Raw genomic sequence first — 56571 nt, 5'->3', positions numbered from 1 at the left:
GGGATGGCGTCCGGATCGATGGTTTATCCTGTTCGTTGCCGCCTTCGTGTTTATCGAGGTTCTGGTGATGTATGTCGCAGCCGGACAGCGCTTCATCGAGCGTCTTGGCCGCAAGGATGGCCCGCCCTCGCCGGACAGGGAAACGCACTCTCATAACGCGGCCTACCTGCCGCGCTGGCTCACCGCCGGCAGGCTGGTAAGGGCCGATCAAAGCCCGATTGCAAAGGCCGTGATGACATATCTGGAAATGATTTCTACCGCTATCAGGAGAAGACCATGAGGAATATTCTTCCCGCTCTGTTGGCCATTGGCGGGTGCGCTTCAATACTTCAGCACGAGACACTGCCCGCCAACGCGCTAATCGCGGGCGAAGGAGCAGAGAGGCATGTCTACGAGATCAATTTCGATCACACCCCCTCACCTGATCAACTGGCTCAGCGCGTTCAGTTTTGCGCCGCGCGCCATGTGAACGGATACACTCCCGGAGGCGGTGAGTATGCATTTACAGGGACCGCAAAGGCTCCCGGCGGATATGGCTTTATGCAAATGGTATACACTGTAGACTTTACTGCCGAGGCGATCCCGACGGCCAAAGGCTACACGTTGTCCTTCCGCGAATTTCATCGCGATGTTACCGGCGCTATGGGCAATAAGGTCTATACGCAAGATGGCAAGGGCGCGACGTTCATTTACGAAAAGCTTCGTGACCTAGACGCTGATATGGCACTATGCATCGTCAACGCCCCTGCGGAGTTGCTAAGTCAATAAATTTGACAGTTCTTCTGTACCTGGGCACCCCGGACCGATGCACGGCGCTCCGCCAGAGCCTTCGTGGCCTCTGATTTTGCCATTGCGTTCCCGATGCCATAGTCACCAAGGAAGCCAGCGACCGAACGCCAGTCCGTTTCCGCCGTTTCCGCTATTTGCACTTCCATGGCGTCAATTCTGGCCATCTCTATAGACAGATCCTTGCAGTCCATAAGCTGGACCTCTGTTGTGGAAAGCTCTGTAGCAATTGGATAACGCTTTGTGGCGCATGCCGATACCGTGACGGCTATGGCGACGGCGATAAGCAGTGTCTTTTTCATATTCCCTCTCTCGTTGATACTTACAAAGACACGCAACCATGCGCGATAAGCCCCGTTTGCGCAAGACGAGGATAAGGCGCAAAAAAATTACATCACTTTTTTGCGGTTTTCTGTTGACGTCCGCATTTTTTTGCGGTTAAGTGTCTCTATCAACTGATGGAGACCGCCATGACCTTGCACCACGAAGACAGCGACTACGACACCCGTTTTACCGACAGGGTAGATGCTCGCCGGGCTGAGGATGATGAGGCTTTGCGGGAAGAGGCAGAAGAGGTGATCAAGCACCTTCTCCCGATGATCCGTAAGGAGATAAACCGCCTTGCGACGCGCGAGCTGGTCGAGTTCATCGAAGAAAACTGGCTGCTCAAAGACGCTCTGGACGGGATCACCCTCGCCCCGACGCGCCGGTTCCGCAACAGGCCCCGCGATATCCGTCCCCTCTCCGAAAGCAAGGCAATGGTCTTCTGGGTAGAGGACAATGGCGAGCAGGTCTCCCCCGACTTCACCACACTGGAAGCCCGCGACGCATGGGCGAAACAGTACCCGGAACAGATTTGATCATACCACAGAACGATACAGGAGAGAATGATGATTGTATTTAGGAACGATGGCGAGCTTGATATTCGGGCGCTCACTACGTTTGGTCTTTCAGTAAAGGGCACAAAAGGCGCGATCGGTCGCTTTGGTACTGGTTTAAAATATGCCTGCGCCGTGATCCTAAGAAGCGGTGGGGAAATAGCGCTCTCAATCGGCGGGAACTCTTACCGGTTTGAAGCCCGCAATGAGGAATTCCGTGGCGAGACAAAGTCCTTTGTCTATCTGATAGGACCCGGGGACGTCACGCAGCTTGGCTTTACTACCGATCTGGGGCGCGACTGGGAGCCATGGCAGGCATTTCGTGAAATTTACTCTAACTGCAAAGATGAGAACGGAGAGACCTTTCACAGGCAGGGCGCGGCCCCTGTGTCATCAGCTGGACAAACCGTAATCGCGGTCACGCTAAAGCAATTCGATGCAATTTTTTATTCGCTTGAAGAATATTTCATAAATCCAGAGGAAGACCCTCTTTGGGAGAACGATACAATTGCCGTCTATGCCGGTCGGTCAAAGCATATATTTTACCAAGGAATTCGGGTTCATGAGCTGAAACACCCGGCTGCATTTCGATACAATTTCAAGCGGTACATTGAACTGACCGAAGACCGCACGGTAAAGTATCCGTTCATTATCGACAGCTACCTTGTGGACTTTTTGCCTGAATGCACCGAGCCTGTTGTTTGCGAGAAGGTAGTCAGCACCGAGAGCCAATACGAGCGCTCTTTAGAGTTTACTGAACACAAGGGGAAACCGTCGGCCGCCTTTGCCGGGGCTGTGGTTTCGGCAGGCTGCAAGGCGTCGATGGCCTCTATGCAGCTCGTAAGAATGGCGTTGCCTGAAAACGATCCAAACAGCATGACTGTCGCTAGCCGCGCCAGCAAGGGCGCAAAGGAACTCAGCAATGCTGTGGCGCTCGCTGACAACCTTGGTCTCGACCGTTCGGATATTACGTGGGTTCTTGGCGAAGGCCTTCCTGTTCCCGGCGACTATGCCATCCGTGATCAGAACGTAATTTTGGCTGAAGCAATACTTGATGACCAGCCTCGCATGAATTTGGCTGTTGCGGAGGCCATTTGCTCAATTCGAAATAAGGGCCGCCCCTTCCCGGTGTTGTTCTGCGCCGCAGAAGGCCTCGCCAAAGCACGGGGAGAGCAACAATGACCCGCCATTATCAAGACCGCACAGCCCTAGCCTCTATCGAGAGCAAGCTTGATGAAGTCCTGACTCTCCTGAAAAGCGAAGCACTGGAACGGATCGACACAAAAGACATGCGTGCGCAGACAAGAGCAACGCTGTTCCAGGTTCTTGATGAAAAGCGCCGTCTGGATAGCGAGGCTGAGAACGCCGCCTTTGCCGCACCGTTCTTCATCAAAAGCGGAGAGGTCGTATCCATTTTCGGTGACCGCGCCAAGGCAGAAGCAGAAGACCATTACGCCATCAATGGTAATGGGCCGGAGGCTGCGTGATGGATATTGAAATTAAGAACGCCCTAATCACCGGAGCGACGATCACCAATGATGACCATGGGCTGCTCACGGCATGGCTACACCTTGATTACGGCGGTGCCGGGCAGGCGTTTGGCGGGTACTCTTTATACCTCCCCAAAAGCTTTAAGCATCACGACCCGATTGGTCCTGACTACACCGGTCATTTCATCTGGCGCGTAATGGAAATTGCAGGCGTCGCCAAGTGGGATGAGCTTCCCGGCAAGACAATACGTGTAAAGGCAGGTCTTAGTGCCGTCAACGCCATAGGCCACATCCTGAAAGATGACTGGTTCAATCCGTCTGCCGACTTTGACGAGATGAAGGCCAAACACACCCCACCCGCTGCATAGGAGAGAGACGTGACCCCTGCCCCAGCCTTACCCCCACTTCCCCCTGTCCCAGTAGATGAAGATACCTGGCAGGAATGGTTTAGAGAGATGGAGAGAGATAGTGAGTGAACAGAAGAACCAAGTGATCGACATCCCGCGCCGGGACAATTCCCCCGCTGTAGTCACGCCGATGGAATTGATCAGCCGTGCGATGGAGAATGGCGCGGGCATGGAGCAGCTCGAAAAGCTCATGGAGCTACAGGAGCGTTGGGAAAAAGGCCAAGCCCGCAAATCCTTTGATGCCGCGATGGCTGCAGCCCGTTCGGAGATCAAGCCGATCATGAAGGGCCGCGAGGTTGATTTTACCACAGCCAAGGGCCGGACGCACTACAAATATGAGGACATCGCTCTTATTGCGGAGCAAGTTGACCCAATCCTAGCCGAGCATGGCCTGTCATACCGTTGGCGCACGGATGTTAGCAGTGGAAACATCAACGTCACCTGCATTGTTGCTCACCGCGACGGCTACAGCGAGGAGACTACGCTCCCCGGCCAGCCAGACAACAGCGGCAACAAGAACAATATTCAGGCCATGGGGTCAACGGTGACCTATCTGCAGCGCTACACACTCAAAGCAGCCCTTGGTCTTGCTGCCGCGCCTGACACGGACGGCCATGCACCACAGCAGCAACAGAAGCAGTACGACGCGACGGGATGGTTTGTTGATATTGAGACGGCCAAGGACCGCGCCGCACTGGATGCAATTGGCGACCGCCTGAAAGACGAGTGGCAAGGCATTCCCAATGGCCCGCTGATGCAAATCAAGAAGGCATGGAACGAACGCAAGCGAGAAATGGAGAGCACTGATGGAACAGAGAACTGAGGAATGGTTTTCCGCGCGGGCCGGGAAGTTTACCGCGTCCCGTGCTGGCGACCTGATGAACCGAAACAAGAACGGTAGCTTGCCAAAAGCATATCATGACCTGCTGACGACGCTTGCCGTCGAGCGCCTTACGGGAAAATGCGCACCGACTTTCGAAAGCGCTGCGATGAGGCACGGCAATGAGACAGAGAGTGAAGCCCGCGAGGCGTATAGCTTCGATATGGGAGTTTCTGTTGAAGAGCTGGCGTTTCAGGCTCACCCTGATCTTGCAAATGTCTCGTGCTCCCCTGACGGCCTTGTGGGCGATCTGGGGCTTGTTGAGATCAAATGCCCCTACAGCCCAACAAAACACTTTGAGGCGCTGAGGGAGGATGCTCACGCCGAGGAATACAAGTGGCAGGTGCAACACCAATTGCTTTGCTTCCCTGACCGGCAATGGGTGGATCTGGTAAGCTATGACAATCGCTTCCCGGCTCACCTGCAACTCGCCATCAAGCGGATTGAGCGTGACGATAAGATGCAGGCCGATTTGGTAGAGGCTATCGCCATCGCCGATGCCGCCATTGATGAGATGATTGCTGCCATGCAATCGAGCGAGGCGGCATGAGCGTTTCAGAGGCCGTCAAATACCTGGCTGAGTGCCCTGAGGAATACGCTCAGGCTATTCATGAGGAAGCTCGGCTGGAGCAGCTAGCCAAGAACTTCAAGGCCGTCCTGATGGACGACTGCGACGAGAAATCCATGACGGCAAAAGAAGCGTGGGCGATGCGACAGCCTGAGTATCGGGACATTACCGAAAAGCAGTTGCCGGACGCTCGCCGCCGCGTTGCCTACCACAAGGCAAAGGGCAAATGGGCCGACATGGTGATTGAGGTGTGGCGTACACAGAATGCAAACAAACGGGCCGCTGAGCGCGTCCGATAGTGACAACCCCAAAAGCAGTAAGGCTGCATAGGAGATAGATATGCCAACTGGATATACAGCAGACGTACAATCGGGGGAGATCACAGAGTTTCGCGATTTTGCCTTGCAGTGCGCCCGTGCTTTTGGGGCTGCAATTCAGCTCAGAGACTCTGAACCCGGACCCGTTCCGGAGACTCTGCCCAATGATGGAGGCCAGTCTTATCACGTAAATGCCCTCGCCGAGGCCAAAGCCGAGTTGAAGCAAATATCAGGCATCTCTCCAGATGAAGCGGAGGCCAAGGCCTTGGCTGAGTATGAGAGCGCCTGCGCTCGGTATCAAGAACACCTTGCAGATGTTACGGCGCACAGGCAGCGCTACGAGAGCATGTTGAGCAATGTGCTGGCGTGGGTCCCGCCTAGCCCTGACCATGAAGAGCTTAAAGCGTTTATGGCGTCTCAGCTCCGCGAGTCGCTCAAGTTCGACTGCACCCCGTACTATGACGAGCCTGCTCGGCTTTCTGGTCCGGAATGGCTGGAGCGTAGTTTAGCTGCCGCACGCAGAGATGTCGATTACCACCTTCGCGAGGCTGAGAAAGAGCGCGACCGAGCTGCCAGTCGCCAAGAGTGGGTAGACGCCCTTTACAGGTCTCTGGAGGACTAATGCCCCACCGCCCAGCCTATATGCGAGAGGGAGTGGAGACGGAGAAACGGCAGACGCTTAACCGCTGTCAGTTCGCCGTCTTGGCTCTCGAACAGGCTGGCGTTGATCCGCACAAAGTGCCGTGCGGGTGTGGTGAGTGTGGCGAGTATCTGGACTTCTTCACACCTCGTGCAATAACAGACGAACACGGAATACCTTTGGAGCTTGGCGGGTCGAATAACCTCGATAATCGTTCGCTTTACAGGTCGGTTTGTAGTATAGTCAAGACACGGACGGATGCAACAAATATAGCCAAATGCAAGCGCCGCCAGAAGACACACGCGGGCGAGCGATCACGGAAACGGCGGGGGAAGAAACTACCCTCCCGCCCCTTCCCCACCCCGCACGGACAAAAGCGTAAACTGCCAAGCAGAAAGATGAGGACGAGATGAGTGAGAAACAAATGAACCTTTCCATGTGGGTTGCGGAAGAACAGACCAGCCTCGCAAGGTTTGCTCTCATGTGGCAGGAGGAAAACAAAAAGAACCCGGGTCAATACCCGATGGATATGCCTCCCGGCGAATGGGATGAACAGTTCCGCGCATGGGCCTATGGAGAAGCCGTATGACCCCCATTCAACAGGCTATTAAGGCTATGGAGGCCGCCCGCCAGCACCTTATTCAACTTGGTTATGATGGCAGTTCGTCTGGTCTCGACGCCGCCCTGTCACGCCTGAAGAAAGAGGATGGGTGGCAGCCGATAGAGGATATCGCGCCCCACCACCGCTGCATCGTTGCTGGGTGGCAAGAGCCTCGCAATGGCGTCGCTGGTTATTGGTGGTGGGATGAAGATGATTCCGACGAATACGGAAAGCCTGTCACGCATCCCGATGCAACGCTTTTTATGACGATTTCCCTCCCCAACCACCCCGAGGTAAAGAATGACTGAGAAGATGGATAACCCTATGGCGTTCCCTGCCAATCTCGAAAGGCAAATGCCTGGCATGTCTCTGCGTGACTGGTTCGCCGGGCATGCCATGCACGCAACCCTTTCTGAAATGCCCGATAACGCGCCATGCGACGAGCTGGCCGATGAGCTTGCTGGGCTCGCCTACACAATAGCCGCCGCCATGCTCCGCGCCCGGAACACCCGCAAAGGAGACACCAATGACTAAGGTGTATACAGTGAAGGAACTGGAGTGGAAGACCGCCCCGTCGCCTTGGCTGGGCATAGTCGCAGCGGCAGCGGGCTACTCTTATCATATTGAGCAATTTGTTAGCGACGGGTGGGTGCTGTACATGGTGACGGCGACCGACTCCCATTGCCTGCAAAACCGTCTGCCTAGTGAAGAGTCCGCCCGCGCCGCAGCCCAGTCCCACTACCTCTCCCGTATGGAAGAAGGGCTGGTAGAGGTGGATGGCATGAAAATCGATCCGTGCTCAGATATCTGGGAAAATGCAGTCCATGACGGGTACAACGCCATGCGTAAAAGCCATGCAGGCGCGAGAGGGCAAACACTGAGCCCTGTCGATGGTCCGGAGTATTGGGTTTGTCAGGCTTATCTGGACGCCCTCGCCTCCCTGAAGGGACAAGAGAAATGACCGAGCTACAATCCCTTATAGAGGACCTGGAGCGCGAGCGCCGAACCACGGAGAATATTATCTTTGCACTGAAAGCCCTTGTCGCCCTTCGTGCAATGGAACAGGGAGGCGGGGATGAGTGAATTCAGGATAACAGGCACTACAAACGGATGCCGGTCCTGTCCGCACCGGGACTATTACTCCGGTGGAGTTTACGAGTGCACCAAAACTGGCGAGCGTTTGGAGTACAATCACGCAGACAATTATTTCGGCGGGCTATGTCCGCTGCCACCGCTCGCCGCCCGTACCAACACCATAGAGAAGGATACTGATCATGAGTGACGATATGCTCTTGGGGGTGATCATCGGCCTTGTTTTTGGTTTTTATCTTGGCCTACCAGCTGGCCGCGCCGCTGGCATCCGATGGGCAAGAAAACGTCTTGATGAAGAGTTTCCGGAAATCGACACCATAGAGAAGGGAGAGTAGGATGGCTTCTGACAGAAAATACAACGGAATTGTCGTGCACTCGACAATTCCCAACTGTGCGATGGTCCCGCGCCTTGAGCTTATGTTCATTGATGGCGAGCTTTGCCAGTTAATGGAGGACGGCTGGGGCGAGCCTTTTTGGCTAAAGGTGCAATCCGGTGAAGGCCAAAAGGACCCCGCCAAGTGACCCACCCCGCCCGGCAGGATAGAGCGTATGTGCGCGGTCTCCGAGCTGCAGCCGAGGCGCTGCCGTTCGAGATATCGCACACCACGCTGCGAGAATTTCTGCAGGGTCGGGAAATCGGAAGCTTGACGGCCACAGGCCGGTGGCACTTCACTAAGATGGATCTGGAGCAAATCAAGAGAGAGTACTTCCAATGCCCCTCAAAATCACAAAAAGACCGGGGACAAAATACTGGCAGGTCGTCGGTAGTGTTGGGGGCAGACGCGTTCGACGAAGCGCGGAAACGACTAGCAAAACGCTCGCCAAGGAATACGCCCGACGGATCGAAAGGGAGCTCGAAGAACGTCACGCCCTTGGAGAGAAGGCGACAAGAACATTCGCGGAGGCAATCGTGAACTATCTGGATCAGGGCGGCTCGCCGCGATACCTGGCACCGATCAACGAGAAAATCGGCCGCATGATATGCCGGGATGTGGATCAGGATGTGCTCGATGACCTTGCTCGCGAGCTTTACCCGGCCTGTACGGCCTCGACGGTCAATCGCCAGCTCTACACGCCCGTCTCTGCGGTGCTACAACACGTCTCTCATAATGGCTGGTGCGCCGCCCCTCGCTTTCGCCGCCCCAAGGGCCACAACAAGCGCAAGGAGGCCTATCGCTGGCTTTCGCCCCAAGAGGTCGAGGAGTGCCTTCAGGCGACGCAGGACGGCCACGCGCGGGCTATGCTGAACTTCTATGTCGGGACCGGCCCACGAGAAGCGGACGGCCTCATGATCGACTGGCAGAACGTCTACCTTGAGCACGGCGAGGCGATATTCGAGATCGACAAGCAGGATATCATCCGCCGGTTTGTCTTGCAGCCGCGCGTCGTCGCCAGCCTGTCAACACTGGAACACCGAGAGGGCCGTTTACTGCTCAACCGGTACGGCAAACCTTATAACGTCCGAGAAGGCGGGGGCGGCGTCCTGCGCACACTCTGGCACCGCATGGCTGACCGAGCGGGCATAGAGCGCTTCACCTCGCACGACCTGCGACACACATGGGCAACGTGGCACTACGCAATGTTCCGCGATCCTATGCGCCTGAAGCACGATGGCCACTGGTCCAGTCTGGATATGGTTGAGCGGTACTGTCACCAAGCCCCCGAGGCGCTGCGTGACGAGCTGCTGAAATTCGGGTGGACCATGCAGAAATCTGTCACAGGCGGAGAAAAAACTGGGAAAATGAGAGGAATTTCAGTATGATAAGTGAATTACATTCACCCTTACCAAGGGTGCGCTCTACCACTGAGCTACCGCGGCAATCGCTCCGAAAGAGCGCGTTTAGTAGGATTTTGCGTTGCCCCGGTCAACCGAAAACTGACGGCATCTTGAAGGGAAATATGCGGGAGGATTTCGGCGCTCCTGATAGTGCGAAGACCTTGATGAGATCTCAGAATCCGGAAGCCGACTTCGTCGTTTCGCCCTGCGGAAGGGTACTGCCCCGACTGTCTTCGTCTTCGGAAAAATAATCGCGGGCACCCCGCCCTATCAGCGCCCGGATCGCAGCGGCGCGCGAGGTAAACCTGTTTTCCATTCGCCAGAGGTCGATCAGGTCGATCTCCTCCTGCGTCAATAGAACCTGTGTTTTCTTGATACTGTGTGGTTCGCTTGTCATTACCATGGCAACGTCCTCCGAAACACTTCGTTCCCAGCCTATGGGAATATGGAAGATGCTACTAGCAAGCGCTTTAAATCATACCCCAAATACGGGAATTCAAGCCATCATCTTCTCGATATTCAGGACGAGAATCGCGCTGGCACCGAGCCGCTTGAGATTCTCCAGCGTCTCCCAGAAAACACTCTCCCGGCATACGGCATGGATCGCGACCTTGCTGTCATCGCCAGCGAGATTGAGAATCGTCGGCGCATCGGAGCCAGGCAGCATGGCCGTAATTTCATCGATAGCCGAACGCGGCGCGTTCATCATGATGTACTTGGCCTCGCGGGAGTCTTGTACACCGCGAATGCGCTTGAGCAGCGAATCGAACACAGCCTGTTTGGCGTCACTCAGTCTGTGCGGTGATTTGATCAGGATCGCTTCGGAGCGATAAATCGTCTCTACCGGCATCAAACCGTTAGCGTCCAGCGTTGCACCGGTGGACACGATATCGCAGATCGCTTCGCCGATATTCATGCGCGGCGCGATTTCAACTGCCCCGTTCATGACGACCGTACGGGCATTGATACCCTGATCTTTCAGCCAGGCTTGCGTGATGCCGGGATAGGACGTTGCGATGCGCTTGCCCTCCAGCCAGTTTGCGCCGTCATAGCCTTCGCCTTTCGGCACGGCGATACAAAGGCGGCAGCCTGAAAAGCCAAGACGCATTTCGGGTTCTTCGGGCAGGTCAGCGTCGCCGGTCAGGCGCTGCTCGTCATAGACGTTCTGGCCGATAATGCCGATATCGCTCGCCCCGTCAGCAACGAAGGCCGGGATATCGTCATCGCGCACCAGCAGCACGTCGATGGGCATTTCCTCGACCCGTGCATAGAGCTTGTCCTTGCCATGGCTGATCGTCAGGCCACAGCGTTTCAGCAGTTCAAAGGAGCCATCGGCAAGGCGGCCCTTTTTCTGGATGGCAAGGCGGAGGATGGAATCACTGCTACTCATCGTTTTGTCCTGATGTCTTTTTCATACGGTCGAGAATGGTGCGATAGCCGCGCCATGGTTCATCCCTGAGGAAACGGGCGACGCGGGCAACGGTGGTGGTGCTGGCATGGGTCTCCCGCGCGATATCGCGATAGGACTTGCCCCCGGCATCGAGCAGGCGGGCGATACGCCAGCGCTCCGACACCGCGAGCAGCTCGCCGGGCGTGCAAAGGTCGCGCAGGAAGGCATTGGCCTCTTCCTTCGTCTGGATTTCGAGAATGGCCTCGCAAAGCTCGGCAATGGCGATTTGCTTGTCTTGATCTGTCATGGTTGGCGATATAGCCGTGCCAGCATACTAATACAATAGGTCACGAAAATTTCATGAGAATTCGACGAAGCGCAATATTTTGGGGAATTTTACCATGGATAATGTAGCTGACGCGCGATAAAGGGATAAACATGAGCGCAAAAATGAACAGTTCTGCCATGCCGCATGAGGCCTCAACCTCGAAAGACAGCGCCGTACCCGGCCTGTCTGACGGTGACCTGAAATCGATTCTCCACCGGGAAGATCCGACATGGGCCTCGATTGCGATTACGCCCTGCATGAAGTCGGAAAAGCTCAGCGCCCTGACCGGCTGCGAGCTGTTCGTCAAATACGAGAACCTGCAATATACAGGTGCGTTCAAGGAACGCGGCGCACTGGCAAAACTGCTCAGCCTGACAGCTGATGAGAAGAGGCGCGGGGTCATTGCCGCCTCCGCCGGCAACCATGCCCAGGGTGTTGCCCGCAATGCGGCGACGCTGGGGATCGATGCGACCATCGTGATGCCGCGTCATACCCCTTATGTGAAAGTGCAGCAGACCGAGGCGCTGGGTGCCAATGTGATCCTTGACGGCGACGATTACGACGCCGCGAATGTCGTCGCCCGCAAGAAGTGCGACGAGGACGGACTGACCTTCGTCCATCCATTCGACGACCCCTATGTTGTTGCCGGCCAAGGCACGATCGGCGTGGAAATGCTGGAGGCCGTGCCGGATCTCGACATCCTCGTTGTTCCGATAGGTGGCGGCGGCCTGCTCTCCGGCATTGCCATTGCCGCGCGGCAGATCAGGCCGGACATCAAGGTAATCGGTGTTCAGGCACAGCTATACCCTTCCATGCTCAACCTGCTGAAAGATCAGGATAATCCTATCGGCGGCATGACGCTGGCTGAAGGCATTGCCGTACGCGAACCGGGCAAGCTGACACGCAAGCTGATTGCCGACCTGGTCGATGATATCGTCATGGTCGACGAAAGGGCGCTGGAAAGTGCCCTCAGCCTCTATCTTAATGTGCAGAAGACACTGGCCGAGGGGGCTGGCGCTGCCGGTCTTGCCGCGATCCTGACCAATCCGGAAATGTTCGTGGGCAAGAAGGTCGGCACCGTCATCTGCGGCGGCAATATCGATACGCGCCTGCTCTCCTCCATACTGATGCGCGATATCGCCCGCCAGGGACGTATGGCGCGCCTGCGCATCGAGCTGCTGGACGTGCCCGGCCAGCTGACCAAGGTTGCCGATATCATCGCGACGGCGGGGGGCAACGTCATCGACGTTTCCTATCACCGCATTTTCAATGACCTGCCGGCGAAGGCGACCTATCTCGACATTTCCGTCGAGACCAATGACCGCCCTCACCTCGACAGGATCATCGAAAACCTGCGTGCGGCTGGTCTGGCGACCGAGATTGCCACATATTAATCGCGAACCATTTGTGATAAACGCACGAATTAGTTGGCAATCCGCCCTTTCAGCGGATGGCCGGATATTTTTTTTTAAGGAGTAATGGCATGAAGAAACTTCTGTTAGGCGGCGTTGCGGCGCTGGCTCTCGTTGCCTGCGGCAATGAGGGCACCAGCGACCAGACGACCGCTCCCGAAAATCAGGCTGACTATCAGGCTGAGGGTGTTGAGGATTATGGTGTCGATCAGGGCGAAGGCCCGGAGCTCGGCACATTCGGTATCGAACTTTCGGACATGAAGACCGAGATCGATCCGGGTGATGACTTCTTCCGCTATGTGAACGGCCAGTGGCTCGATGAATTCGAGATCCCTGCAGAGTTCTCCAATTACGGCTCTTTCACCGTGCTGTTCGAACGCTCCGAAGAGCGCGTGAAGAACATCATCGAAACAGCCGCTTCCTCGAACGCGGCACAGGGTTCTGTCGAGCAAAAGATCGGCGATTATTACGCCAGCTATCTCGATACGGAGACGATCAACGAAAAAGGTCTGTCGGTTCTCGACGACGACATGGCCGCGATTGACACTCTCGAGACTTACGAGGATGTCGCGCGCGCGTTCGGCGACCCTGAACTGGGCGTCAGCACTCCGTTCTCGCCCTTCGTCAACGTCGATTCCAAGCAGCCTGACCGCTACATCACCTATGTATCCCAGTCTGGCCTCGGCCTGCCAAACAAGGGCTATTACACCGATGAGGGTTTTGCCGAGGAACGCGAAGCCTACCGTGCCTATCTCGCCAATCTGATGACCATGGCCGGCATGGACAATGCGCAGGAGCGTGCAGATGCCGTGTACGAACTGGAAGAAGAACTGGCCATGGTTCACTGGGAACCGGCCAAGCGCCGCCAGCGCGACCTGACCTATAATCTTGTATCCGCCGATGAACTGCAGACCTACGCGCCGGATTTCCCGTGGGCTGTCATGCTGAACGAAGCCGGCCTTGGCGGCGAGACGCAGTTTGTCCTGCGTGAAAACGATGCGATCCAGGCGTCAGCTGAAATCTTTGCCGAAACACCGGTTGATGTGTGGAAGGACTACATGAAGGTCCATCTCATCTCCGATAATGCCGATGTGCTGCCGAGTGAATTCGATGAGGCTAATTTTGCCTTCTTCGGCACCAAGCTGCGCGGCGTGACTGAACAGCGCGAGCGCTGGAAACGCGGCGTTGCCGCCGTCAATGGCACGCTGGGCGAGGCAGTCGGCCAGGTCTATGTCGAGGATCACTTCCCGCCAGAGTCCAAAGCCAAGATGGAAGAGCTCGTTTCCAACCTGAAGCAAGCCTTCCGTATCCGTCTGGAAAACCTTGACTGGATGACGGAAGAGACCAAGCAGGAAGCCTTCGCCAAGCTGGAAGCTTTCAATACGAAGATCGGTTATCCGGACGAATGGACGGATTATTCCAGCCTTGAAGTGATCGAGGGCGATGCCTTCGGCAACCAGAAGCGTGCCGGCGTCTGGGCCTGGAACGACATGATCTCCAAGCTCGGCAAGCCGATCGATCGGTCCGAATGGTTCATGAACCCGCAGACGGTCAATGCCTATTATAACCCGCCAATGAACGAGATCGTGTTCCCGGCAGCAATCCTGCAGGCACCGTTCTTTGATCCGGAAGCGGACGATGCTGTCAACTATGGTGGCATCGGTGCTGTGATCGGCCACGAGATCGGCCATGGCTTCGACGACCAGGGTCGCAAGTCCGATGGCACGGGCCTGTTGCGCGACTGGTGGACAGAGGAAGACGCAGAGGCTTTCGAAGAGAAGACCGATGCGCTCGGCGCCCAGTACGAGACCTATTCTCCGGTAGAGGGCTTCTTTGTCGATCCCGGCCTGACCATGGGCGAGAATATCGGCGATCTCGGCGGCCTGACCATGGCCTATGACGCCTACAAACTGTCGCTCGATGGCGAGGAAGCACCGGTGCTGGAAGGCTATACCGGCGACCAGCGTTTCTTCATGGCCTGGGCCCAGGTCTGGAAACGCAAATATCGCGAGGAAGAGTTGAAGAACCGCCTGACGACGGATCCGCACTCTCCGTCCGAGTACAGAACGAACGGTGTCGTGCGCAACATGGATGCATGGTATGATGCGTTCGAGGTCAGCGAAGATGACGAGCTGTATCTGGCCCCTGATGCGCGAGTGCGTATCTGGTAGGCCATACAGGTACCTGAGTAACGAAAAACCGCTTCCCTCGGGAAGCGGTTTTTTTATTGGGTCGTATGCAAAAAAACGGCTGCCCTGAGGCAGCCGTAAACGCTTGCTGTAAACTTCCTGAAGCCTGGTTAGTGGCGGCGGGCAAGCCTGCGCACTTCTTCCTCGACCTTTTCCTCGACGATGCGCGGCAGATTGTTGTCGAGCCATTGCTGCAACATCGGTTCCAGCATCTTCTCGATGATATCCTCCAGCGTGGCCGAATTGCTGTTGGCGACGCGGACATTCTGTTCCAGGTGCTTGAAGGCGCTGGCTGCGGCACCGGCGGAAGCTTTGCTCAACATGGTCTGTTCAACTCTTTCTGTAAGGGAACCGATTGATTCGGCGATTGATTGCGGCGCGGCATTCTCGACATCCTGTTCTTCGACTGTCGCGTCGGCACTGGCGGCCTCAGCGGTAATGTCGTCGTCGAACACATCGAAATCGAGATCGTCATCTTCAGCGCCGGCATATTCCGGCACTTCTTCCGCCTCTGCAGACGCTTCTACTTCATCGTCGGCATCATCATCGGAAATGTCGAAGTCCGAATCGTCGTCTTCATCGAAGGCAGGTGCGGCAGCGACGGCCTCTTCCTGCAACTCTTCCTCGATTTCCTCGGGGGCGGATTCCTCGACCGGTTCAGACACCCTGGCCGTCACCTGTTCGGGCGTTTTGCGAATGCTCTTCGCCTTCGGCGCAGGATCGTCTTCCTCGGCAATGATACGCCGTATCGACGCAAGGATATCGTCCATGCTCGGTTCTGCTTGAGGGTTCGCCATACACTCGGTTCCTGCGTTAATCTATGGTTAACTATTCCGGTGCTTCGCGATGCCTATCAACCCCCATTTTTCAACATCTTGTCAATGTCAGCAGGAGAGCCACAATCTGTGTGGTGTCAAAAGGTGAAGGCGGGTGCAGGTTTGAAGCCCTGGATGATGCCCGGCGGCTGCGCTTCGAAAACGAAACGGTCACCGATTGCCGCAGAAGACTTCGTATAGACCGTGGCTCGACCGATGCCGCCATTGACCCAGATTGCGACGAGACGCCCGCCCGGTTTCAACTGCTCAAGCAGTTTGACCGGCCGCTCGGCGATGCCGCCATTGGCGATGGTGATCACGTCATAGGGGCCCTGATTGGTCATGCCGTCGGTCAACGGTCCGTTTACGGTCACTGCGTTGTCGATGCCGAGGGCTGCGATTCGCTTTTCTGCGTCGGCGGCAACGCTTTCGTCTTCTTCAAGGGCCACCACCATGCCGGCAAGGCGGGCGATGACGGCAGAGGAATAACCATAGCCACAACCGACATCGAGGACGAGATCGCCTTTTCGGATGCCGGCGGCATGAACGAGCTTGGAGAAATCACGGGCCTGTAGCAGCCAACGGCCTGCAAAGAGCTCGATACCCAGCTCGGCGTAGGCAAGAGACTTGCGGTTGGACGGCACGAATTTTTCGCGCGGCAGCGATTCCATCGCCAGCTGCAGTTCGATATCGGTCACGTCGTTCGGACGGACCTGACTGTCCACCATGTGCTTGCGCGCGGCTGCAAAATCCATGTTGTCTCTCTTGGGTCTTTCAGGCCTCTCACAGGCCTTCTGCTGTGTTTGATCAACGTGTAGCTCTTAGCCCTGTCTGGCGGCTGAGGCAACGCCTTCCTCCCGAGACAAATTTGCGCCTGCGCGCCTATTGGCGCTTTACTGATCCGCTCCCCGGGGCTATGACACGCTTTCACCATTTCACGGGACGGCCACGTGGCGGAGTGGTGACGCAGCGGCCTGCAAAGCCGTGTACGCCGGTTCGATTCCGGCCGTGGCCTCCATTCTCATCATCATACATTCGACGCGATTTCCTTCCATTCCAGCAATGCGGTATGCTTTACTGGGGCCAAGGGTGAGGAGGAAAAAATGGTCGATCTCATCAAGTCAGTTTTTTCAGTTCTGACGGCATTCTTCCTGTCAGCCCTGATCACGGTTGGGGCGCAGCCGGTTCCGGTTGGTGCCGACACGATCCTGCTCCTTCGCCATGCCGAGGCGGGTGACGGCAATGACCCTGCGCTGACGGCAAAGGGCAAGGCCCGGGCCGAGCGGGTCGCGAACCAGCTAGCGGGCCTGCCGATCAGGACAATTTATGTGACCGACACGATACGCGCACGCCAGACCGCAGAGCCTCTCGCCAATCGTCTTGATCTTGATGTCAGTCCCTACGATCCCTTCGCCCTGCCCGCCTTCGCCGAAGCCTTGAAGATGACCACCGGTCCTGTTCTGGTCGTCGGCCACAGCAATACGACCCCTGAACTCGTCCGCCTGCTGGGCGGCGAAGCAGGCGAGCCGATCGCCCATGACGAGCATGACCGCCTGTACCGGGTCGCGAATGGTGAAACAGAGCTGTATGAGGCTGGCGGCGCACCTCTGGCCATGGCCGGATGTCCTGAGGCAGGTGCGACGATCGAAAGCCTCATCGTCCAGACTTATGCTGTCATCTCCGGTCCGGCGGGCGAAAAGCGCGACTGGGCCTGTTTTCGCTCTCTTTTCGCCGATGGTGCGCAGATGATGGCGCTGCACCTGCCCGATCAGTCCCCACGTGTCCTGATGCCGCAGGAGTATATCGAGCGCAGCGGACCCTGGCTGGAAGAGAACGGTTTCTTCGAAAAGGAGGTCGGCCGCACCGTCCATCAGTATGGCGGTATCGCGCAGGTTTTCTCTTCCTATGAGGCCGTGCGATCTGCCGATGATGCCGAACCCTTCATGCGTGGAATCAACTCTTTCCAGCTTGTCCGCGACGCCAATGGCTGGAAGATCACCTCCCTCGTCTGGCAGCAGGAACATGATGGCTTGCCGGTTCCCAAGGCTTATCTGGGCACCGAATAAGCGGGCTCAATCCAGCGGATATTCGACAATGGGGTGATAAGGCCCGCCGCCGCCTGTTCTCGCCACATAGAGACTGAAATTCTCCACACGGAAGGTTTGGGGGATTGGCGGCATCCGCGAGGATAACCAATGAGCGATGTCTTCAGGTCCTTTCCTGCGCATCCTGGCAATGGTGATGTGCGGTGTGAACTTGCGCCCTTCCGGCTCGAACCCGGCGGCGCGGCAGGCGAATTCCACTTTTTGCTGCAGGACGACCAATTCCGGATCAGCGTGAAGGCCGAGATGCACGATCCGCGGCTTGTCGCCGCCAAAACAGCCGTAACTTTCCGTACGGGCAGTGAAGCTCTCCGCCTCTACCATTTCCAGCGCCTCTGCCAGCCTGTCTGCCCGGGCATTGTCGACATCGCCGATAAACCGCAAAGTGACATGATAATCGGACGGATCGATCCAGCGGGCATTTTCCAGCCCGCCCCGGGTCAGGGCGAGGCTGTCTCGCAGGAGTTGCGGCAGGCCGAAGGCGACGAATAATCTGGGCATGCGCCCTGCATCCCATCCTCAGGCATCCGTGTAAAGACCTTCAGATGACCTGGTCAGCCGCGACCGTCTTCATCAGGGAGGCGCGATTAGGCAAGAGCATGTCGAAGAACGGCATGATTGCCGCGCCAACGGCCGGGGCATCGGCGGACAGGGCGGCGCTGGCGACGCGGAAAGGTGCTGCGATCTTGACGCCTGTCTCGGCGATTGCCTCGTTCAGCATGCCGGCCATTTTATCGACGAGGGAATGCGGCAGGCGGCCGCCGATATAGACCGCATCCGGATCCATGAGATAAATGGTTGCAAGGATCGGTCCTGTCAGTGCTTCGACTGAAAGGGCTAGCCACTCATCGCACGCGGCCCGAGCCTCGCCTTCCAGTCCTTCCACTTCGGCAAGACTGGAAAGCGCATACCCCCTGCCCCGCATATGGCGCTTAAGACCAGCGACGGAAACAACCTCTGACAGGGTCTTTGCCTTGGTCAGGGGCGAGGACACGGGCAGGAAGCCCAGCTCCCCGCTTCGTCCATGGGCACCGCGGAAATAACTGCCCTCGACCACCAACCCGGCGCCAAGGCCGGAGGTGACAAGAAGATAGAGAAAATTCGATGAATGCAGTCCATGCCCGAACTGCAGCTCGCCTATGGCGGCAGCGGCAGCATCGTTTTCAATGAAGACGGGGTAATCGGCAATCGACTGGATCATGTTCTGAAGATCGAACCCGGCCCAGGCTTCATAGGCCGCCGGGCGATCATTCGATTCGACCGTACCGAGATCATCCGGCACGGCGATACCCACGCCCATGACCTTGCTGCGGGGGATGCCGTCTCGAGTGAAAAAGAGCTCGAGGTTCTCCCTGAAGAAGTCAGCCACCTCGTCAGGCATCGCGAATTTCCGGTTGGTGGTCGCGCGTGCCTTTATGCGTCCGTGAAAATCAACAGCCACCATGGTGACATAATCGCGGTCAATATTGAGCCCGATGGCGAAGCGCCCATCCGGGTTGATAGCAAAGCGCATTGCCGGCTGGCCGCGGGCACCCTGCACCCTGCCAATGTTCTCGACAAGGCCTGCATCGAGCAGGCGCCGCGTGATATTGGCAATAGCCGGGGCGGTCAGCCCCGTCAGCTCGACCAGTTCAGAGCGTGTGACCGACCCGTTTATACGGATTGCCTGCAGGGTGACGCGCTGGTTATAACCGCCAGCGCGCTCCAGATTGGTCCCGGCAAGGCCGGTGCCGCTAAGCTTGCGCTCCCCCTCCTCGATATCGGTACTGTCCGATATATCGACCATTTGGAATCCAACCCCGTATTATTCGTGGGATCAGCATAATCCTCTTGGCCGCTGAGGCAAAGCGCCAATCCATGTCTATTCTGTCAGACTCTCCAGAGTTTCTGCGTGATCTGCCAGCACCTCGATTGTCGTGTCATCGCCAGCGAAGATCGAATTGAGGCCCTGCGGCTCCTGGGGCGGGTCACCGGTATAGCTCTTGTCGCCATTCTGCCAGAGATAATCATCGTGAGCAGCCTCGCCATAACCGCCCCACGACCAGAAGTTCGACCCGACGAGCGGGCCGCCTGCATCCACGCTTTCTTCGATACGGTCGAAGACCATGGTATAGAAGCGGTCGCGATAATCCGTGCTGGCCGCCTTGTCGAAGCTGCCGCCATCACGGTCGAAGCCGAACTCCTCCAGCACCAGCGGCCGGTCCATGTCACGCGCGACATCGATATGGGCCTCGATATACTCCATGGCGTTTGCCGCCGTGCGATCCCACGTGCCTTCCATGTCTGTCGCATCCATCCAGCCCCAGTTCTTTGGCCACATATGGAAGGTCAGGTAATCGATATTGTCTGTGTCGTGGGCCTCGATGAAGCAGTCCATGCTGCCGCCGCAGCCCATGGAGCCTTCATTGCCGGAAGAGACGAGATGGTTGGGGTCGAGCGACTTGATATAGCCCGCCGTGTCGTCGATCCACGCATAGAAGTCCGGCAGGTATTGCTCCTCTTCCGGCGTACCGCCGCCGGAGCGCGGCTCGTTCGCCAGCTGCCACGACATGATGGCACTGTCTTCCGTATAGGGAATGCCGGTAATCGTGTTGGTGCGAGTCACCAGCGCATCGATATAATCGCGATAAAGCTCGTTGGCGGCTTCGGACCGGTAGAACCCGGCGGAAAAGACGGCAAAGGCCGGCCACGGGTGGGCCGGGTCACCGAGATTGATGAACTCGCCGCCATTGGTCCAATACAGGTAAGTGACCATGCCGCCGGACCATTCCCAGAAATTGTTGAGATAGATCACGGCCTTCATGTCACGCTTGCCCATCTCGGCGAGCAGGAAGTCGAGCCCGACCATCAGCTCCTCATTATAGGCACCGGTCTCGTCACGGAATGTCGGGCGGACGGAGTTGTTGAGCGGCGACAGCTCGGAGGAGCCAAGGACGCGCAGATTGGTGACGCCATTCTCCTTCAGGAAATCAAGCTCGCGGATGAGGCGGTCGCGATCGCCATACTCGGTATCTGCGCCGAGATAGGCGCCGTACCACATGTTTGCGCCGACATAGGCGTAATCCTCGCCCTCTAGCGTAAAGCGCATGCCGTCGACGGTGACGAAGTCGCTCGCCTCCTCGGTTTGCGCCATGCCGCCCGTTTCAGGATCGACCGGCGCGCCGGAGCCCGCCGTCATATCCAGGGTGCCGGCATTCGTTTCCGGTTGTGCGGGCTCGGAGCACGCCATCAGGCCAGCAGCGGCGAGCGCGGCAAGCGGCAAGGCAAGTTTTCTAAAGTCCATCTCGTTTCCTCCCTCTACAGAGTTATCATGGCATCCTGTGGCCAAGGCTCGCCTCAAGCAGGCGATACCATTCGTTTCGTTCAAGGCTGACCGGTGTTGCTTCCAGCGTTTCGCGCAGGCGGGCAGGCTTGGTCGTGCCAATGATCGGCACCGCGCCCCCCGGGTGCTGGCGCACGAAGCCATAGGCGATATCGGCAAGGCTGGCGTCGTGGGCCTTGGCAAGGTCGTCCATTTCCTCGCGAACACGCAGGACGTGCGTTTCCATGTGAGCCTTGTCACCGAACAGGCTGCCGCCGCCCAGCGGTGACCATGCCGCGATGCGGGTGCGGTGAGACATGGCGTCATCCAATAGACCCTCGAAGATCGGCGCCACATAGAGCGGCGAGAACTCGATCTGGTGGGCGTAGATTTCCGCCTGCAGGTAAGTGCGCAGCGCCGCGACCTGCCATGGCGTATAGTTGGAGACAGCCACCTTTTCGGTCAGCCCCTCAAGAACGAAGCCATCCAGTACTTCAGCGACATCGGCCGGATGGGCGAGGTTATCGGGCCGGTGGATGTAGATGAGATCGACCTTGTCCATCTGCAAACGGTCGAGGCTGGCGCGCATGGCATCGCGAAGATAAGACGGGCTCTGATTATAGGGGCTGCCGAACTGGATGCCGATCTTGGTCGCCAGCGTGGTACCATCGAACAGCTCCGGAGCCTCACTGCGCAGCCTGCCGAGCAGGGTCTCGACCGTGCCGAACCCCTCCTCCCCGCCATAGACGTCCGCTGTGTCGATATGGGTGATGCCGTGCTGCTTGCAGATCGACAGGCATTCGGCAAAGTCGTCATAGGTCGCAGTTGAAAACCGCCATGTGCCGAAAGCGAAAGAGTTAGGTGAAGGTGTCAGCATGCTTTTCCTCCCGTCAATGTGTCGATGCGTCGAGCGCACTCTATCAAGGCACGGCAGGTATGATACGGGCCTTTCCAGAACCCGGCCTTGTAACCGAGATTGCTGTAGTCGGGTACATCGCCGGCATAGGCATGCCAGTCGCCATTTTCCGTATCGAGAACATCGGATTTGATGAACTGCCAGACTTCCATCACAGCGCGCAGATAGCGCTCCTCGCCGGTCAATTGCCAGGCATTGAGGAACCCGACCAGCGCCTCCGCCTGGCACCACCACTCATAAATGCGTTCAGGCCCGTGATGGCCCAGTTCGCAGATTCCCTCGCCAAAGGCATTCAGGCTTTCCTTCAGACAGGCATCGGCAAGCTGGCGCACATGGGGCAGGTAGAGCGCCATCAGCGCAGGATCGTCCAGCACCTCAAGCGCTTCATGCAGCAGCCATGAGGCCTCGATGTCATGGCCGAACGATACCTCGTCGCTGAGGCTGTTCCAGTTATCGTCGAAGAACAGGCGCTGATGCGTGCCACGCGGCGCAATGAACTTTTCGGCCAGCAGGACGATGTTCTTGCGTAGTAACTCGCGGGTGTGGTCGGTCGGATGAACACGATAAAGCGCCGTATAGGGCTCGAGGATATGCAGGTGGGTGTTCATTGTCTTCGTCGCCTGAAGGTCGCGTTCGGACAGGCGCACATCATCTATTGGCGACCAGTCCTCGGCGAAGGCCTCGATATAGCCGCCCTTTTCTGCGTCGTAGGTTTTCTCTTCCAGCAGCCTCGCCAGCTCCAGCGCATAGTCCAGCACCCTCTGCTCTCCGGTCAGGTGATAATAGGCACTCAGACCATAAATGCCGAAACCCTGCGCATAGGTCTGTTTGCGGCGGCTGGACGGCGCGCCGTCAGCATTCAGCGACCACCACGCCCCGCCATGGATGGGATCGAGGAAAGAACCCGTGAAACTCTCATAGGCACGGTCGGCCATGGCGCGATACTCGGCCCGGTCATCGAAGGCGGCGAGTTCGGAAAAGGTCCAGAGAATACGGGCATTGAGCACGCAGCCCTTCTCCGCCCCCGGCTCAGGCGTATTGTCCATATTGATCTGGCCATGGAACCCGCCATTGGCATCGTCCGGTGCATTGGCCATCCACCAGTCGGCAATCCGCTCCAGCTCGGACCGAAACTCGTCGCGTAGGGTATTCAGCGTACGATCCATAAACCCTAGCCGAGGTCACTATTGCGCTTGATCAGCTCGCAACGCTGCTCGACCGACAGGTGCGAATGCAACGGGTCAGATGGCGTGTTCTTCGCAAAATCAACCAGCTGCTCAACGGATGTCCTCGCCACATGCATGCGCGTATCTGACGAGGCGTAATAGATATAGACCGAGCCATCATCATCCGCGATCCAGCCATTGACGAAGATTACATTAGAAACGTCGCCTACACGCTCCTCGCCCTGTGGCTCGATCAGGTGCCCGGCTGGCTGGTATGTCTTGACCCAGGGCCGGTCCAACTCGGTCATGAACAGATAGGCCACATACCGAAGGCCAGCCGCGGTGTTGCGAACGCCGTGGGCGAGGTGCAGCCAGCCATCGGCGGTCCTGATCGGTGCAGGCCCCTGCCCATTCTTGACCTCCTTGATCGTGTGATAGACCTTGCCGTCGACGATCTCTTCCTTCTCGACGACCGGGTTTTCCATGCTGTCTGTCAGCCCCCAGCCGATACCGCCGCCGGAGCCGACAGAGATGAACCCGTCCTGCGGGCGCGTGTAGATGCCATATTTTCCGTCCACGAATTCAGGGTGAAGGACGACGTTACGCTGCTGGCCGGAATTCGATGTCAGGTCCGGCAGGCGCTCCCAGTTCTCCATATCCTTCGTGCGCACGATGCCGCAATTGGCGACGGCGGCGGAGGTATCAGGATTGGACTTGTCCTTCCGTTCCGTACAGAACAGGCCGTAGATATAGCCGTCCTCGTGCTGCGTCAGGCGCATGTCATAGACATTGGTGTCCGGCTCATCGGTCTGCGGCAGGCGGATCGGGTAATCATGGAAGCGGAAGCCCTCTGTCGGCTTGTCGCTGTCGGCAAGCGCGAAGAAGGATTTGCGGTCATCGCCCTCGACCCGCACCACCATGGTATATCTGCCGTTCCACTTTATCGCCCCGGCATTGAACGCGGCGTTGATGCCCATGCGCTCCATCAGCCATGGGTTTGTCGCCGGGTTCAGGTCATAGCGCCACTCGATCGGCGCATGGTCGGCGGTGACGACCGGATAGATATAGCGGTCATAAATGCCGTTGCCGAGACCATTGACATAGTTCGGGCGGTTGATCAGCGCCTCATGCTCCCGCTTCAGGCGGGAAAGGCGGTCGTCAAAATCAGGTCTGGCCATGAATAACTCCATCAGGGCACGAATTATCAAATCAGTTTCAAGTCTAAAGCAGGCTCAGCGGGCACTCTCTAGGGGCTTCCTCCGCCGCTGCCGGGTCCATCGCTGCACGCATGCGATCGGTCTTCGGCATTTCCTCGACATTCAAGACTTCCGGCCAGGAATAGACCTCCTCGACATGGCCCTTGGGCGAGCAGCGGTCGCAATTTCCGGCATAATCCCAGTCGGGGTTCATGAAGGAGCCGCCCCATTGCAGGAACCAGAGCGGCTTGATCTGCTGGAATATCTCATAGTTCGGCATCACCCCGACCTCCGTGATGGCGATGAAGCCGTTCTCGTTCAGCGGCTGGACATTGCCATAGCCGGTCATGAACTGGGCATCATCCGTGCCCGCCGCATAAAAATCTGTCCCGGCGAAATCGACCGTCCCGTCTGCCGGGTAATACTGCTCCGCGCCTTCGGCACCCTTGTCAGCGCCCCAGACCCAGATCATGTTAGTGATGCCGTGATGGTTGGTGATACGGTCATAGGTCATGGCCCAGAGGTCTGCATATTGCTGTTTCTGGCCCCACCAGAACCAGCCGCCATTCATTTCGTGGAATGGCCGGAACAGGAGCGTGATGCCCTGACCGGCGTATTCCTTCAGGATCTCCGCCGTCGCATCGAGGTCCTTCAGCCACAGCTCATGCTCGCGTGTGCCGGGGGTGAGGACGCGGGCAAGTTCCTCATCGCTCATCGCATATTGCGAGCACTCGTAATATTCCCCGCGCGGACAGACCTTGATCGGATTGCGCGCATGCCAGGTGAAAGTCACAAGGCCGCCGCGCGCCGCCTGACGCTCCGCATGGGCGAGCATCAGCTCGCGATAGCCTTCATATTCCATGGCAAACATCAGTTCGAGGCCGAGTACCGCCGGTGTCTGCCCCGTCATTTCCTCGATAAAATCGAAGCTGTCACAGGGAATGAAGACTTCATATTCGTTGACCTGCTGGCCGGACAGCGTGTTGCCCGCCGCGCCGACATCTTCCAGCAGGGCGATTACCTCGTCGCGGCGCTGGCCGTAATCGGATATGACTGGCGTCGTCTCTACGGCATCAACAGAAGAGGCGTCGGACTGGCTGGAGTTCGCTGGCTCGGCGCAGCCAGCCGTGGCGAGGATGCCTAAAGCTGCAAACCCATAAGAAATTCTGGTCAGCAGCCTGATCATTTTGCGTATCCTTCCTTCTTGATCTCCGCTTCAGGCGTACCCTCGGCATAGTCTTTCAGATTGTCGTACCAGGTGGATTTCAGGACGGCGGTCGTGATCACGGCGATGACGATAGCGATGGTCATCTCCGTCCAGTGCTGGATGACCATGAAGATCGGTGCCGCCGTCAGGCTGGTATGCCAGACAAGGCCAATGCCGATATTCATCATGTCGCGCCAGAAATCCGGGTTTTTCGGTACGCCCTGCCCCTTGTCGACGAGGGATTGCTGGACCGGGTCCCAGAAGCCCCAGGGCCGGGTCTTGATGTAGAACTTCTCCAGCGTCTCCATGTCGGTCGGCGGCGTCAGCAGCGTTCCGGCGATGGCGGCAGCGGTGCACACGGCCAGCATCAGCGGGAAGGCATGGAGCGCATTGAGGTCCATGAACGCCATCGGGATAGCAAACAGGAGACCGGCAACCATGCCCCAGAAATAACCCTGCCCGTTGAACCGCCACCAGTACCATTTGAGCACGTTGGAGGCCGTGTACCCGCCATAGAGTGCAGACACGATCCACTGAAGCAAGAAGTTGATATCCGTTGCATAAAGACCAAAGGCCGTGCCCACTACGATGAACAGCGCGGCAACGGCATAGCTCATCCACACATAGGTCTTTTCCGACGCGTTCGGATTGATATAGCGCTTGTAGATATCGTTGACGACATAGGCCGGCGCCGCGTTGGTCGTCGCAGCGAAAGACGACATGAAGGCCGCAAGCAGCCCCGCGATGAGCAGGCCGAGCAAGCCAGCCGGGATGAAGTTCGATAGCACGAAAGGCAGGATCAGCTCGAAATCGACATCACCGCCCATCGCGTTCAGCTGCGTCATGTAGAAGCCGATGGCGAGCACGGCGAGACCGGCGATCAGCATGTAACGGGCCGGCGCGAGAACGACGGTGACGAGACCGCTCATCATAGCCGCTTCCTTCGGCGTGCGGGTCGAGAGAACCCGCTGCATGTCATAGTTCGGTGCCGGACCGGCGAAGCTTTGCAGCAGTCCCTTGAACAGCACCAGCATCAGGAAGATCTGGAACAGTTCGTACCCGTCCTCCGCGATCTTCGAGTTCGCCGATGGCAGGATTTCATTCCAGTCGAGGTCGAGCCGCCAGCCGGGGAAAATCCCGGCCCAGCCATCCGGCGTCAGGCTGTCAAGCAGCTCAGGGCTGACCGTCTGGATGGCGATGATGCCCACCGCGATCGAGGCCACGGTCATGACGATATATTGCATGACCTCGGTGATCACGACCGAGAACATGCCGCCCTTGATGACGTAGAGCGACGTCAGGCCGACGACGATGAGGCCGTAATAGATCTCGTTCATATGCGGGTCGGAAGACAACTCCCATGGCATGAAGGCAGCGCCGAACTTGCCGATGCCGACAAAGCCATAGGCGAGATAGCCGAGCACCATGACGAGGGCGAAAACGACGACGACAAGGTGCGACATGGTCGAGCCGACGCCCTTGCCAAAACGGAATTCGATCCACTCAGCCCCGGTCATCACGCCAGAACGGCGCAGCCAGAGAGACAGGAAGATCATCAGGAAGACCTGGTTGAAAGTCGGCCACAGCCACGGGATGTAGACGCTTTGCAAGCCGTAGATGAAGAGCAGGTAGACCAGCCACATCGTGCCGGAGATATCGAACATCCCCGACGCGTTGGACAGGCCGAGCGCATACCAGGGAAGCTTGTTCGAGCCGAGTGCATAGCCCTTCAGGCTTTTCGATGCCTGCCCAGACATGAACATGCCGATCGCCACGGTGAGACCGAGATAGGCGATGATGATAATGAGATCCAAACCGGTGAGTGACATCGTTCCTGCCCTTTTTTATCGTTTTGTTCGCTGCACGGGGATTATCCGATCAAGCATTGGTGTCGCCGCTTTCCCATGAACCGACCCTGATCCCCTCGATCTGGAGCGACCACGGGTTCTCCGCATAAAGACCGAATGGCTGGGTGACAGCTTTCTGGTTCAGCTTGTCAGACACGAAGTGGGACAGCGGCACGGCGACGGTCTGCCAGTCATTATCGCTGCGGATGTCCTGCGAGATATCGACCTGAACCTCGCCGCCATCGCCATCTTTCAGGGTCAGCATCACGGGACCTGCGGGAGGTGAAACCACACGGCAGGTCACGATGAGCGACATCTGTGCGTTGACCTCGCGCGAGAAATCCGTGGGCGGCCCTGAAATGAGCAGGCTTGCCGGCCCCTTCCATGTTGCAATGCGGGTATCTTCCTGCGCCTTGTGATCCTTGGCCTCGACGCTGATAAGACCGCTGGCGCTCGCCACCTTTGGCCCGTTGATCGCGAGCGCCTTGCCATCATCTTCGGCGAGCAGTAACTGCCAGCCACCGCGCGCCTGACCGGCGATGAACAGGTCAGCGAGGCGATAGCTGCCTCGCACCTCAAGGGCACAGCTTTCATCATGCTCAACCGGCACATGGCTGTCGGTAATGCTGAGACCGTAACCATAGGCAAAGAGAGGCTGGTAGTCCGCATCGCCAACATTGAGGGGCGTCTGCATCGGGTCACGCGGCCAGGAGAAACTGAGCTTGCCCGTATAGTCATGGCGCGGATTGCCTGCCATGTCGCCAACGAGCAAGTCCGCAATTCCCGCGCCTTCGCTGCCGGGAAGGAAGGCTGCCACGAAGGCATTGGAGGCATTCAGTTCCGGATTGACCCATAGCGGTCGGCCGGACAGGAACACCGAGACGACCGGGATGCCCTCCGCCTGCAGATTTTTCATCATTTGCAGCGGAGCGTCAGAGCTGTAGTCGACCGTGTCGCGGTCGCCCTGGAATTCTGCATAGGGGTGCTCGCCGAAAACCACGATGGCGACATCTGGTTTTTCCATCCAGTTGCCATCAGGCGCCAGATCGACAGAGCCACCGCAATTTGCGACCGCATCCTCCACTGCTGCGAAAACAGACTGCCCGTTCGGGAAGTCGGTATTTTCATTATCCGTCCCCTGCCATGACAGGGTCCAGCCGCCGCATTGCATGCCGATATTGTCTGCCCCCTCCCCACAGACAAGAATGCGGCTGCCAGCACGGATCGGCAGCACGCCGTCATTCTTCAACAGGACGAGGGATTTGCGCACGGCTTCCCGCGCAATGGTGCGATGATCATCACAGGCCAGTAACGAAAAATCGCCCGCAAAGGCGCGTTCCTTTGGTGGCATTGCCTCGAACAGGCCAAGACGTATCTTAACGCGGAGAATTCGGGCAACGGCTTCGTCGAGGCGCTCCTCGCTGATGCGCCCTGCCCTGACATCTTGCAGAGTCGTCTCGTAAAGCCCCTTCCAGCTGTCCGGCGCCATGAACATGTCGAGGCCTGCATTGAAGGCCGCAGCGGCGGAAGTGACTGTGCACCCTTCGACCTGACCATGACCGTTCCAGTCGCCGACGACAAATCCGTCAAAACCGAGCCGACCGACAAGCACATCGCTGAGCATTTCGCGACAGCCATGCATCTTACGCCCGTGCCATGTATTGAAAGACGCCATGACGGTCTGCACACCAGCATCCAGCGCAGGCGGATAGCCCGCCGCATGGATATCACGCATTTCCTCGTTGCTGGCACGGCAGTCACCCTGATCGGCACCCCCTTCCGTGCCGCCATCCCCGACAAAATGCTTTGCTGTCGCCAGTACATGATCATGGGACAGGAAATCATCTGTACCGGGAATGCCCTGCAATCCCTCTACCATCGCGCCGGCATAGGACGCGATGATGTCCGGCTGTTCGCTATAGCTCTCATAGGTGCGCCCCCAGCGATCATCCCTGACCACCGCGAGCGTCGGCGCAAAGGTCCAGTCCATGCCGGTCGTACGCACCTCCAGGGCTGTCACCTCTCCGATACGGCGGATCAGATCCGGATCGCGGGCTGCGCCAAGGCCGATATTATGCGGGAAGATCGTCGCGCCGACGATATTGTTGTGGCCGTGGACGGCATCCGTGCCCCAGATGATTGGGATAGCCGTCCGTCCGTTCGCCTTGTCGGTCGATGCCCTGAAGAAGCTGTCAACGAGATCGAGGAATTCCTGCGGCGCTGCGCGATTATTGCCGCCAGGTGCGGAATTGCCCCCATTCAGGATAGAGCCGAGATGATAATCGCGCGCTTCTTCCGGCGTGACGCTGGCAAGATCAGCCTGGATGACCTGGCCGACCTTTTCCTCGAGGCTCATCTGCCCAAGCAGGGCAGCGACCTGTGCCTCAATAGCGGCATTTCGGGCGGGCCTGTTTTTCAAGGGCCAGGCTTCGGCATCAATACGATGATCTGTCTTGTTCACGAGCCGGCTCCTCTGACAGCCAATACGGGCTCATGACGGCAACGCCAGCCTGATTCCAGCAATCTGATCAGCACCCTTTTGGCCCTTTCATCCCTTACTGCAGCCATTCTTGCCGATGGCTTGCCTGCTTGCCTTCTTAGTACACGGCGCCGACGGCCAGCAAGTTATTTATTTTTGATTTATTTATTCCTGATATCTGTTATACAGGTGACAGGCGACACGCTTTGTCGCCATGCCCGCTTTCGGGTTTCTCCTAAATCTTTCTCAACTGCGCCCCGATCGGGCGCAGTTTTTTTATGGGATGATGCCCGACCTGCTCGTCAGGAATACAGCCCGACCCCTAAAAACCACGTGGCAAAAATATCACTCAGACCGGCTAATTGTTGACATACACCCCTTAGTCGAGCCCTGAAATCAAAGAAAAGGCTCTCCTGAAGCGGAACTTTTTGCACTAAAAATATAGTTTTCATGCAAGGGTGAGCAGCAAGGTGCCAATTTACCAATTATTTATAGCTAAAAATGGCGCATAACGTGGTTTTGATGCGCAATACCGATCAATCGAGGGAACCAATATTAAGATCAATTTAGTTGATCGCATGTGAGATATGGCGTCTCGACAAAACATCCTTATATGTAGCCAACTTGGTTTCGTAGAGGGCGGGATCAGGGGAACAAAATGAAGTTACGCCGTACGGCAGCCTTGTCAGTCTTTGGTTTGCTGGCCGCTTGTGCATCGGTTTCGAAAGAAGATGCGCTGAACACGATAGAGGCTCCCACCCAGTGGGCATCTCTGCAGGATATGACAGATGTCTCCAGCACTCAGCCCATACCGCTGAACTGGGTCAATGATCTGTCGGATGATGCGCTTGGCGCGCTCATCCTGGAAGCAATGAACAACAATACCGACCTTGGCGCGGCCTCGCGGCGCGTGGAGATCGCTCGCCAGCAGGCGGTTGCGACGCGCGCAAGCCTGTTGCCGACCCTGTCAGGCTCACTCGGCACCAGTCGTTCGGTCCAGCGCACGAATGGCGACGGTGTCTATGCGACTGGCTATAGCTGGGGAGCGCAACTCGACTGGGAAGCCGATATCTGGGGCCGGCTGACGGATTCCACGCGCGCCTCCTATCTAGACGCAGCAACAGCCCGTGCAGATTTTGCAGCCGCCCGCCTGTCCATCGCCGGCGCCGTCGCGCAAAGCTGGTACGGCCTCGTCGCAGCCCGCCTTCAGCGGGAACTGTCCGAGCGCGATGTGGAGACCGGTGAAGCCAACCTGACGATTACCGAACGCCGTTATGAGCGCGGTATCTCCTCAAGCCTCGATGTCCGCCTTGCCCGCTCCTCGCTTGCCAACAGCCAGGCGCAGCTGCAATCGCGCCTTCAGGCCGAAAAAGAAGCAGCCCGTGGGCTGGAGGTCCTGCTCGGGCGCTATCCCGCAGCGGAACTGGCCAGTGCCGAAGCCCTGCCCGCCATCGAGCCGGTTATCAACGAGGCAGGCGTAGTCATCGGCCTCGGCACACCCCAATCCATGCTCGACCGTCGTCCGGATGTCATCTCAGCGGAGTACAGTCTTGAAGCTGCCGGCCTCAGGGCCTCGCAGGCTCGCAAGGCCCTGCTGCCGGCACTCAGATTGACAGGTAGCGCCTCCAACGGTTCAATGGAATTCGACGATATTTTCGACACGGACAATCTGGTCGGCTCGCTGTCTGCAAGCCTGATCCAGCCGCTTTTCCAGGGTGGCAGGTTGCTGGCAAACTCCAAGGCCCAGCAGGCCGCAGCGGAAGCATCCGTGTATTCTTATGCCGGCGTAGTGCTGAATGCCTTCGCCGATGTCGAGAACGCAATTACGGCAGAGACCCTGCTGGCAGCACGCGAAGAGGCCCTTGAACTGGCCTATGAGGAAGCGGTTGCCGCCGAGGACCTGACCGAACGTCAATATCTGAACGGCACGACCAGCATTTTTAACCTTATTAGTGCACAACAACGCCGGATACAGACCGAGTCCCAGTTCATCGCCGCGAGACAGCAGCGGCTGAACAACCGCATCAGCCTCTATCTGGCGCTGGGCGGTACGTTCGATGCGGGACCGGAAAGATTTAGTGGTGACCTGGATGCCGAGGGCGAAGACGCATCCCCGTCACTTTTCAGAAGATGGTGGCAACAGGCGACGGGTACGTCTGAGGCCGCAACTGCCGCAGGAGCGGACATATGATACGCAAGTTGTTTGTAGTTTTCGGGACGTTCGGCGTCGTTGCTGTACTGATCCTGGGTTTTATACTCCTCATCGGCGGCATGGCCGCGATGCGGCCCAAGCCTGAAAAGCAGGAAGCGGATTATGAGCCGCCAACGGTTTTCTATCGCGTGGCAGACAGCCAGCCGGTCAACCTGTCGGTAACGGCCCAGGGCGAAGTCATGCCCAAGACGGAAATCTCGCTGACGGCGCAGGTATCGGGCAAGGTCGTGGCGATCTCCCCGGACTTCGCCAATGGCGGCGTGATCCGCAAGGGCGAGATGCTGGTCCAGCTGGAACAGGAAGACTATCGCCTTGCCGTGACACAGGCTGAAGCCCGTGTTGCACAGGCAAGCCAGGCACTGGAGCTTGAGGAAGCCGAGGCGGAACTTGCCCGACGTGACTGGGAAGAACTCGGTGGCCTTGAAAGCGGCAACCAGCCCTCCTCCCTCACCCTGCGCCAGCCGCAACTGAACCAGGCAAAGGCAAACTATGCCAGCGCCGAAGCGGAAATGCGCAATGCGCGCCTGGCGCTGGAACGCACAACGATCCGCGCACCGTTCGACGGTCGTGTCCGCTCCAAGAACGCCGATGTCGGCCAGTTCATCTCGCCGGGCTTTGTCGTCGGCCAGCTGTTCGCGACCGATGTCGCCGAGATCCGCCTGCCAATGTCGGATAATGACCTTGCCCGTCTCGACCTGCCGTTGGCGTTCGAGGCTGACAGCTATGAGGAAGGTCCGCTGGTTTATCTGAACGCAACTGTCGCAGGGCAGATGCGCGAATGGCAAGGCCATCTGGTACGTACCGATGCGGCGATCGATCCGGGCACACGCCAGATCTCTGCGATTGCCGAGGTTCGCGATCCGTATGGCCGCGGTGCCGATAATGGCTTCCCGCTTGCCATGGGCCTGTTCGTCGATGCCCGGATTCAGGGCCGTGAACTGGACAACGCCTTCGTCGTGCCGCGCATTGCGCTGCAGGAAGACGGTATTGTCTATGTCGTTCTCGATGACGACACGATCGAGCAGCGCCAGGTGATTGTCTCCGCCTCTGTCCAGGATGGTGTCGTCATTACTAGCGGCATCAACAGTGGCGACCGCGTCGTCGTGTCCCGCGCACCGGGCCTCGAAGATGGCACTGAAGTCATTGCGATTTCTCCCCAGGAACGTGACGCCTCGACCCAGTCGCGCCGCAGGCCGCAAGTGGAAGAAACTTCCACTGCCGACACTGCCGGTGCCGATGCGGGCGCTGACGCACAGGGGGCCCAGTTATGACACCCAAAGGCGGTTTTATTTCATGGTGGGCTCGCAACAGCGTTGCGGCCAACCTCCTGATGATTGCCATCGTCATTGTTGGCGCAGTTCAGTTCTTCGGCATGGAGCGCGAGGTTTTCCCGAGCGTCGAGCCCAGCCAGGTTTCCGTCTCGGTCAGCTGGCCGGGCGCAGACCCGCAACAGGTCGAGGAACAGCTCGTCCTGCGGATCGAGGAAGCGGTCTCGGACATGGACAATGTCTACGAGATCTATTCCACCGCGTTCGAAGGCTTTGCCAGCGTCACGGTCGATGCGACGGACGATGCCGACATGACGGAATTCACCAATGAGGTGAAAAACCGTGTCGACGGCATCTCGACTTTCCCGCAGGACGCTTTCCCGCCGATCGTGCGTGAAAGCCGGTTCAATCAGCAGACGGTATTCCTGTCCCTGACGGCACCGGACGACATGGAGCGGCGGGAATTCTTCCGTATTGCCCGTGACATGCGCGATGAGCTGGCGGCCCTGCCCAACGGCTCGCCTTTGGTCGAGGTCTGGGGTGTCCTGCCGGAGGAAGTCTCCATTGAGGTTTCCGAGGAATCCCTGCGCCGTTATGGCCTGACCCTTGGCGATGTTGCCAATGCCGTTCGCCAGAGTTCGCTGAACCTGTCTTCTGGTTCCGTGCGCACAGACAACGGCACGGTCCAGCTGGCCGTTCGCAACCTGGCCAATACGGAAGAAGAGTTCGAACGGATCGTCATCCGCCAGGCCCGTGACGGCTCCAACATCACCGTTGGTGACGTTGCGACAGTTATCGACGGCTTCGTCGATGCGAACGAGAAAGGCCTGACTGACGGCAAGGAATCCGTCATGTTCAATGTTCAGTCCCCTGAAATATCGAACGTGGTCGCGCTCTCCAAGGCCATCGAGCAATATGTCGAGGACAAGCAGGACGAGCTGGTCGATGGCATGGAACTGGAAATCTGGTTCGATTTCTCCGAGCTCTACAAGAACCGGATGGAGCTGGTTTCCTCCAACGCCCTTCTCGGTTTTGCCCTCGTCCTGATCGTGCTGTTCCTGTTCCTGCGCCCGGTGGTTTCCTTCTGGGTGACGATCGGGATCATGATCTCCTTCATCGGTGCGTTCATCTTCCTGCCGATGGTCGGTGTATCGCTGAACATGCTGTCGCTGTTCGGGCTCTTGCTCGTCATCGGGATCGTGGTCGACGACGCGCTGGTGGTCGGTGAGTCCATCCACAGGCAGGTCGAAAGAGGACGCAAGGGGCTGACGGCAGCCGTGATCGGCACGCAGCTTGTGGCAAAACCGGTGTTCTATGCCGTTCTGACGACGATGATCGCGTTTTTCCCGTTCATCTTCGTTTCCGGCGAGGCATCGCAATTCCTGAAGCACATCACCTTCACGATCATCTTTGCCCTGACCTTCTCGCTGATCGAATCCTTCATGATCCTGCCGGCGCACCTTGCGCACATGAAGCCGCAGAACAAGAACAGTGCCTTCTACAAGGTACAGAGCTTCTTTTCCGAGGGCATCATCTGGTTTGCCGACAAGATCTATCGCCCGATCATCGAGCTTGCGATCAAACTTCGTTATGTCACGGCAACGCTGTTCATCGGTGCCTTTGCCGTAGCCGTTGCGCTGCTCAGCCAGGGCTGGATCGGCTTCAACTTCATGCCCAATGTCGAGGGTCGTTTCGTCAGCGTGGTCATCACCATGCAGGAAGGAACGCCGTTCAGCCGCAACCTGCAGGTCTTTGACCGGCTGGAAGATGCTGTCTTCGACCTGCGCGAGGAGATGGACGGCATCCACGGAGATGGCACGATCGGCTCGACCTATGTCCAGGCCAGCGACACGAACGTCGTTGCCTATATGACAATCTCCGATGCCGAATCCCGTGACATCAGTGCGGAGGGTATTTCCGAGAAGTTCCGGGATTACATTGGTGAAATTCCGGATGCGGAAGACATCACCATCTCCTACACGATCAACCAGAGCGGACCGGAATTCAACTTCGGTATCGAGTCTGATTCGCTCGACGACCTGCGCCTTGGCGCGGAAGACATCAAGGCCTATCTGCGCAGCTATCCGGGCGTTTATGACGTCCGTGACCGGCTGCAATCTGTCACCGACGAAATCCGCGTCAATCTCAAGCCGGGCGCAGAGCGTTTCGGCCTGACACTGGCTCAGGTTTCCCAGCAGGTGCGCCAGGCCTATTATGGCGAGGAAGTCCAGCGCCTGCCGCGAGATGGCGACGATGTCCGCGTCATGGTGCGTTATCCCAAGGAAACACGGGAAAATCTCGACTCGATCGAGAATGTTCGCATCCGGACGGCCGATGGCCGGGAAATCCCCCTCTCCGCCGTGGCCGAAATCTCCTACGCCCCGAGCTACAAGCGGATCGACCGCTTCGGGCGCAAACGCTCTACGGTCGTAACCGCGGAGTTCCAGGAGGGCGTCGATGCGGCAGCCCTGATGAAGGACTTCAACGAGAACTTCATTCCGCAATGGAAGGAAAATCATCCGGGTGCGTCGGTTCGTGAACGTGGCGCCGGCAAGGAGGAGCAGGAGTTCCTGATAGAACTGGTCATCCTCTATGGCATCGCCCTTTTCGCGATGTACATGCTGATTGCCATCGCGTTCTCCTCCTACGCCCAGCCGATCCTCGTCATGACGGCGATCCCGTTCGGCTTTATGGGCGCGGTCTTCGGCCACTTCCTGCTGGGAGAGAACTTCGCGATGTTCTCCTTCTTCGGGATCGGGGCTGCGGCTGGCGTTGTCGTCAACGATAACCTCGTGCTGATCGATTACATCAACCGCTTGAGGCGTGAAGGCGTTGGGGCCTATGCCGCGCTGGTCGAGGCCGGCGTGACCCGGTTCCGGCCAGTCATCCTGACATCGCTGACGACCTTCGTGGGTCTTGTACCGATCCTGCTGGAAGATTCGTTCGATGCACAGTTCCTGCGGCCATGTATCATCGCCCTGTCCTTCGGCGTCCTGTTCGCCCTGTTCGTGACGCTCCTGTTCGTTCCGGCGCTCTACACGATCGGTGTCGACATCAAACGCTTCTACAAGGGGCTGTGGACCGGCGAGAAACAGGCTGCCTTCGGCGAGAATCAGGATCAGGCAATCCCTGATATCGATGCTCTCGACGATGATTATGATGGCGAGCTGGGTATCCGCCCAAGCCCGGCCGAATAAAATTTTTAACGGAGGTTAAATTTAAGTGTGTAGTTAACCCTCCGTTAACTTTTTAGGGGCATGCTGGTTACATCTTCTCCCAAGAAGATACCCCACCATACCCCACGACAGTGAGTAACGGCCCCGCCTCCCCAAGCGGGGCCGTCCTCGTTTGGGCATGTTTTTACGTCGGGCGAGGATGGTGAAAAAAGTGCGCCAGAGGCGATTTTTCCGGTAGATTAGCCGCGAACCCTTTGCTATATCCGCGCTTCAAATGTTCCCCAGTAGCTCAGTTGGTAGAGCAAATGACTGTTAATCATTGGGTCGCTGGTTCGAGTCCGGCCTGGGGAGCCATTTCTTTTTCAGGAAATCGCTAGATAAGTATCCGCAGAGGCTGCCAGTCTCGGTATGTCTGTTTGTCAGAGATTTTCCTCGCCAACGTAATATTCGATCATCTCTTCCCAGTCATTGCCGCCTGTCAGGCGCAATGTTGCACGGTTGAAGCGCTCGACCATCGGGCTGCCTGTCGGGAAGGCAAACCCATAGCTTTCATGCTCAAAGCTCGGCTCCAGCACGCGCAGGTCAGCCAGATCGCTATTCTCGATCAGGTATCTGGCTAGCGGCGCATCATGCACAGCCGCCTGAAGATCGCCGTCTGCAACAGCGGCAAGTGCCGCCTCGGCGGTCGGAAACTCCCGCAGGCGGATATTGCGCTCTTCCAGCCAGACAGCACTGGAGGAGCCCTCCACCACCGCTACGCGCACGCCGCGCAGATCGTCGGGCCCTTCGATCCCGCCATCGAGCGAGGACACGGTGAACGCCGAGGCGAGCGCCCCGGTCATGCCGGCGATGATGATGATCGAAGTGAACATCCAGACAAGGCCAACGATTCGTCCGGCCATCGTCCGAGGTGACTTGTCACCATAGCCGACGGTGGTCATCGTCACCGCGGACCACCATAGCCCCTTGCCAAGGCCATGGGCCGTCGTGCCGCCAAACTCCTCAGGGTTCTGTCGACGCTCAACCAGCCAGATCACCGCACCGACACCGGCAAGCACGACCAGCAAGGTCAGCACAGCGCTGGCAAACTGCCATGTCAGCAGCGGGGCGAAGAATGAGAACGGCCCGCCGCCGCCTTCCGACGGCACGGCGATGCCAAGCCCCGAACGGTAATAGCCATGGGTGAAGTCGACGATCTCCTCACGCTCCGGCGTGATAGACAATGCGCCGATGGCGGCATCATTCTGTCCGGACTGCAGCCCGGCAAACATGTCGTCGAGCGTCTGCTCGCTATATTCATAGGAGACGCCGACACTGCCTGCCGCCTCTTCCCACAATTCCACCGACAGGCCGACCCATCGTCCCTGCTCATCCTTGAAGGCAAAGGGCGGTGCTTCCTTGATCGCGACCGTCAGGGGCGCTTCCTGCTGAGCAAGAGCGACTGGCTGTATCGCGGCAAAGCCGCATAGAAGGGCGAAAATGGCGATGAATTTCCGATGGATGGCGCATTCTCCTGTCGTTATCTGTCAAAAAACTAGTGCCATTCGCCAAAGCGTCAAAACGCTGCACTTCGTCTACCGGTGAGGCTGGAGCCATGCGGCGGAAAAGCCTATAGGCTTGCAACAGGATATGAAGACCCGACATCGGGTATGAACTGACTTTCAGGGCAAGGAGGTTGCCATGGCCGAGACACTGACATTCGACTGGACCGATCCATTGTTCCTCAACGAACAACTGACCGAGGAAGAGCGGATGATCCGCGATGCCGCCCGCGGCTATTGCGACAGCAAACTGATGCCGCGCGTCATCAAGGCGAACCGGGAAGAGAGCTTCGACCGCGCTATCATGACCGAGCTCGGCGAACAGGGCCTGCTTGGCGCTACCGTCGCCGAGGAATATGGCGGCGCTGGCGCCTCCCACGTCGCCTATGGCCTGATCGCCCGCGAGGTCGAACGTGTCGACAGTGGCTATCGCTCTGCCATGTCGGTTCAGTCTTCCCTCGTCATGTATCCGATCGAGGCCTTTGGCGACGAAGCCCAGAAGAAGAAATACCTGCCGAAGCTCGCGACCGGTGAGATGGTCGGCTGCTTCGGCCTGACGGAGACCGATGGCGGGTCAGATCCCGGCGCCATGCGCACCGTCGCCAGGCCGGTCGATGGCGGCTATCGCCTGAACGGCTCGAAGATGTGGATCACCAACTCCCCTATCGCCGACATCGCGGTCGTCTGGGGCAAGCTCGACGGCATCATCCGAGGCTTCATCGTGGAGCGCGGCATGGATGGTTTCTCGACACCAAAGATCGACGGCAAGCTTTCCTTGCGCGCCTCGGTGACCGGCGAGATCGTGCTTGATGATGTTTTCGTGCCGGAAGAAAACCTGCTGCCCAATGTGAAAGGCCTCAAGGGTCCCTTCTCCTGCCTGAACAAGGCGCGCTATGGCATCGCCTGGGGCTCGATGGGTGCCGCAGAATTCTGCTGGCACGCAGCCCGTGATTACGCGATGGAGCGGATCGTGTTCGGCAAGCCGATCGCCGGCACGCAGCTGGTCCAGAAGAAGCTTGCGGACATGCAAACGGAAATCGCCCTTGGCCTGCAAGGGGCCCTCGCCGTTGGCCGGGCGCTGGATCAAGGGGCGTTCAGCCCGGAATCGATTTCCCTCATGAAGCGGAACAATTGCGGCAAGGCGCTGGAGATCGCCCGCATTGCGCGCGACATTCATGGCGGCAATGGCATCTCCGAAGAATATCACGTGCTGCGTCACGCGATGAACCTGGAGACCGTGAACACCTATGAAGGCACCCACGATATCCACGCGCTGATCCTTGGCCGCGCGATGACCGGCATTCAGGCGTTCCAGTAGGCCCACATGCTCTTTGTCCTGATCGCCATTACCCTGACGCTCGTCACTGTCGGCAGTCTTGCCCTCGCCCTTTGGCGGCGGCAGGGAAAGACGGTGACGCCCGCCCATGACATCGCGATCTACAAGGACCAGCTGGCCGAGATCGAACGCGACCGGGCAAGGGGTGTGATCAGCGCCGCCGAGGAATCCGCAGCGCGGCTGGAAGTCGAGCGTCGCCTGATCGCCGCCGGTCGGCGCAACCGCGAGACCCGGGGCGGCGCGAACCGCGCTGTAGCGCTTGTCAGCGTAACCCTGATCGGCCTGATGCCACTGGCCGCCGGCATAATCTATCTGCAAATGGGCCGCCCTGCCCTGACCGAGGAGCGGGACAGCATGGCCGATGCGCGGGAGATCCTCGATACCATCGCGGCAGAACCCGGCAGGACACGTCCGGTCATCCGCAGGCTGACAAGGGAATTACAGACCGACCTGGAGAACCCGGCCAAATGGCTCGTTCTTGGTCGCAGCCTCTATGGTAGCGGCCGCAAGGCAGATGCGATACCTGCTTATGAAACCGCCGTGCGCCTGACAGCGGGCGAGAATGCAGCCGTCTTTGCCGAGTATACGCAAGTGCTGCTGGAATCCCTGGATGAGCGGCTTGAGCAGAACCCCGACGATATCGCTGCCTTGCGCCAGCTTGCGGATATCAAGATGACATTGGGGGAGATCGACGCGGCGCAGGCCGCTTATGAGCGCGTTCTGCAGCTGAACCCGGCGGACCAGCAGGCCCGAACGGCGCTGGGTATTGATGCCTTCAGCGCCCAGAACTGACCGTCAGGTTCGATAGATTAATCGTCCTCTTAATCCTGACCCCTTGTCCTGCGTTCGGCATGTTCAGGATCGACCCGGACAGCTTTCACCTGATCCAGAGACACCGGGCGTTCGTTCAGGACACGATAGAGATCGGCCAGTTCTTCCTTGCTCAGCGGCGCCGGTGAACCTGCCGGCACAGCTTCCTGGCGGGTGTAATAGAAAACAAGCCCTGCCCCGATGATAAGCAACAGGAAAGGCGTCAGCCACAGGATAATCCCCTCCCCCTCGAAGCGCGGACGCAGCAGGACGAACTCGCCATAACGAGCAACGACGTAGTCCAGCACTTCATCATTGGTGTCGCCCGCCTCGATCCGTTCACGGACAAGCAGGCGAAGATCGCGCGCAAGCGGCGCATCGGACTCATCGATCGACTGGTTCTGGCAGACGACGCAGCGCAGCTGTTGGGAAAGGACGCGAGCACGCTCTTCCTGTGCCGGATCGTCGAGCGCTTCTGCGGGCTCGGCTGCCTTCAGCGGCAGGAGGCTCAGGGCCAATACCAGAATGCAGGCAAGGCGGGTCATCGCATCACTCCGCCGGGGTTGGGTTTTGTGCCGGGCTGACGGAAGTTGCCGGTGTCGGTCGCCTGGACGGTCTGGGCGCGCCGACCCTCAGTCGCCTGTCGGACAGCGACACAATACCACCCAGAACCATCAGGACCGCGCCGCCCCACAGGTAGAAAACAAGCGGATGATGATAGGCGCGCACGATCCGTGCCTGTCCGCCCTCGCCACGCGGTTCACCTATGGCGACATAGACATCGTCGAACCAGCGCGGATGGATTGCCGCTTCCGTCGTCATCTGCCGCGCCACGGGATACCAGCGCCGCTCGGGCGAGAGTTCCGCAACTTCTCGCCCGTTCTTCAGCAGGCTGACGGAAGCCATTTCCGTGCGATAGTTGGAGACATTCCGTTCAGTAACGCCATTGAACCGCACGGCATAGCCGCCAACTTCGACTTCGTCACCAGGTTCCATGACCTGCATCGTCTCGTTGACCCAGATCGAGGTACCGACCATGCCGAGAATGGCAACGCCGAGCCCGAGATGGGCAAGCGAGCCGCCCCAATAGGCGCGGGTAAAGCCGCGCAGGCGGCGCAGCGTTTCCGGTGCACCCACCCGGAACATCTTGGAGCGAAAAGCGATATCCGTCAGAGTACCAAAAATGATCATCAGGCTGATGACAAGCGCGACGGCAGCGAGCACATTTCGGAAGCCAGACGCGATCAGGCTGGCGATGGCGACGAGCAGCGTCAGGCCGATGGCCCATTTCAGGCCCATGGCGGCCGCTTTCAGGTTTCCGCGCTTCCATGGCAACAGCACGCCGAAGCTGAGGAAGACGGACAGCAGCAGCATCAACGGGATCGAGATCAGGTTGAAGTATGGCGGGCCGACCGACACCCGCTCGCCTGTGATCGTCTCGGCGATGGTTGGCCAGAACGTGCCGATCAGCACCGTGAACAGCAGAACCGAAAGCACAAGGTTGTTGAGGATCAGCGCCGATTCCCGACTGACGACCGAGAAGGTACCACCAGGTTTCATCGCCGCACCGCGCAGGGCAAACAGAATGAGCGCACCGCCAGTGAGGATACCGCACAGGCCGAGCAGCAAAACGCCCCTGCCCGGATCGCTGGCAAAGGAATGCACGCTGGTCAGCACGCCGGATCGCACGATGAAGGTGCCAAGCAGTGACGTTGAGAAGGCCGTGATCGCCATCAGGATGGTCCACAGTTTCAACGTATCGCGTTTCTCCACCACGATGGCGCAATGCAGGAGCGCGGTGCCTGCGAGCCACGGCATGAGCGAGGCATTCTCGACCGGGTCCCAGAACCAGTAGCCGCCCCAGCCAAGCTCGTAATAGGCCCACCAGGAACCCATTGCGATGCCAAGCGTCAGGCCCGCCCAGGCAAGCAGCGTCCACGGACGAACCCACCGCGCCCAGGCCGGATCGACCCGGCCTTCCAGCAGCGCGGCAATGGCAAAGGAAAAGGCGATGGAGAAGCCGACATAACCGAGATAGAGAAATGGCGGATGGTAAGCGAGCCCGGGGTCCTGCAATAGCGGGTTCAGATCAGTGCCGTTGAGCGGTACCGGGAATATCCGCTCAAACGGGTTTGACGTAAAAAGCGAGAAAGCGAGAAACCCGACGCCTATCAATGCCTGGATGCCAAGCACCCGCGCCTTGAGGCTGGGCGGCAATGTCGCGCCGAGCACGCCGACCAGCGCGCCAAAAAAACTCAACATCAGCAGCCAGAGCACCATGGAACCTTCGTGGTTACCCCAAACGCCGGCGATCTTGTAGAGCATCGGCTTTGCCGTATGGCTGTTCTGGTAGACGTTTAGCAGGCTGAAATCCGACGTCACATAAGCGTGCATCAAAGCGAGAAAGGCGATGAGGATTAGCACGAACTGCACGATCGCGGCAGGCGCCGCGATCGCCATGCCCCGGCCATCGCCGACATGGGCGGCCCAGAGCGGCACGACTGTCTGCAGTATGGCAACGAGCAGCGCAAGGATCAGCGCCAGATGTCCGATTTCAGCGATCATGGTCCGTCAGCCCGCTCGTTGCGGACACAGCTTCAGAATTGGCCTCTTATAACGGTGCCAGACGTTCCCGGGCAACTGCGGCAGAGTGCCTAAATATCGAGTGGTTTATCGTCCAGCGGCTCGAAATAGCGGGCGATATAGTCATCGCTCACCGCCTCTGGCGATGCCGGGGACCATTGCGGGTTTTTGTCCTTGTCGACGATCAGCGCCCTCACGCCCTCCTGGAAGTCAGGACCCTCCATCACTCGGGAAGCAATGGCGAATTCCATGCGCATGACATCGTTGAACGACATTGTCTTGCCGCGTCGCAGCTGTTCCAGCGCGATCTTCATCGAGGTCGGCGACATCCTGTCCAGCCGCTCCAGCGTGTGGGTGGCAAAGCCACCACCGCCATCGTGGAGAGACTTGATCAACTCCTCCAGCGTGCCGGGGGCGGTGAAATACTGGTCGATATCGGCCTTGCTGTCGGAAAGCTGGCTTGGCTTCGTCACCTCATACTGCGAGATCACATCGCTGATCGCATCGTCATCGAGATCGTCGGCGCCGATAGCCATCAATGCCTTTTCCAGATCCGTCATGGAATTTTCCTCGACCAGATGATCGGCGATTCCGACATAATGGCAGTCGACACCGGACAGGCGATGGCCCGTCAGCGCCAGATAGGCGCCGAAGCCGCCATCGAGACGCGGCAGGAAATGGCTGCCGCCGACGTCAGGGAACAGGCCGATGCCCGTCTCCGGCATCGCCCACAGCGCTTTTTCACTCATCACCAGATGCGACGCGCCGATGGAGATGCCGACGCCGCCCCCCATGCAGATGCCATCAACCAGCGCGATATAAGGCTTGTCATAGCCATGGATCAGCGCGTTCATCGTGTATTCGACGCGGAAAAACTCCGCCGCGCCGCGCGGGTCGTCTTTCGACTGGTCATACAGCGCGCGGATATCCCCGCCGGCGCAGAATGCTTTTTCGTTATCCGTGCGCACGATGACGGCAGAAACCTCGTCATTGTCGGCCCAGTCGCGCAGCACGCCATCGATGGCGGCGCACATATCAGTCGTCAGGGAATTGAGCGCTCGGGGCCGATCGAGGTCGATCACGCCCCAACCATTATCGATGCGGAAATTGACGTCGGGAGTTTGCGGAGTGTCGGTCATGGAAGATGCCGTCCTTTCTTTTTCTGTCGTCAGGACGCGGCCAGCAGCCCCCGTTTCAGGGCCGTGAGGAACCGCTTCTCGGTATCCGACAGGCGCGTTTGCCCGTCTATCGCGCCCGGCATGCGCATACCTGCCCGCTTCATCAGGTCGCCGATGCTACCATCCTTGACCGCCTCGACAATCTGCGGATGCACATAGGATTTCCGGCAGATCGCCGGGGTGTTATGCAGTCGCTCGGCAGCAGCGGCAAGGGTGTCCTTCACCGTCGGTTTCTCGCAAGACCCGGCGTGATCGAGCGCGCAGATACAGGCTGACCAAGTGCGGAACTGCTTCGCCGTCGCGTGACAGCCGAACAGCTCGCGCAGATACTCGTTCACCTCGCTGGATGAAACGGGATGGCTCTCGCCCTCCTTTTCGTAGCGGAACAGGTGCTGACCCGGCAGTTGCGACATACGCCGGATCAGCCGCTCCAGCCGCCTGTCGGAGAAATGCAGGTCGACCTGCCGCCCGCCCTTGCCGATAAAATGAATGTCGATGGTGTGACCCTGTATCTCGACCTGGTCGTCGGTCAGCGTCGTCGCGCCATAGGAGCCGTTTTCCTGAAGATAGGTCGGCGAGCCTATGCGCAGGGCTTCCGAATCCAGCAGGTGGAAGATGCCGGCGAGCACCCGCTCTCGCGACAGGTTGCGGGCGCGCAGGTTCACATCGTTCTGCTCGCGCGCGCCGGACAGCGCCATGCCGAAAGCGATCAGCTCACTGAATTTATGCTGGTCCCGCGCCTCCCGCCACAGATCATGATAGCGATAGGTCTTGCGCCCCTTGGCATCACGGCCTGTCGCCTGCAAATGCCCGCGCGGGTTCGGGCATATCCAGACATCCTCATAAGCTGGCGGAATCGCCAGCGCGTTGCAGCGCTCGCGCACGTCCTTGTCTGTGATCAGGTCGCCGGTTTCGTCGTAATAGGAATAGCCCTTGCCGGAACGGCGGCGGGAATAGCCCGGCTCGCTGTCATCGCTATAGACGAGACCGGCCTCGCGCGCGGCCTGTTCGGGGGAGAGATCGTAGGGCATATACCATCGCAGATAGGCCCGGTCACAGCGCCGGGGCGGCGATGCACAGACAGGCAAATACTGGGGATGGTTCCGGTATAATCTGGGGAGTGGTACCAGCTCCTGGGTTCGAACCAGGGACCTCTTGATCCACAATCAAGCGCTCTAACCAACTGAGCTAAGCCGGCATCTCGATCAATGAGAGGGCGGAACCTAGTCGCGCTCCGCCCCTTTTGCAAGATCAAATAGTGCCCGTTTCAGGCAGAAAATCGGGGATCAGTATCCCATCTCGTTGACCATACCCTGAAGCTGGGCGATACGGCGATCGTCAGCCGGGTGGGTCGACAGGAATTCAGGTGGTGCACCGCTGCCGGCCTTGGCATTCTGCATCTTGCGCCAGAAAGCGACGGCCTCGTTCGGGTCGTAGCCGGCTTGAGCCATGAACTGAAGGCCAAGGCGGTCGGCTTCCAGCTCGTTCTCGCGCGAGAATGGCAACAACACACCAACCTGGGCCCCGAGGCCCAGCGCCTGCTGAATACCGCTGGAGCCCTGCACGCCGCGCCCTTCAAGCACCGCACCGGCAAGGCCGACACCAAGCTGCGTCGCCGCGGTCTGGCCGTAACGCTCACCGGCATGGTTCTGCAGCACGTGCGCGACCTCGTGCCCGACAATCGTCGCCAGCTGGCCGTCTGTCGATGCCAGGTCCATGATGCCGGTATAGATACCGATCTTGCCGCCCGGCAGGGCGAAGGCGTTCAGGTCATCGCTCTGGAATACGACAACTTCCCACTGGGACGGGTTCTGGCCGGTCGCAGCGAGGATGTTGTTCGCCACCCGCTGGGCGCGATTGTTGTAGCTGCTGCTGCGGGAAATCGTCTCTTTCTGCTTGATTTCCTGCCATGCAGGCTGTGCCGCCTGGGCCATGTCGGCCGAGCTTGGGGTGAACGCGGAACCGACACTGGCGCAGCCGGTCAGCAGCGTCATCGTGCCCAATAGCCCGGCGACGGCAATGCCGCGCAGGTTGAATCTCGATGTATTTTCGGATGTCATGCTGGTCTGTCTCCTCGCATTGGTACATTTACCATAGACCTGAAACATTACAGGGCAAATAGGGTTCGAAATTTGACTTGAATGGCCAGAACGCCGGGAAATCGCCCCATTTGGCCGCTTGTGACGCGAATGTGATATGCCCGAAACACTGGAAGCCTGAACAAATCAGACCGCCAGTGCCTCTTTCACCTTGGCGGCGACGGTTTTCAGGCTGAACGGCTTTTGCAGGTAGCCCGCGCCCTCGATCGCCTCCAGCTTGTCGCGCATCGCCGTCTCGGCATAGCCCGACATGAAGATGACCTTGGCCTTGCCCAGGCGCTCTCCCGCCTCCTGAATGAAGGTCGGCCCGTCCATTTCCGGCATCATGATGTCGGACAGGACGAGATCGAACGGCTTGTCATCTTCATCGAGGATATCCATCGCCTCTTCGCCATCGGTCGCCTCGACGATCTCGTAGCCGCACATCTGCAGCGCGCGGACGACGATGGTGCGCGCGCCGTCCTCGTCCTCGACGATCAGGATACGGCCCTTGCCGGTCAGGTCGGCGGATTCGGACACCTTGTTGGCACCGTCGGCCGGGGCCTCCCTGGTGGTCTCCTCCTCATAGGAGGCCGGCAGGAAGATTCGGAAGGTCGCCCCCTCGCCCGGCCTGTTGTGCAGGAAGATACGCCCGCCCATCTGGCCGATGACACCGTACACGGTCGACAGGCCGAGGCCCGTGCCCTTGCCTTCACCCTTGGTGGTGAAGAACGGTTCGAAGATTTTTTCGGCGATATCCTCGGGCACGCCGGTGCCTGAGTCCGACACTTCGATCAGCACCTGGTCGACATCGTCGAGCACCGCATAGCCATAGGCTGCGACGTCAGGTGCCTTGACCAGCTTGGTCTCGATCGTCAGCTCACCGCCTTTCGGCATCGCATCACGGGCATTGACCGCGAGGTTCATCACGGCGAGTTCCAGCTGGCCCTTGTCGGCTTTCACCTTGGGCAGGCCGCGGCCATTAACGACATTCAGCGTCACCCGTTCGGTAATCGACCGATTGAGGAAAGGCGAGAAGTCGCGCAGCATCTCGGTGACCGACAGCACCTCGGACTGCAGCGTCTGCTTGCGTGAGAAGGCGAGCAGGTTCGAAGTCAGGTTCTTGGCCCGCTGGGCGTTTTGCTGGATCAGGACAAGGTCCGGATAGGACGGATCGCCCGCCGCGTGACGGCGCATCAGGAACTCGCAGGAGCCCATGATAACTAGCAGCAGGTTGTTGAAGTCGTGGGCGATCGACCCTGCAAGGTGACCGATCGTCTTCAGCTTCTGGTCCTGCGAATAATCCTCTTCCATGCGTTTCTGGAAAGAAACGTCCACGGAATAGAGTACGGTCTGGCGCTTGCCATAGCTGCCACGGCGGCGTTTGACCGGCCGTGCATAGAGATGAACGAACTTCGCAGAAGCACCATCGCCGATCTTGACCTCGACAGGTCGGGCCAGCGCTGAATTGGTGTTGCGTGTCTTCAGCGCTGAGGCAAGATCGCGTGCGACCTGCTCGGAGAAGCATTCGGAGAACAGCGGGTTGTTGCCTTCGATCTCGAAAAGATCCGCAAAGACCTTGTTGATCTCGGCAAGCCGCGCATCGGACCCGATATCGCCCTCGACCACCGCAATACCGAACGGTGCTTCCGTCATGTCACCGGACGCGCTGGCAAGCTCCCGGGCAGCAGCATCGCCGACCTCGACGGGTTGCAGTTCGATGCAAACAAAGCCTTCGCCAACGCCGCCGCGCAGGAATGGCGTCAGGGAGATATCCACCGCGCCCCCTGCCCGCTTGCGCATGCGTGACTCGGTCGGCTTCTCGTTCTCGTCCCACAGCTCCTCGACAATGTCGTCAGCCTCACCAAGGATGAAATCGGACAGCTGTAGTGAGCCCTTGATTGTACCGACCCATTCGGCCATCGCCTCGTTGTACCAGACAATCTGGCCGGAACGCTCCAGCCCGAAGACCGGGCGCGGATATTTGCGATAGGCAGTTGTCAGCGTGTCGACCACATCCTCGACTTCCTGCTCACGCAGGCGCCAGGCGATGTGCTCGCCCTTGTCGCGCATTACGCGCAGGGAAATCTCGAACCGGCGCAGGCGGGCGGCCCCGGCCTCTGCGCCCATCATCTGGGTGATGATCTCTTCGGTCGGCTGGCCGGACTTGGCCGCGCGGCACAGGCGGAAGACCTTGCGCGATTCAGGACCGGACGCATTGAACAACCGGTCTATGCGCGGCGGCAGGCCGGAGGTGCCGCGAATACCAGCCTGTTCGGCGACCTGCTGATAGGCCTCGTTGGCATAGACAACGACGCCCTCACGCGTGGTCACGAGACGCGCATCCTTGTCGGCATTCAGGATGTCTTCGGCAAGGCCCAGCGGCTCGAGTATATCCTTGCCCGCAAGCTGCACGGCACGGGTCTTGTCGTTGCCGGTCGCCCGGTGCATCAGCACGCCCGCCAGCATCAGCGGCGAGAAGGATTTCGTCACCGCCCCGCCGATCATCAGCAGGAGGATACCGGCAAGACCGCCGAGCAGGATCAGCCACGGCACACCGGAGGCGACACCCACCGTCAGCGCATAGAGGACGCTGGCGACGACGCAGCCCATCGAGCCCCAGACGATAAAGGGCGCGACCTTCTCGAACAGGCGATTGATCAGCGACGGTTTTTCCGGCTCCAGGTCGATGACGGATGTCTGGGCAGGGGCTGCGGCAGGCTGCGGTGCTGCTTGAGGGTCAGCCTGCGGTGTATCATCGCTGTCCTCTTCATTGGCAGCAGCAGTCACGGCGGCGGGTTTATCGGTCGCGGACTTCTTCTCGGCTTTTTCCAGCTGTTCGATGATTCGGCTCTGCTGGGCTTCGACCGGATTGGCGGCAGGTTCATCTTCACCCTCCCGTGATGGCCGGTTGGCAGTCGAAACGTCGTCCTTCTCTTCGGCCTTCATCGCCATGCGCAATTCGTCAATGGCGGAAATGCCGAGGGCGCCCCGCTGGCTCTTGCCCTCACCTTTCGTAGAACCCTTGTTCTCGCTGGTGGATATCTTGTTCTCCCGCCTCACTTCTGAAGGCGCAGTCGCTTCAAAGGCGTCATCGAAGCTCTTGGCGAGGGTCTTGTCCTCGAAACTCACATCCTTCGGCAGATCATCGAGAGAGCTTTTCTTGCGCTCTTTCTGTGCCGAGGTTGATTTCTTTTTGAAGCCCTGCAGCATATGTATTTCCTATGCCAGTGTGAGACAGACCGCGTGTGAAACGGTAACGTGCAAGTGTTCGCAAGCCGGGACCAGAGTGCCGACCCGGTAAGTTATCCAGAGTCGCACGCCCGGTGAATGCCGTTCGAGAAGAAGAATGTTAATGAATGCTTAACAAATCCCTTACGCCACAAACCGCATCTACCAATAAGGGACCGAAAATCGGTCTGGCACTCGGCTCCGGCGCGGCGCGTGGCTGGGCGCATATCGGCGTCCTGCGTGCGTTTGACGAGATGGGCTACAAGCCTGATGTGATCGCCGGGTGCTCTGTCGGGGCGCTGGTCGGCGGGGCGCATCTGCTCGGCGTTCTGCCGGAGTTCGAGAAATGGGCGCGGGAGCTGGGGCCGCTTGCTGCCTTGCGCGATTTTGCGGTGAACATCTCCCATGGCGGTTTCCTGAACCCCGATGCGGCGTTCAAGGCTTTCCGCCATGCCGACAAGGATTTCGCTGATCTGCCAATCCCCTTCGGCGTCAACGCCACAGACCTCGGCACGGGCCGGGAACACTGGGTCACGACGGGTTCGGTGATCGACGCGGTGCGCGCCTCCAGTGCAATCCCGATGGTGATTCATGCTGCCAGACTGCCCCATGAACATGGTGACCACTGGTTTGTCGACGGTGCCCTCTCCAACCCTGTGCCAGTCGATCTTGCCCGCTCGCTCGGCGCGGATAAAGTCATTGCCGTCGACCTGACCGCCGTCGCGCTGACCCTTGAACGGTTCGACCCGCCCCCGACCCGCGCCGTGACTCTCGTCGAACCGGCCCCGCTGGTCGAGCAGCAACACCTGCTGCCCGAACCGCTGCATCACCTGCTCGCCAACACGCGCCACTATGTTGAACGCCAGATACAACTGGCCAAGGCCAAGATGCAGGCAACGCCGCACTTCTTCGAGACGGCGATCGCCACCATCGATATCTTCCAGACCCAGCTTGCAGAGGCGAAGGCGCAAATCCACAAGCCCGATATACGCCTGATGCCCGACATGCGGGCCGCCGGACCAACGTCCTTCGACCGCGCAGACGAATTCATCGATATCGGCTATCGGGTGACGATGGAGGCGCGTGACGAGATATCGGCCCTGTTCGCCGGGGAAGATATCGAGGGCGCTGAAGTGATTCTTTAGTCCCTGAGGCCCAAGACCTCCCCTGATCTAGTGATTGACGTTCCCGCGCCGTGGTGGTGAGATATCGCGTCAATTGGAGGGGAATTTTTCATGAATAAGCTTGCTGTAACACTTTCTGCTGCCTGCATGGCTGTCGCCGGCATGGTCATGCCTGCCAGTGCGCAGATGAACTCACTGGGGGCATCGAGCGATGCGTCAATGATCTACGATTTCTCGGCATCAAACCTGCTGCCGATCCTGACGGCCAATGGCTATACCTATGAAGTCGGCACCATCATGGAGCGCGAGGCGGTTCTGGCCATCAACGGCGCTGATCGGGTTATCCTGATGCCGGTCGTTTGCGGCGACGGCTCGCGCTGCCTGGGCCTCGCCATGCTCGCCTTCTTCCAGGGCGGACTCTCGCTGGAAGGCAACAACCAGTACAATAACGGCTTCTTTTTCGCCCATGCAGAGAAGTGGGAAGAGGATACGGTGATCGAGCGCTACCTGATCACCGATTACGGCTATTCGGTCAAAACGATGGGCGTAGACCTGGCGGTCTTTTTCGATTCAGTTGCCAAATATCGTGACTTCTCTTCAGTCAGCGTCGAAGCCTCTTTCGGTGATGATGCTAGCACCGATGGCAAGATCGGCAATGCCTTGAGCGCAACATCGGGCGAAGGCCATGACAGCCTGAAGAATGATATCCGGCGCGCTGCCATCGACGGCTTCCCGCAAGGCTGGAATGATGACGGCTATACGGACCTGATTGGCCAGTAGCATTCTGTCAAAGGACAATTTCACACGCCCCGGCAGATAATTTCTGCCGGGGCGTTGATTTTAGCGCAGCTTTACGGCTGTACCGCTGGCGGAGACCATCAGCATCGCGCCTTTCTGGGTGTCGATACTTTCATAATCGAGATCGACACCGATGATGGCATCTGCCCCCAGCGCGCGGGCTTCTTCGGCCATGTCGTTCATGGCGTGGTCGCGCGCCTCACGCAGGGCTTTCTGATAGCCGCCTGACCGGCCGCCGATGATGTCGCGCAGGCCGGCGAACAGGTCGCGGAAAATATTGACGCCAAGGATGGCCTCGCCAGTGACGACGCCAAGCGCTTCGGTAACCTCGCGGCCCGGAACGTGCGGGGTGGTAGTGATCTGCATCCGTTACTCCTCCGTTTGTCTATCCTACCAGATAGGAACGCAGGAGCTGATGGAAAAGGTCGCTGATGAAGCGCCTAGAAAAGACCGAGGAATTTCTTGCGCTTGCGGCGGCTGTCGCGCTCGGCCTGCATCTTCGCAGCATAGCCCATATAATCGAGTTCGCGGCGCGCAGTCAGGTTCTCGGTCACTTTCAGGTCGCGGATCAGCTGCTCTGTGTGCAGCGTTTCGGCGGCTGTCATGTTGACCTCGGGCTCGGCAGCAGGCTTGTACTGCTTTTTCTCCGGCCGGCCTTTCTGGTCGAAGCTTGTCAGGCGAGAGCGCAGCGCATCGAAGGCAGCCTTCGAAGGCTCCTCGACCCCTTCAGGCATCGGCACGGATGCCGCCTTGTGGGCCGTCTCCAGCAGCGAGCGATGGCGCTCCATCTCCTCGATCTGTGGACGCGGAATGTTATCAACGCCGGAGCCGGTCAGGTTGCGGGTGGTGCGGGATTCAAAGCCCTGCCAGATCTGTTTCAGGCGATCGCCACTTTTGCTCATCTTACAGCTCCGCTTTTTCTGTGCGCCACTCCAGCCCGCCATTGCGGGTGATGACGGCAACATCGATCGGCCCGCCGACGGTCTCGATGGAGTTCATGACCTTCTGCTGGAAGGAGTTCAGCTTGATCAAGCTTGCCGCGGTCTCGCCCAGCTCTTTCTTCGGCAGAGTCTGGATCGCGCGATAGATCGGCAGCGTATGGACGATATGCTGGTAACGGTCGACGGAGCGGAAGAACTCCCGCAGCGCCATGACCATGTTGTTTTCCGAATAATCCGCCCACAGCGTTTGCCGCTGGTCATCGCTCAGGCCCGGCACGCGCCCGACAAGGTCGGAGACGACATTGGTCGTCAACTTCAGCGTCTCGCCGAACATGAACATGCGCAGATACCCGTCCATGCCAGTCAGGAAGGTGCGGATCATCCTGTCCTGCGCAAACGGCTGGACGACCGGGCCGGAATTGGAGCCCATATCGGCAATCCGGTCCTGACGGTGCTTCAGCAGGCCGAGCACGACAGACGAGGTCAGGTAGGAACGCATGGAGGGATATTTGTCCTGCCGCCCGAAGCCCGCAAAAACGACGCCGGTATAGTGCTCGAAGAACGCATCGCGAGTGACGGAATAGACGGCGATATCCGTCAGTCTTGCGCGCAGCTTATCCGTGATGTGCAGGCCGGGATGGTCCTGCGCCAGCGCCTGCACCAGCGCCTCGATCAGCTCGTTGATCTCCGCCTTGTAGCGGCGGCGGATCTGCTCATCCATGCCCTGCGGGAAGGCGTCGAGGTCCGGGCGCGGGGTATCGTCGAGATTGCGCTGGTAGTCATTGTGCAGTTGCTCGACCACGAATTCGAAGATCTGGTTGATGTGGTCGCGCACCCTGCCCGCCTTGGCCTCGATGAACTTGGCGACCTGATAGTCGAAATCCTCGGCAAGTATGGTGAAGACGACCAGCACATGCTTGAAGAATTCCGTGTCCTGATGGTCCGGCGGGAACAGGTCCGGATTGCCGGAAATGAAGTTCAGGAAGTCCTGGGCATAGGCCTCGATCGTGTCCATCGGCTTGCCGGCGGCATGCTCGCGATAGAGCGAGATGACCGTTTCCCACGGCGTCGACATGATCTCTGCATTGTTATAGATCATGACCGCGACCGGCTGGCCGTCGACCAGCGGGAACAGCTTGTCGACCGAATTATAGGTCTTCAGATAGTTCGCGCCGGAAATCGTCACGGCGCTGTCCGCGGCCATGGCCACGGCACTGCGGTTCATCAACACAACTTCTGACGTCATATACCCCCCGATACTGGCATCGGGCCTCCACCAAGCTTCCCCGCTGCCAAAGGCGCGGGCCCCATTAGAGACCAGTGTTGCCGAGAATCCGGCCCGGTGCAAGCGCAGAAGCCCGACATTCCCTAGCGTTTTCTGCTCCCGAAAAGCCGGAAGACGGGCGCCAGCAGCCGCCAGAAAAGCGCACAAATCAAAGGGATAAGCCCCACCAGCATGACGATCTGGGTCAGCCGGATCAGCCAGGGCGGCATACGGGGCGGGGCTTCGAACCAAGCGTTCATGCTCTCTGTGACTTGGATGCTGGCAAAGATCATACAAATAAAGAAAACCAGAACGGCAGCCAGATTGGCGATGGCCGTTATCTGGTCAACCAGTGCTGTTTTGCGTAACAAAGCACCTGAACACCAGATCATTGTCACTGCCAGAAACCCGATGAAAGCTACCGCATTGGCGAAGGCCAGATGAGCCTGTGCCGTCTCGTTGGGAGAATACGGCCACAAGGCGCCGGAAAATGACACAACCGCCAGCAGCGTAGCGCCGGAAGCAGCTGTCGCCAGAAAGGCGGGCTTGAGTTTGTCTTCGCTATCGGCCATGTCAGGGCGCTACAAACACTGTGCCGCCCTTCATGACGAAGGAGACTGTTTCGGTCGTGGTGATATCCTCCAGCGGGTCGCCATCGACCGCGACGATATCGGCATATCTACCCTGCGCGATCAGGCCACGATCACTCACGCCCAGCAGGTCGGCCGCATAGGTCGTTGCGCTGCGCAATGCCTCGATCTCGGACTGGCCGAGATTGACGCGATAGGCGAATTCCTTCGCGTTATCTCCATGGGGATAGACCCCCGCATCCGTGCCGAAGGCAATCTTCACCCCGCGCCGCATGGCGACCCTGAAGCTCTCATCCATCATCGGCATGACATCTTCCGCCTTCTTGCGGATGGGGGCTGGCAGGGCGTCATAGTCGATGGATTCCGACAGATAGAGTGTCGGCACGATATAGGTGCCGTTTGCCTTCAGTACCCTCGCCGCTTCATCGGTGATGATCGAAGCATGCTCGATGGAATGGATGCCCGCTTCTGACGCGGCAATGATGCCCTCCGTGCCGTGGGCGTGGGCAGCGACGCGCACGCCATGGCGTTCTGCTTCCTCAACGACGGCGCGCATCTCTTCCATGGTCATCTGCTGGGCACCTAGGGTCGCCTCGAACGACAGGACGCCGGCGGTGGCGCAGACCTTGATGACCTTGGCACCATGCTTGATCTGGTAGCGGGTCGCTTTCAGGAATTCATCAGCGCCGTCAGCAAGGCCGGATTTCACGTCCCCCTCCAGGATGCCAGGCGCAAAGCCGGTGACGTCGCAATGGCCGCCGGTGACACTGAGCGAGGAATTCGCAGCGAAGATGCGCGGCGCGACGATCAACCCGCGATTGGCGGCCTCGTCCAGCGAGGAGGAGACATTCATTGGCGAGCCAAGCTCGCGTACCGTGGTAAAGCCTGCTTCCAGTGTCTTTTTCGCGTTCGACGCGCCGCGCAGGGCGAAGTCCGCCTCGGTCCATCGCACCGGCTCCGTCACCCAGTCCGTGCCAATGTCATAGGCAAGATGGGTATGCATATCGATGAACCCCGGCAGCAGGGTACGACCGCCGAGATCGATGGTCTCGTCCGCGTTGTTCACCTGCTCCGCGCTCGGCGACAGGGAAGCGATACGCCCATTCTCGACAAGCACCGTCGCCGGTGAAACATATCGGCCGCTGTCCATGTCGAGATAGCGCGCGGCCTTGACCAGCGTCGTTTGCGCACCGGCCTGGGCACCAGTCATCAGCCCGATGATGGCCATGATCGCGCCAGTGGATTTGAATATTTTCTTCATGCGAAGGCTCCCTCACCTCTTGAGGTTGGAGCGTAAGGGTTTTGCGCCGGACTTGGCAACTGTCGGTCAGCCGGACGAGAGCGCGAAATCAACCGCTGCAGCCGCATGGATCACTGTCGTGTCATAGAGCGGCACGGGGCAGTCATCCGGCCCGACCAGCAGCATGATTTCCGTACAGCCGAGGATGATCGCTTCAGCGCCCTCGTCTGTCAGCCTGGCTATGATGCCCTGATAAGCCCTGCGAGAGGCATTCTCGACCTTGCCGACGATCAATTCGCTATAAATTACATCGTGTACGGCTTTCCTGTCCTGCTCGCCGGGGATGATGACGTCCAATCCGTGGCGCTCACGCAGCCGCCCCTTGTAGAAATCCTGTTCCATCGTAAAGGCCGTGCCGAGCAGGCCGACGCGTTTGATGCCGTCCGCCTTGACCCGCTCAGCCGCTGCATCCGCAATATGCAATAGCGGGATGGAAACCGACGCAGCGACATCATCCGCCATTTTGTGCATGGTGTTGGTGCAGATCACGACACAGTCGGCACCACCCTTCTGCAGGTCCGACGCTGCATCCACCATGATCTGCGAGAGCGGCTCCCACTTACCTTCGTGCTGCAGCTTTTCGACCTCGCCGAAATCTACCGACAGCATCAGCGAGCGGGCGGAATGGGCACCGCCCAGCCGCTGCCGGACACCCTGATTGATCAGGCGATAATAGACGGCAGAGCTTTCCCAGCTCATGCCGCCGATAAGGCCGATGGTTTTCATTCAGCTTCTGCTTCAGCGAATATGAGATCGATCTCGGCGATCACCTGATCCGCTATGCGCCCTGCATCAGCCGTATCCGGATGATAATGACATCCACTCATGGCCAGGCCCGGTATGGAGATGAAGGTGATATCAATATCCCCGGCGGCAACCACTTCGTCGGCGACGGCTTCTCCCATCGCGGCAATCTCGCCATCTGCCAGATCTGTCGCCCAGAGTATGAAGGACGCACCAGGGTAGCGCTCGTGAAGCATCTCGACAAAAGCGACATAAGTGCTGGCAAAATCCTGCTGCAGTGCATCGCGCGTTGCCCATTTCTCCTCTGGCTTCAGCTCTGTCGAGAAGTCATTCGTGCCGAGAGAAATAACAACGACTTCCGGTGCCCAGCCTTCCGGCTCATAGGTCGTATCGTCATTCAGCAGCGCAAATGGATAGGCTGCAGGCAGCGTGTCGCCCGCCCCACCATCATAGTTACGCACGATGCCGCGGCCGGAGATCGCATTGACCTGATAGTCGGCACCATAATGACCGGCAATGACGCCCGCCGGTCCCTGCGATGTATCGGTCGTCAACCACACATCTTCCTGCGTGCAGTCTCGCGTCGTGGATGTATTGCCATAACCGACTGTAT

At 58.7% G+C, this 56571-nt stretch carries 57 protein-coding genes and 3 tRNA genes (2 of these 60 cut by a window edge); 30 read left to right on the top strand and 30 right to left on the bottom strand.

The window, feature by feature from the left end; genetic code table 11:
• Positions 1-280, top strand: the end of a protein-coding gene (locus FF098_RS14690) for a hypothetical protein (protein ID WP_155141912.1). 299 nt of this gene lie to the left of the window's left edge; the window shows 280 of its 579 coding nt (coding positions 300-579); the start codon falls outside the window, past its left edge; it ends in the stop codon at positions 278-280.
• On the top strand, positions 277-768 hold the full coding sequence (locus tag FF098_RS14685; protein ID WP_155141910.1) for a hypothetical protein: 492 nt from the start codon (positions 277-279) through the stop codon (positions 766-768). The genes FF098_RS14690 and FF098_RS14685 overlap by 4 nt, the downstream gene beginning before the upstream one ends.
• Here FF098_RS14685 and FF098_RS14680 read toward each other — a convergent pair.
• A complete protein-coding gene (locus FF098_RS14680; RefSeq protein WP_155141908.1) occupies positions 762-1088 on the bottom strand; it encodes a hypothetical protein in 327 nt (108 codons plus the stop codon). The two genes, FF098_RS14685 and FF098_RS14680, sit on opposite strands and share 7 nt — an antisense overlap.
• Positions 1089-1256: 168 nt before the next feature.
• Here FF098_RS14680 and FF098_RS14675 point away from each other — a divergent pair, with 168 nt between their 5' ends.
• From FF098_RS14675 to FF098_RS14600, 16 genes are all read left to right on the top strand, one after another.
• Positions 1257-1646: a hypothetical protein gene (locus FF098_RS14675; protein ID WP_155141906.1), complete on the top strand. Its 390-nt coding sequence runs from the start codon at positions 1257-1259 to the stop codon at positions 1644-1646.
• Between the two features lie 27 nt (positions 1647-1673).
• Positions 1674-2846, top strand: a complete 1173-nt coding sequence (locus tag FF098_RS14670; protein ID WP_155141904.1) for a hypothetical protein — start codon at positions 1674-1676, stop codon at positions 2844-2846.
• On the top strand, positions 2843-3151 hold the full coding sequence (locus tag FF098_RS14665) for a hypothetical protein (RefSeq protein ID WP_155141902.1): 309 nt from the start codon (positions 2843-2845) through the stop codon (positions 3149-3151). The genes FF098_RS14670 and FF098_RS14665 overlap by 4 nt, the downstream gene beginning before the upstream one ends.
• Positions 3151-3522 (top strand): hypothetical protein, encoded by a 372-nt coding sequence (locus FF098_RS14660; protein ID WP_155141900.1) that lies wholly within the window; start codon positions 3151-3153, stop codon positions 3520-3522. Before FF098_RS14665 ends, FF098_RS14660 begins: the two co-directional genes overlap by 1 nt.
• 100 nt (positions 3523-3622) lie before the next feature.
• Complete coding sequence (locus tag FF098_RS14655) at positions 3623-4384, top strand: ERF family protein (RefSeq protein ID WP_205967530.1); 762 nt, start codon at positions 3623-3625, stop codon at positions 4382-4384.
• The gene (locus tag FF098_RS14650) at positions 4368-4991 is read left to right on the top strand and encodes a lambda exonuclease family protein (RefSeq protein WP_155141896.1); all 624 of its coding nucleotides are present in this window, start codon (positions 4368-4370) and stop codon (positions 4989-4991) included. Before FF098_RS14655 ends, FF098_RS14650 begins: the two co-directional genes overlap by 17 nt.
• Complete coding sequence (locus FF098_RS14645; RefSeq protein WP_155141894.1) at positions 4988-5308, top strand: hypothetical protein; 321 nt, start codon at positions 4988-4990, stop codon at positions 5306-5308. Before FF098_RS14650 ends, FF098_RS14645 begins: the two co-directional genes overlap by 4 nt.
• Positions 5309-5348: 40 nt before the next feature.
• Positions 5349-5948 (top strand): hypothetical protein, encoded by a 600-nt coding sequence (locus FF098_RS14640; RefSeq protein WP_155141892.1) that lies wholly within the window; start codon positions 5349-5351, stop codon positions 5946-5948.
• Between the two features lie 427 nt (positions 5949-6375).
• Entirely contained in the window at positions 6376-6555 is a 180-nt protein-coding gene (locus FF098_RS14635; protein WP_155141890.1) for a hypothetical protein, read from the top strand.
• Positions 6552-6875, top strand: coding sequence for a hypothetical protein (locus FF098_RS14630; protein WP_155141888.1), 324 nt, complete (start codon positions 6552-6554; stop codon positions 6873-6875). Before FF098_RS14635 ends, FF098_RS14630 begins: the two co-directional genes overlap by 4 nt.
• Positions 6868-7101, top strand: coding sequence for a hypothetical protein (locus FF098_RS14625; RefSeq protein WP_155141886.1), 234 nt, complete (start codon positions 6868-6870; stop codon positions 7099-7101). Before FF098_RS14630 ends, FF098_RS14625 begins: the two co-directional genes overlap by 8 nt.
• Complete coding sequence (locus FF098_RS14620; RefSeq protein ID WP_155141884.1) at positions 7094-7528, top strand: hypothetical protein; 435 nt, start codon at positions 7094-7096, stop codon at positions 7526-7528. The genes FF098_RS14625 and FF098_RS14620 overlap by 8 nt, the downstream gene beginning before the upstream one ends.
• Entirely contained in the window at positions 7525-7650 is a 126-nt protein-coding gene (locus tag FF098_RS17880; protein ID WP_268235287.1) for a hypothetical protein, read from the top strand. The genes FF098_RS14620 and FF098_RS17880 overlap by 4 nt, the downstream gene beginning before the upstream one ends.
• 191 nt (positions 7651-7841) lie before the next feature.
• Positions 7842-7994, top strand: a complete 153-nt coding sequence (locus FF098_RS14610) for a hypothetical protein (RefSeq protein WP_155141882.1) — start codon at positions 7842-7844, stop codon at positions 7992-7994.
• A gap of 1 nt (position 7995) precedes the next feature.
• Positions 7996-8181, top strand: a complete 186-nt coding sequence (locus FF098_RS14605; protein ID WP_155141880.1) for a hypothetical protein — start codon at positions 7996-7998, stop codon at positions 8179-8181.
• Positions 8182-8569: 388 nt separating this feature from the next.
• Positions 8570-9421, top strand: a complete 852-nt coding sequence (locus tag FF098_RS14600; protein WP_166426564.1) for a tyrosine-type recombinase/integrase — start codon at positions 8570-8572, stop codon at positions 9419-9421.
• Positions 9422-9608: 187 nt separating this feature from the next.
• Here FF098_RS14600 and FF098_RS14595 read toward each other — a convergent pair whose 3' ends face one another.
• From FF098_RS14595 to FF098_RS14585, 3 genes are all read right to left on the bottom strand, one after another.
• Entirely contained in the window at positions 9609-9833 is a 225-nt protein-coding gene (locus FF098_RS14595; protein WP_155141876.1) for a hypothetical protein, read from the bottom strand.
• A 99-nt stretch (positions 9834-9932) separates the two neighbouring features.
• Entirely contained in the window at positions 9933-10826 is an 894-nt protein-coding gene (gene hisG / locus FF098_RS14590; RefSeq protein ID WP_155141874.1) for an ATP phosphoribosyltransferase, read from the bottom strand.
• Positions 10819-11133 carry a YerC/YecD family TrpR-related protein gene (locus FF098_RS14585; protein WP_155141872.1) on the bottom strand — a complete coding sequence of 105 codons (315 nt, stop codon included), beginning with the start codon at positions 11131-11133 and terminating at the stop codon, positions 10819-10821. The genes hisG and FF098_RS14585 overlap by 8 nt, the downstream gene beginning before the upstream one ends.
• A gap of 131 nt (positions 11134-11264) precedes the next feature.
• Between FF098_RS14585 and FF098_RS14580 the strand changes: the two genes are divergently transcribed.
• A complete protein-coding gene (locus tag FF098_RS14580) occupies positions 11265-12548 on the top strand; it encodes a threonine ammonia-lyase (RefSeq protein WP_205967529.1) in 1284 nt (427 codons plus the stop codon).
• Positions 12549-12637: 89 nt separating this feature from the next.
• Positions 12638-14737, top strand: coding sequence for a M13 family metallopeptidase (locus FF098_RS14575; protein WP_155141869.1), 2100 nt, complete (start codon positions 12638-12640; stop codon positions 14735-14737).
• A gap of 128 nt (positions 14738-14865) precedes the next feature.
• On the opposite strand, the gene FF098_RS14570 is transcribed toward FF098_RS14575, so the two are convergent.
• Both FF098_RS14570 and FF098_RS14565 read right to left on the bottom strand, forming a co-directional pair.
• Positions 14866-15525 carry a DUF2497 domain-containing protein gene (locus FF098_RS14570; RefSeq protein WP_166426563.1) on the bottom strand — a complete coding sequence of 220 codons (660 nt, stop codon included), beginning with the start codon at positions 15523-15525 and terminating at the stop codon, positions 14866-14868.
• Positions 15526-15668: 143 nt separating this feature from the next.
• Positions 15669-16325 carry a protein-L-isoaspartate O-methyltransferase family protein gene (locus tag FF098_RS14565; RefSeq protein ID WP_155141865.1) on the bottom strand — a complete coding sequence of 219 codons (657 nt, stop codon included), beginning with the start codon at positions 16323-16325 and terminating at the stop codon, positions 15669-15671.
• A 189-nt stretch (positions 16326-16514) separates the two neighbouring features.
• Between FF098_RS14565 and FF098_RS14560 the strand changes: the two genes are divergently transcribed.
• Both FF098_RS14560 and FF098_RS14555 read left to right on the top strand, forming a co-directional pair.
• Positions 16515-16588: transfer RNA gene (locus FF098_RS14560), tRNA-Cys, on the top strand.
• An 85-nt stretch (positions 16589-16673) separates the two neighbouring features.
• Positions 16674-17636 carry a SixA phosphatase family protein gene (locus FF098_RS14555; protein WP_155141863.1) on the top strand — a complete coding sequence of 321 codons (963 nt, stop codon included), beginning with the start codon at positions 16674-16676 and terminating at the stop codon, positions 17634-17636.
• 6 nt (positions 17637-17642) lie between these two features.
• Here FF098_RS14555 and thpR read toward each other — a convergent pair whose 3' ends face one another.
• From thpR to FF098_RS14510, 9 genes are all read right to left on the bottom strand, one after another.
• Positions 17643-18173 (bottom strand): RNA 2',3'-cyclic phosphodiesterase, encoded by a 531-nt coding sequence (gene thpR, locus FF098_RS14550; protein ID WP_155141861.1) that lies wholly within the window; start codon positions 18171-18173, stop codon positions 17643-17645.
• Positions 18174-18213: 40 nt separating this feature from the next.
• Positions 18214-19458: an ROK family transcriptional regulator gene (locus FF098_RS14545; RefSeq protein WP_155141859.1), complete on the bottom strand. Its 1245-nt coding sequence runs from the start codon at positions 19456-19458 to the stop codon at positions 18214-18216.
• 75 nt (positions 19459-19533) lie between these two features.
• Positions 19534-20955 carry a glycoside hydrolase 5 family protein gene (locus FF098_RS14540; RefSeq protein WP_155141857.1) on the bottom strand — a complete coding sequence of 474 codons (1422 nt, stop codon included), beginning with the start codon at positions 20953-20955 and terminating at the stop codon, positions 19534-19536.
• A 25-nt stretch (positions 20956-20980) separates the two neighbouring features.
• Positions 20981-21850 (bottom strand): aldo/keto reductase, encoded by an 870-nt coding sequence (locus FF098_RS14535; protein WP_155141855.1) that lies wholly within the window; start codon positions 21848-21850, stop codon positions 20981-20983.
• On the bottom strand, positions 21844-23055 hold the full coding sequence (locus FF098_RS14530) for an AGE family epimerase/isomerase (RefSeq protein WP_155141853.1): 1212 nt from the start codon (positions 23053-23055) through the stop codon (positions 21844-21846). Before FF098_RS14530 ends, FF098_RS14535 begins: the two co-directional genes overlap by 7 nt.
• A gap of 5 nt (positions 23056-23060) precedes the next feature.
• Positions 23061-24233 (bottom strand): glycoside hydrolase family 130 protein, encoded by a 1173-nt coding sequence (locus FF098_RS14525; RefSeq protein ID WP_155141851.1) that lies wholly within the window; start codon positions 24231-24233, stop codon positions 23061-23063.
• A gap of 43 nt (positions 24234-24276) precedes the next feature.
• The gene (locus FF098_RS14520; protein WP_155141849.1) at positions 24277-25437 is read right to left on the bottom strand and encodes a glycosyl hydrolase; all 1161 of its coding nucleotides are present in this window, start codon (positions 25435-25437) and stop codon (positions 24277-24279) included.
• Positions 25434-27287, bottom strand: a complete 1854-nt coding sequence (locus FF098_RS14515) for a sodium:solute symporter family protein (RefSeq protein ID WP_155141846.1) — start codon at positions 27285-27287, stop codon at positions 25434-25436. Before FF098_RS14515 ends, FF098_RS14520 begins: the two co-directional genes overlap by 4 nt.
• A gap of 49 nt (positions 27288-27336) precedes the next feature.
• A complete protein-coding gene (locus tag FF098_RS14510; RefSeq protein ID WP_166426562.1) occupies positions 27337-29766 on the bottom strand; it encodes a glycoside hydrolase family 3 protein in 2430 nt (809 codons plus the stop codon).
• 676 nt (positions 29767-30442) lie between these two features.
• Here FF098_RS14510 and FF098_RS14505 point away from each other — a divergent pair.
• The 4 genes from FF098_RS14505 to FF098_RS14490 all read left to right on the top strand — a co-directional run bounded on the left by FF098_RS14505 (position 30443) and on the right by FF098_RS14490 (position 36794).
• Positions 30443-31975 (top strand): TolC family protein, encoded by a 1533-nt coding sequence (locus FF098_RS14505; RefSeq protein ID WP_155141844.1) that lies wholly within the window; start codon positions 30443-30445, stop codon positions 31973-31975.
• Positions 31972-33267, top strand: coding sequence for an efflux RND transporter periplasmic adaptor subunit (locus FF098_RS14500; RefSeq protein WP_155141842.1), 1296 nt, complete (start codon positions 31972-31974; stop codon positions 33265-33267). Before FF098_RS14505 ends, FF098_RS14500 begins: the two co-directional genes overlap by 4 nt.
• Positions 33264-36461 (top strand): efflux RND transporter permease subunit, encoded by a 3198-nt coding sequence (locus tag FF098_RS14495; RefSeq protein ID WP_155141840.1) that lies wholly within the window; start codon positions 33264-33266, stop codon positions 36459-36461. Before FF098_RS14500 ends, FF098_RS14495 begins: the two co-directional genes overlap by 4 nt.
• 257 nt (positions 36462-36718) lie before the next feature.
• Positions 36719-36794, top strand: a tRNA-Asn gene (locus tag FF098_RS14490).
• A 65-nt stretch (positions 36795-36859) separates the two neighbouring features.
• Here FF098_RS14490 and FF098_RS14485 read toward each other — a convergent pair.
• Positions 36860-37843, bottom strand: a complete 984-nt coding sequence (locus FF098_RS14485; protein WP_229714600.1) for a transporter substrate-binding domain-containing protein — start codon at positions 37841-37843, stop codon at positions 36860-36862.
• A 277-nt stretch (positions 37844-38120) separates the two neighbouring features.
• On the opposite strand from FF098_RS14485, the gene FF098_RS14480 reads away from it, so the two are divergent.
• Together FF098_RS14480 and ccmI are read left to right on the top strand one after the other, a co-directional pair.
• Complete coding sequence (locus FF098_RS14480; protein ID WP_155141835.1) at positions 38121-39299, top strand: acyl-CoA dehydrogenase; 1179 nt, start codon at positions 38121-38123, stop codon at positions 39297-39299.
• A 6-nt stretch (positions 39300-39305) separates the two neighbouring features.
• Positions 39306-40109 (top strand): c-type cytochrome biogenesis protein CcmI, encoded by an 804-nt coding sequence (gene ccmI / locus FF098_RS14475; protein ID WP_155141833.1) that lies wholly within the window; start codon positions 39306-39308, stop codon positions 40107-40109.
• Positions 40110-40138: 29 nt separating this feature from the next.
• Here the strand turns inward: ccmI and FF098_RS14470 are convergent, their stop codons facing one another.
• The 7 genes from FF098_RS14470 to FF098_RS14440 all read right to left on the bottom strand — a co-directional run bounded on the left by FF098_RS14470 (position 40139) and on the right by FF098_RS14440 (position 49179).
• Positions 40139-40672 carry a cytochrome c-type biogenesis protein gene (locus FF098_RS14470; RefSeq protein WP_155141831.1) on the bottom strand — a complete coding sequence of 178 codons (534 nt, stop codon included), beginning with the start codon at positions 40670-40672 and terminating at the stop codon, positions 40139-40141.
• Between the two features lie 4 nt (positions 40673-40676).
• Entirely contained in the window at positions 40677-42692 is a 2016-nt protein-coding gene (locus FF098_RS14465; RefSeq protein WP_155141829.1) for a heme lyase CcmF/NrfE family subunit, read from the bottom strand.
• 89 nt (positions 42693-42781) lie between these two features.
• The gene (locus FF098_RS14460) at positions 42782-43849 is read right to left on the bottom strand and encodes an enoyl-CoA hydratase/isomerase family protein (RefSeq protein ID WP_155141827.1); all 1068 of its coding nucleotides are present in this window, start codon (positions 43847-43849) and stop codon (positions 42782-42784) included.
• Positions 43850-43878: 29 nt separating this feature from the next.
• On the bottom strand, positions 43879-44919 hold the full coding sequence (locus FF098_RS14455; protein WP_155141825.1) for a DNA topoisomerase IB: 1041 nt from the start codon (positions 44917-44919) through the stop codon (positions 43879-43881).
• A 90-nt stretch (positions 44920-45009) separates the two neighbouring features.
• Positions 45010-45086, bottom strand: a tRNA-His gene (locus FF098_RS14450).
• An 88-nt stretch (positions 45087-45174) separates the two neighbouring features.
• On the bottom strand, positions 45175-45948 hold the full coding sequence (locus FF098_RS14445; RefSeq protein ID WP_166426561.1) for a M48 family metallopeptidase: 774 nt from the start codon (positions 45946-45948) through the stop codon (positions 45175-45177).
• Positions 45949-46113: 165 nt separating this feature from the next.
• Positions 46114-49179 carry a hybrid sensor histidine kinase/response regulator gene (locus FF098_RS14440; protein ID WP_155141820.1) on the bottom strand — a complete coding sequence of 1022 codons (3066 nt, stop codon included), beginning with the start codon at positions 49177-49179 and terminating at the stop codon, positions 46114-46116.
• A 146-nt stretch (positions 49180-49325) separates the two neighbouring features.
• On the opposite strand from FF098_RS14440, the gene FF098_RS14435 reads away from it, so the two are divergent.
• On the top strand, positions 49326-50342 hold the full coding sequence (locus FF098_RS14435; protein WP_155141818.1) for a patatin-like phospholipase family protein: 1017 nt from the start codon (positions 49326-49328) through the stop codon (positions 50340-50342).
• Positions 50343-50432: 90 nt separating this feature from the next.
• Positions 50433-51101, top strand: coding sequence for a type III secretion system chaperone family protein (locus tag FF098_RS14430; protein ID WP_155141816.1), 669 nt, complete (start codon positions 50433-50435; stop codon positions 51099-51101).
• 60 nt (positions 51102-51161) lie between these two features.
• Here the strand turns inward: FF098_RS14430 and FF098_RS14425 are convergent, their stop codons facing one another.
• From FF098_RS14425 to FF098_RS14395, 7 genes are all read right to left on the bottom strand, one after another.
• Positions 51162-51485 (bottom strand): YbjQ family protein, encoded by a 324-nt coding sequence (locus tag FF098_RS14425; protein WP_155141815.1) that lies wholly within the window; start codon positions 51483-51485, stop codon positions 51162-51164.
• 74 nt (positions 51486-51559) lie between these two features.
• On the bottom strand, positions 51560-52021 hold the full coding sequence (locus tag FF098_RS14420) for a hypothetical protein (protein WP_155141813.1): 462 nt from the start codon (positions 52019-52021) through the stop codon (positions 51560-51562).
• 1 nt (position 52022) lies between these two features.
• Positions 52023-53306 carry a hypothetical protein gene (locus FF098_RS14415; protein WP_155141811.1) on the bottom strand — a complete coding sequence of 428 codons (1284 nt, stop codon included), beginning with the start codon at positions 53304-53306 and terminating at the stop codon, positions 52023-52025.
• A gap of 122 nt (positions 53307-53428) precedes the next feature.
• Entirely contained in the window at positions 53429-53896 is a 468-nt protein-coding gene (locus FF098_RS14410) for a hypothetical protein (protein WP_155141809.1), read from the bottom strand.
• A gap of 1 nt (position 53897) precedes the next feature.
• Positions 53898-55175, bottom strand: coding sequence for a metal-dependent hydrolase family protein (locus FF098_RS14405; protein WP_155141807.1), 1278 nt, complete (start codon positions 55173-55175; stop codon positions 53898-53900).
• A 66-nt stretch (positions 55176-55241) separates the two neighbouring features.
• Positions 55242-55940: an aspartate/glutamate racemase family protein gene (locus FF098_RS14400; protein ID WP_155141805.1), complete on the bottom strand. Its 699-nt coding sequence runs from the start codon at positions 55938-55940 to the stop codon at positions 55242-55244.
• Positions 55937-56571, bottom strand: partial view of an SGNH/GDSL hydrolase family protein gene (locus FF098_RS14395; RefSeq protein ID WP_155141803.1) — the 3' portion only. Its footprint extends 481 nt past the window's final position; 635 of the gene's 1116 nt are visible here — the last part of the coding sequence; its start codon lies off the right edge, out of view — the gene reads right to left on this strand; its stop codon occupies positions 55937-55939. Before FF098_RS14395 ends, FF098_RS14400 begins: the two co-directional genes overlap by 4 nt.

Source organism: Aquisalinus luteolus, assembly GCF_009712425.2.
GTDB lineage: Bacteria > Pseudomonadota > Alphaproteobacteria > Caulobacterales > Parvularculaceae > Aquisalinus > Aquisalinus luteolus.
The sequence above is the reverse complement of the archived record's forward strand: the minus strand, read 5'-3'. Positions and strand labels throughout refer to the sequence as shown.

Bases quoted from the DNA above. Each gene is read 5' to 3' on its own strand.
- FF098_RS14620 (WP_155141884.1), top strand. From the start codon at position 7,094: ATGACTAAGGTGTATACAGTGAAGGAACTGGAGTGGAAGACCGCCCCG.
- FF098_RS14470 (WP_155141831.1), bottom strand. From the start codon at position 40,672: ATGACCCGCCTTGCCTGCATTCTGGTATTGGCCCTGAGCCTCCTGCCG.
- FF098_RS14420 (WP_155141813.1), bottom strand. From the start codon at position 52,021: ATGAGCAAAAGTGGCGATCGCCTGAAACAGATCTGGCAGGGCTTTGAA.
- FF098_RS14440 (WP_155141820.1), bottom strand. From the start codon at position 49,179: ATGCTGCAGGGCTTCAAAAAGAAATCAACCTCGGCACAGAAAGAGCGC.
- hisG (WP_155141874.1), bottom strand. From the start codon at position 10,826: ATGAGTAGCAGTGATTCCATCCTCCGCCTTGCCATCCAGAAAAAGGGC.
- FF098_RS14555 (WP_155141863.1), top strand. From the start codon at position 16,674: ATGGTCGATCTCATCAAGTCAGTTTTTTCAGTTCTGACGGCATTCTTC.
- FF098_RS14665 (WP_155141902.1), top strand. From the start codon at position 2,843: ATGACCCGCCATTATCAAGACCGCACAGCCCTAGCCTCTATCGAGAGC.
- FF098_RS14585 (WP_155141872.1), bottom strand. From the start codon at position 11,133: ATGACAGATCAAGACAAGCAAATCGCCATTGCCGAGCTTTGCGAGGCC.
- FF098_RS14565 (WP_155141865.1), bottom strand. From the start codon at position 16,325: ATGGATTTTGCAGCCGCGCGCAAGCACATGGTGGACAGTCAGGTCCGT.
- FF098_RS14645 (WP_155141894.1), top strand. From the start codon at position 4,988: ATGAGCGTTTCAGAGGCCGTCAAATACCTGGCTGAGTGCCCTGAGGAA.
- FF098_RS14480 (WP_155141835.1), top strand. From the start codon at position 38,121: ATGGCCGAGACACTGACATTCGACTGGACCGATCCATTGTTCCTCAAC.
- FF098_RS14525 (WP_155141851.1), bottom strand. From the start codon at position 24,233: ATGGCCAGACCTGATTTTGACGACCGCCTTTCCCGCCTGAAGCGGGAG.
- thpR (WP_155141861.1), bottom strand. From the start codon at position 18,173: ATGCCCAGATTATTCGTCGCCTTCGGCCTGCCGCAACTCCTGCGAGAC.
- FF098_RS14650 (WP_155141896.1), top strand. From the start codon at position 4,368: ATGGAACAGAGAACTGAGGAATGGTTTTCCGCGCGGGCCGGGAAGTTT.
- FF098_RS14505 (WP_155141844.1), top strand. From the start codon at position 30,443: ATGAAGTTACGCCGTACGGCAGCCTTGTCAGTCTTTGGTTTGCTGGCC.
- FF098_RS14685 (WP_155141910.1), top strand. From the start codon at position 277: ATGAGGAATATTCTTCCCGCTCTGTTGGCCATTGGCGGGTGCGCTTCA.
- FF098_RS14425 (WP_155141815.1), bottom strand. From the start codon at position 51,485: ATGCAGATCACTACCACCCCGCACGTTCCGGGCCGCGAGGTTACCGAA.
- FF098_RS14435 (WP_155141818.1), top strand. From the start codon at position 49,326: ATGCTTAACAAATCCCTTACGCCACAAACCGCATCTACCAATAAGGGA.
- FF098_RS14535 (WP_155141855.1), bottom strand. From the start codon at position 21,850: ATGCTGACACCTTCACCTAACTCTTTCGCTTTCGGCACATGGCGGTTT.
- FF098_RS14605 (WP_155141880.1), top strand. From the start codon at position 7,996: ATGGCTTCTGACAGAAAATACAACGGAATTGTCGTGCACTCGACAATT.
- FF098_RS14515 (WP_155141846.1), bottom strand. From the start codon at position 27,287: ATGTCACTCACCGGTTTGGATCTCATTATCATCATCGCCTATCTCGGT.
- FF098_RS14445 (WP_166426561.1), bottom strand. From the start codon at position 45,948: ATGACATCCGAAAATACATCGAGATTCAACCTGCGCGGCATTGCCGTC.
- FF098_RS14430 (WP_155141816.1), top strand. From the start codon at position 50,433: ATGAATAAGCTTGCTGTAACACTTTCTGCTGCCTGCATGGCTGTCGCC.
- FF098_RS14400 (WP_155141805.1), bottom strand. From the start codon at position 55,940: ATGAAAACCATCGGCCTTATCGGCGGCATGAGCTGGGAAAGCTCTGCC.
- FF098_RS14455 (WP_155141825.1), bottom strand. From the start codon at position 44,919: ATGCCCTACGATCTCTCCCCCGAACAGGCCGCGCGCGAGGCCGGTCTC.
- FF098_RS14460 (WP_155141827.1), bottom strand. From the start codon at position 43,849: ATGACCGACACTCCGCAAACTCCCGACGTCAATTTCCGCATCGATAAT.
- FF098_RS14625 (WP_155141886.1), top strand. From the start codon at position 6,868: ATGACTGAGAAGATGGATAACCCTATGGCGTTCCCTGCCAATCTCGAA.
- FF098_RS14545 (WP_155141859.1), bottom strand. From the start codon at position 19,458: ATGGTCGATATATCGGACAGTACCGATATCGAGGAGGGGGAGCGCAAG.
- FF098_RS14405 (WP_155141807.1), bottom strand. From the start codon at position 55,175: ATGAAGAAAATATTCAAATCCACTGGCGCGATCATGGCCATCATCGGG.
- FF098_RS14415 (WP_155141811.1), bottom strand. From the start codon at position 53,306: ATGACGTCAGAAGTTGTGTTGATGAACCGCAGTGCCGTGGCCATGGCC.
- FF098_RS17880 (WP_268235287.1), top strand. From the start codon at position 7,525: ATGACCGAGCTACAATCCCTTATAGAGGACCTGGAGCGCGAGCGCCGA.
- FF098_RS14410 (WP_155141809.1), bottom strand. From the start codon at position 53,896: ATGGCCGATAGCGAAGACAAACTCAAGCCCGCCTTTCTGGCGACAGCT.
- FF098_RS14495 (WP_155141840.1), top strand. From the start codon at position 33,264: ATGACACCCAAAGGCGGTTTTATTTCATGGTGGGCTCGCAACAGCGTT.
- FF098_RS14660 (WP_155141900.1), top strand. From the start codon at position 3,151: ATGGATATTGAAATTAAGAACGCCCTAATCACCGGAGCGACGATCACC.
- FF098_RS14580 (WP_205967529.1), top strand. From the start codon at position 11,265: ATGAGCGCAAAAATGAACAGTTCTGCCATGCCGCATGAGGCCTCAACC.
- ccmI (WP_155141833.1), top strand. From the start codon at position 39,306: ATGCTCTTTGTCCTGATCGCCATTACCCTGACGCTCGTCACTGTCGGC.
- FF098_RS14635 (WP_155141890.1), top strand. From the start codon at position 6,376: ATGAGTGAGAAACAAATGAACCTTTCCATGTGGGTTGCGGAAGAACAG.
- FF098_RS14630 (WP_155141888.1), top strand. From the start codon at position 6,552: ATGACCCCCATTCAACAGGCTATTAAGGCTATGGAGGCCGCCCGCCAG.
- FF098_RS14675 (WP_155141906.1), top strand. From the start codon at position 1,257: ATGACCTTGCACCACGAAGACAGCGACTACGACACCCGTTTTACCGAC.
- FF098_RS14595 (WP_155141876.1), bottom strand. From the start codon at position 9,833: ATGACAAGCGAACCACACAGTATCAAGAAAACACAGGTTCTATTGACG.
- FF098_RS14575 (WP_155141869.1), top strand. From the start codon at position 12,638: ATGAAGAAACTTCTGTTAGGCGGCGTTGCGGCGCTGGCTCTCGTTGCC.
- FF098_RS14570 (WP_166426563.1), bottom strand. From the start codon at position 15,525: ATGGACGATATCCTTGCGTCGATACGGCGTATCATTGCCGAGGAAGAC.
- FF098_RS14465 (WP_155141829.1), bottom strand. From the start codon at position 42,692: ATGATCGCTGAAATCGGACATCTGGCGCTGATCCTTGCGCTGCTCGTT.
- FF098_RS14540 (WP_155141857.1), bottom strand. From the start codon at position 20,955: ATGGACTTTAGAAAACTTGCCTTGCCGCTTGCCGCGCTCGCCGCTGCT.
- FF098_RS14680 (WP_155141908.1), bottom strand. From the start codon at position 1,088: ATGAAAAAGACACTGCTTATCGCCGTCGCCATAGCCGTCACGGTATCG.
- FF098_RS14640 (WP_155141892.1), top strand. From the start codon at position 5,349: ATGCCAACTGGATATACAGCAGACGTACAATCGGGGGAGATCACAGAG.
- FF098_RS14610 (WP_155141882.1), top strand. From the start codon at position 7,842: ATGAGTGACGATATGCTCTTGGGGGTGATCATCGGCCTTGTTTTTGGT.
- FF098_RS14500 (WP_155141842.1), top strand. From the start codon at position 31,972: ATGATACGCAAGTTGTTTGTAGTTTTCGGGACGTTCGGCGTCGTTGCT.
- FF098_RS14520 (WP_155141849.1), bottom strand. From the start codon at position 25,437: ATGATCAGGCTGCTGACCAGAATTTCTTATGGGTTTGCAGCTTTAGGC.
- FF098_RS14530 (WP_155141853.1), bottom strand. From the start codon at position 23,055: ATGGATCGTACGCTGAATACCCTACGCGACGAGTTTCGGTCCGAGCTG.
- FF098_RS14670 (WP_155141904.1), top strand. From the start codon at position 1,674: ATGATGATTGTATTTAGGAACGATGGCGAGCTTGATATTCGGGCGCTC.